At 58.9% G+C, this 46,427-nt stretch carries 47 protein-coding genes and 1 pseudogene (1 of these 48 running past the window's edge); 24 read left to right on the top strand and 24 right to left on the bottom strand.

Features of this window, described 5'->3' with window-relative positions; genetic code table 11:
* The first annotated feature begins 292 nt into the window (after nucleotides 1-292).
* On the top strand, nucleotides 293-1,201 hold the full coding sequence (locus ACIPL2_RS20775; protein ID WP_401359076.1) for an alpha/beta fold hydrolase: 909 nt from the start codon (nucleotides 293-295) through the stop codon (nucleotides 1,199-1,201).
* 106 nt (nucleotides 1,202-1,307) lie between these two features.
* Nucleotides 1,308-2,228, top strand: a complete 921-nt coding sequence (locus ACIPL2_RS20770) for a hypothetical protein (RefSeq protein WP_401359074.1) — start codon at nucleotides 1,308-1,310, stop codon at nucleotides 2,226-2,228.
* Here ACIPL2_RS20770 and ACIPL2_RS20765 read toward each other — a convergent pair.
* Nucleotides 2,189-2,851, bottom strand: a complete 663-nt coding sequence (locus ACIPL2_RS20765; RefSeq protein WP_401359071.1) for a glutathione S-transferase family protein — start codon at nucleotides 2,849-2,851, stop codon at nucleotides 2,189-2,191. The two genes, ACIPL2_RS20770 and ACIPL2_RS20765, sit on opposite strands and share 40 nt — an antisense overlap.
* An 87-nt stretch (nucleotides 2,852-2,938) precedes the next feature.
* Nucleotides 2,939-4,369, bottom strand: a complete 1,431-nt coding sequence (locus ACIPL2_RS20760; RefSeq protein ID WP_401359068.1) for an MFS transporter — start codon at nucleotides 4,367-4,369, stop codon at nucleotides 2,939-2,941.
* 133 nt (nucleotides 4,370-4,502) lie between these two features.
* Between ACIPL2_RS20760 and ACIPL2_RS20755 the strand changes: the two genes are divergently transcribed.
* Nucleotides 4,503-5,396, top strand: coding sequence for a LysR family transcriptional regulator (locus ACIPL2_RS20755; protein WP_401359066.1), 894 nt, complete (start codon nucleotides 4,503-4,505; stop codon nucleotides 5,394-5,396).
* An 8-nt stretch (nucleotides 5,397-5,404) separates the two neighbouring features.
* Here the strand turns inward: ACIPL2_RS20755 and ACIPL2_RS20750 are convergent, their stop codons facing one another.
* Nucleotides 5,405-5,674, bottom strand: a complete 270-nt coding sequence (locus tag ACIPL2_RS20750) for a hypothetical protein (RefSeq protein ID WP_401359063.1) — start codon at nucleotides 5,672-5,674, stop codon at nucleotides 5,405-5,407.
* Nucleotides 5,675-6,089: 415 nt separating this feature from the next.
* On the opposite strand from ACIPL2_RS20750, the gene ACIPL2_RS20745 reads away from it, so the two are divergent.
* Nucleotides 6,090-7,157 (top strand): hypothetical protein, encoded by a 1,068-nt coding sequence (locus tag ACIPL2_RS20745; protein WP_401359060.1) that lies wholly within the window; start codon nucleotides 6,090-6,092, stop codon nucleotides 7,155-7,157.
* 16 nt (nucleotides 7,158-7,173) lie between these two features.
* Nucleotides 7,174-7,527 (top strand): DUF1428 domain-containing protein, encoded by a 354-nt coding sequence (locus ACIPL2_RS20740; RefSeq protein ID WP_401359058.1) that lies wholly within the window; start codon nucleotides 7,174-7,176, stop codon nucleotides 7,525-7,527.
* A gap of 15 nt (nucleotides 7,528-7,542) precedes the next feature.
* On the opposite strand, the gene ACIPL2_RS20735 is transcribed toward ACIPL2_RS20740, so the two are convergent.
* A complete protein-coding gene (locus tag ACIPL2_RS20735) occupies nucleotides 7,543-7,737 on the bottom strand; it encodes a hypothetical protein (RefSeq protein ID WP_401359055.1) in 195 nt (64 codons plus the stop codon).
* Nucleotides 7,738-7,797: 60 nt separating this feature from the next.
* Here ACIPL2_RS20735 and thpR point away from each other — a divergent pair, with 60 nt between their 5' ends.
* Nucleotides 7,798-8,337 carry an RNA 2',3'-cyclic phosphodiesterase gene (gene thpR, locus ACIPL2_RS20730; protein ID WP_401359052.1) on the top strand — a complete coding sequence of 180 codons (540 nt, stop codon included), beginning with the start codon at nucleotides 7,798-7,800 and terminating at the stop codon, nucleotides 8,335-8,337.
* 320 nt (nucleotides 8,338-8,657) lie between these two features.
* On the opposite strand, the gene ACIPL2_RS20725 is transcribed toward thpR, so the two are convergent.
* From ACIPL2_RS20725 to ACIPL2_RS20705, 5 genes are all read right to left on the bottom strand, one after another.
* Entirely contained in the window at nucleotides 8,658-9,755 is a 1,098-nt protein-coding gene (locus ACIPL2_RS20725; protein WP_401359050.1) for a polyamine ABC transporter substrate-binding protein, read from the bottom strand.
* Between the two features lie 178 nt (nucleotides 9,756-9,933).
* Nucleotides 9,934-10,818, bottom strand: a complete 885-nt coding sequence (locus tag ACIPL2_RS20720; RefSeq protein WP_401359048.1) for an ABC transporter permease subunit — start codon at nucleotides 10,816-10,818, stop codon at nucleotides 9,934-9,936.
* Nucleotides 10,815-11,696 (bottom strand): ABC transporter permease subunit, encoded by an 882-nt coding sequence (locus ACIPL2_RS20715; protein WP_401359083.1) that lies wholly within the window; start codon nucleotides 11,694-11,696, stop codon nucleotides 10,815-10,817. Before ACIPL2_RS20715 ends, ACIPL2_RS20720 begins: the two co-directional genes overlap by 4 nt.
* A 29-nt stretch (nucleotides 11,697-11,725) precedes the next feature.
* Nucleotides 11,726-12,868, bottom strand: a complete 1,143-nt coding sequence (potA, locus tag ACIPL2_RS20710) for a polyamine ABC transporter ATP-binding protein (RefSeq protein WP_008151829.1) — start codon at nucleotides 12,866-12,868, stop codon at nucleotides 11,726-11,728.
* A gap of 359 nt (nucleotides 12,869-13,227) precedes the next feature.
* Nucleotides 13,228-13,989, bottom strand: coding sequence for a gamma-glutamyl-gamma-aminobutyrate hydrolase family protein (locus ACIPL2_RS20705; protein WP_401359044.1), 762 nt, complete (start codon nucleotides 13,987-13,989; stop codon nucleotides 13,228-13,230).
* A 280-nt stretch (nucleotides 13,990-14,269) separates the two neighbouring features.
* On the opposite strand from ACIPL2_RS20705, the gene ACIPL2_RS20700 reads away from it, so the two are divergent.
* The 7 genes from ACIPL2_RS20700 (at nucleotide 14,270) to ACIPL2_RS20670 (ending at nucleotide 22,114) form a co-directional block, all read left to right on the top strand.
* Complete coding sequence (locus ACIPL2_RS20700) at nucleotides 14,270-15,646, top strand: glutamine synthetase family protein (protein ID WP_128869638.1); 1,377 nt, start codon at nucleotides 14,270-14,272, stop codon at nucleotides 15,644-15,646.
* A gap of 329 nt (nucleotides 15,647-15,975) precedes the next feature.
* On the top strand, nucleotides 15,976-17,466 hold the full coding sequence (locus ACIPL2_RS20695) for an aldehyde dehydrogenase (protein ID WP_401359041.1): 1,491 nt from the start codon (nucleotides 15,976-15,978) through the stop codon (nucleotides 17,464-17,466).
* A gap of 52 nt (nucleotides 17,467-17,518) precedes the next feature.
* Nucleotides 17,519-18,805 (top strand): NAD(P)/FAD-dependent oxidoreductase, encoded by a 1,287-nt coding sequence (locus tag ACIPL2_RS20690; protein WP_401359038.1) that lies wholly within the window; start codon nucleotides 17,519-17,521, stop codon nucleotides 18,803-18,805.
* Between the two features lie 495 nt (nucleotides 18,806-19,300).
* Nucleotides 19,301-19,849, top strand: a complete 549-nt coding sequence (locus ACIPL2_RS20685) for a cupin domain-containing protein (RefSeq protein WP_028623608.1) — start codon at nucleotides 19,301-19,303, stop codon at nucleotides 19,847-19,849.
* A gap of 219 nt (nucleotides 19,850-20,068) precedes the next feature.
* Nucleotides 20,069-20,539 (top strand): GNAT family N-acetyltransferase, encoded by a 471-nt coding sequence (locus ACIPL2_RS20680; RefSeq protein ID WP_401359035.1) that lies wholly within the window; start codon nucleotides 20,069-20,071, stop codon nucleotides 20,537-20,539.
* A gap of 334 nt (nucleotides 20,540-20,873) precedes the next feature.
* Nucleotides 20,874-21,296 (top strand): hypothetical protein, encoded by a 423-nt coding sequence (locus tag ACIPL2_RS20675; protein ID WP_401359032.1) that lies wholly within the window; start codon nucleotides 20,874-20,876, stop codon nucleotides 21,294-21,296.
* Nucleotides 21,297-21,691: 395 nt separating this feature from the next.
* Nucleotides 21,692-22,114 (top strand): HD domain-containing protein, encoded by a 423-nt coding sequence (locus ACIPL2_RS20670; RefSeq protein ID WP_401359029.1) that lies wholly within the window; start codon nucleotides 21,692-21,694, stop codon nucleotides 22,112-22,114.
* 83 nt (nucleotides 22,115-22,197) lie between these two features.
* On the opposite strand, the gene dctA is transcribed toward ACIPL2_RS20670, so the two are convergent.
* The gene (gene dctA, locus ACIPL2_RS20665; RefSeq protein ID WP_401359027.1) at nucleotides 22,198-23,499 is read right to left on the bottom strand and encodes a C4-dicarboxylate transporter DctA; all 1,302 of its coding nucleotides are present in this window, start codon (nucleotides 23,497-23,499) and stop codon (nucleotides 22,198-22,200) included.
* 258 nt (nucleotides 23,500-23,757) lie between these two features.
* Here dctA and ACIPL2_RS20660 point away from each other — a divergent pair, with 258 nt between their 5' ends.
* Complete coding sequence (locus tag ACIPL2_RS20660; protein WP_401359025.1) at nucleotides 23,758-25,164, top strand: MmgE/PrpD family protein; 1,407 nt, start codon at nucleotides 23,758-23,760, stop codon at nucleotides 25,162-25,164.
* A gap of 233 nt (nucleotides 25,165-25,397) precedes the next feature.
* On the opposite strand, the gene ACIPL2_RS20655 is transcribed toward ACIPL2_RS20660, so the two are convergent.
* Complete coding sequence (locus ACIPL2_RS20655; RefSeq protein ID WP_401359022.1) at nucleotides 25,398-25,616, bottom strand: PLD nuclease N-terminal domain-containing protein; 219 nt, start codon at nucleotides 25,614-25,616, stop codon at nucleotides 25,398-25,400.
* A 55-nt stretch (nucleotides 25,617-25,671) separates the two neighbouring features.
* Between ACIPL2_RS20655 and ACIPL2_RS20650 the strand changes: the two are divergent.
* The 3 genes and pseudogenes from ACIPL2_RS20650 to ACIPL2_RS20640 all read left to right on the top strand — a co-directional run.
* A pseudogene (locus tag ACIPL2_RS20650) lies at nucleotides 25,672-25,866 on the top strand (Hcp1 family type VI secretion system effector); the annotation flags it as partial.
* A gap of 7 nt (nucleotides 25,867-25,873) precedes the next feature.
* Complete coding sequence (locus ACIPL2_RS20645) at nucleotides 25,874-26,851, top strand: hypothetical protein (RefSeq protein WP_401359020.1); 978 nt, start codon at nucleotides 25,874-25,876, stop codon at nucleotides 26,849-26,851.
* Nucleotides 26,848-27,210: a hypothetical protein gene (locus ACIPL2_RS20640; RefSeq protein WP_401359018.1), complete on the top strand. Its 363-nt coding sequence runs from the start codon at nucleotides 26,848-26,850 to the stop codon at nucleotides 27,208-27,210. Before ACIPL2_RS20645 ends, ACIPL2_RS20640 begins: the two co-directional genes overlap by 4 nt.
* Nucleotides 27,211-27,316: 106 nt before the next feature.
* Here the strand turns inward: ACIPL2_RS20640 and ACIPL2_RS20635 are convergent, their stop codons facing one another.
* The 8 genes from ACIPL2_RS20635 to ACIPL2_RS20600 all read right to left on the bottom strand — a co-directional run bounded on the left by ACIPL2_RS20635 (nucleotide 27,317) and on the right by ACIPL2_RS20600 (nucleotide 34,596).
* The gene (locus tag ACIPL2_RS20635) at nucleotides 27,317-28,732 is read right to left on the bottom strand and encodes a purine-cytosine permease family protein (RefSeq protein ID WP_401359016.1); all 1,416 of its coding nucleotides are present in this window, start codon (nucleotides 28,730-28,732) and stop codon (nucleotides 27,317-27,319) included.
* Nucleotides 28,733-29,050: 318 nt separating this feature from the next.
* The gene (argE, locus tag ACIPL2_RS20630; protein ID WP_401359014.1) at nucleotides 29,051-30,202 is read right to left on the bottom strand and encodes an acetylornithine deacetylase; all 1,152 of its coding nucleotides are present in this window, start codon (nucleotides 30,200-30,202) and stop codon (nucleotides 29,051-29,053) included.
* Complete coding sequence (locus ACIPL2_RS20625) at nucleotides 30,199-30,876, bottom strand: DUF1028 domain-containing protein (RefSeq protein ID WP_401359011.1); 678 nt, start codon at nucleotides 30,874-30,876, stop codon at nucleotides 30,199-30,201. Before ACIPL2_RS20625 ends, argE begins: the two co-directional genes overlap by 4 nt.
* A 145-nt stretch (nucleotides 30,877-31,021) precedes the next feature.
* Nucleotides 31,022-31,438: a RidA family protein gene (locus ACIPL2_RS20620; protein ID WP_059405554.1), complete on the bottom strand. Its 417-nt coding sequence runs from the start codon at nucleotides 31,436-31,438 to the stop codon at nucleotides 31,022-31,024.
* A gap of 28 nt (nucleotides 31,439-31,466) precedes the next feature.
* On the bottom strand, nucleotides 31,467-32,777 hold the full coding sequence (locus ACIPL2_RS20615) for a flavin-containing monooxygenase (RefSeq protein ID WP_401359008.1): 1,311 nt from the start codon (nucleotides 32,775-32,777) through the stop codon (nucleotides 31,467-31,469).
* A 353-nt stretch (nucleotides 32,778-33,130) separates the two neighbouring features.
* Nucleotides 33,131-33,619, bottom strand: coding sequence for a copper chaperone PCu(A)C (locus ACIPL2_RS20610; protein WP_401359006.1), 489 nt, complete (start codon nucleotides 33,617-33,619; stop codon nucleotides 33,131-33,133).
* A complete protein-coding gene (locus tag ACIPL2_RS20605) occupies nucleotides 33,619-34,224 on the bottom strand; it encodes an SCO family protein (RefSeq protein ID WP_401359004.1) in 606 nt (201 codons plus the stop codon). Before ACIPL2_RS20605 ends, ACIPL2_RS20610 begins: the two co-directional genes overlap by 1 nt.
* A 102-nt stretch (nucleotides 34,225-34,326) precedes the next feature.
* Nucleotides 34,327-34,596, bottom strand: a complete 270-nt coding sequence (locus ACIPL2_RS20600; protein ID WP_401359001.1) for a hypothetical protein — start codon at nucleotides 34,594-34,596, stop codon at nucleotides 34,327-34,329.
* A 33-nt stretch (nucleotides 34,597-34,629) separates the two neighbouring features.
* Between ACIPL2_RS20600 and ACIPL2_RS20595 the strand changes: the two genes are divergently transcribed.
* Nucleotides 34,630-34,830 (top strand): YbdD/YjiX family protein, encoded by a 201-nt coding sequence (locus tag ACIPL2_RS20595; RefSeq protein ID WP_401358999.1) that lies wholly within the window; start codon nucleotides 34,630-34,632, stop codon nucleotides 34,828-34,830.
* 193 nt (nucleotides 34,831-35,023) lie between these two features.
* Nucleotides 35,024-35,824 (top strand): hypothetical protein, encoded by an 801-nt coding sequence (locus ACIPL2_RS20590; RefSeq protein WP_401358996.1) that lies wholly within the window; start codon nucleotides 35,024-35,026, stop codon nucleotides 35,822-35,824.
* Between the two features lie 39 nt (nucleotides 35,825-35,863).
* Here the strand turns inward: ACIPL2_RS20590 and ACIPL2_RS20585 are convergent, their stop codons facing one another.
* Both ACIPL2_RS20585 and ACIPL2_RS20580 read right to left on the bottom strand, forming a co-directional pair.
* Nucleotides 35,864-36,607: a hypothetical protein gene (locus ACIPL2_RS20585; protein WP_401358994.1), complete on the bottom strand. Its 744-nt coding sequence runs from the start codon at nucleotides 36,605-36,607 to the stop codon at nucleotides 35,864-35,866.
* A gap of 310 nt (nucleotides 36,608-36,917) precedes the next feature.
* Nucleotides 36,918-37,166 carry a hypothetical protein gene (locus ACIPL2_RS20580; protein ID WP_401358991.1) on the bottom strand — a complete coding sequence of 83 codons (249 nt, stop codon included), beginning with the start codon at nucleotides 37,164-37,166 and terminating at the stop codon, nucleotides 36,918-36,920.
* 460 nt (nucleotides 37,167-37,626) lie between these two features.
* Between ACIPL2_RS20580 and ACIPL2_RS20575 the strand changes: the two genes are divergently transcribed.
* The gene (locus ACIPL2_RS20575) at nucleotides 37,627-38,295 is read left to right on the top strand and encodes an ATPase (protein ID WP_401358989.1); all 669 of its coding nucleotides are present in this window, start codon (nucleotides 37,627-37,629) and stop codon (nucleotides 38,293-38,295) included.
* A gap of 41 nt (nucleotides 38,296-38,336) precedes the next feature.
* On the opposite strand, the gene speF is transcribed toward ACIPL2_RS20575, so the two are convergent.
* Entirely contained in the window at nucleotides 38,337-40,520 is a 2,184-nt protein-coding gene (speF, locus tag ACIPL2_RS20570; protein WP_401358986.1) for an ornithine decarboxylase SpeF, read from the bottom strand.
* Between the two features lie 138 nt (nucleotides 40,521-40,658).
* Nucleotides 40,659-41,543, bottom strand: a complete 885-nt coding sequence (locus tag ACIPL2_RS20565) for a serine hydrolase domain-containing protein (protein ID WP_401358983.1) — start codon at nucleotides 41,541-41,543, stop codon at nucleotides 40,659-40,661.
* A gap of 191 nt (nucleotides 41,544-41,734) precedes the next feature.
* Between ACIPL2_RS20565 and ACIPL2_RS20560 the strand changes: the two genes are divergently transcribed.
* On the top strand, nucleotides 41,735-42,523 hold the full coding sequence (locus tag ACIPL2_RS20560; protein WP_401358981.1) for a DeoR/GlpR family DNA-binding transcription regulator: 789 nt from the start codon (nucleotides 41,735-41,737) through the stop codon (nucleotides 42,521-42,523).
* A 582-nt stretch (nucleotides 42,524-43,105) separates the two neighbouring features.
* On the opposite strand, the gene ACIPL2_RS20555 is transcribed toward ACIPL2_RS20560, so the two are convergent.
* The gene (locus ACIPL2_RS20555) at nucleotides 43,106-43,957 is read right to left on the bottom strand and encodes a CAP domain-containing protein (protein WP_401358978.1); all 852 of its coding nucleotides are present in this window, start codon (nucleotides 43,955-43,957) and stop codon (nucleotides 43,106-43,108) included.
* A 141-nt stretch (nucleotides 43,958-44,098) separates the two neighbouring features.
* Between ACIPL2_RS20555 and ACIPL2_RS20550 the strand changes: the two genes are divergently transcribed.
* The 3 genes from ACIPL2_RS20550 to ACIPL2_RS20540 all read left to right on the top strand — a co-directional run.
* Nucleotides 44,099-44,719, top strand: coding sequence for a cell wall hydrolase (locus tag ACIPL2_RS20550; protein WP_401358976.1), 621 nt, complete (start codon nucleotides 44,099-44,101; stop codon nucleotides 44,717-44,719).
* A gap of 204 nt (nucleotides 44,720-44,923) precedes the next feature.
* Nucleotides 44,924-45,901, top strand: coding sequence for an NAD-dependent epimerase (locus ACIPL2_RS20545; protein WP_401358973.1), 978 nt, complete (start codon nucleotides 44,924-44,926; stop codon nucleotides 45,899-45,901).
* A gap of 116 nt (nucleotides 45,902-46,017) precedes the next feature.
* On the top strand, nucleotides 46,018-46,427 hold the 5' portion of the coding sequence (locus ACIPL2_RS20540) for a glycosyltransferase family 2 protein (RefSeq protein ID WP_401358970.1). 331 nt of this gene lie beyond the right edge of the window; only the first 410 of its 741 coding nucleotides appear in the window; it begins with the start codon at nucleotides 46,018-46,020; the stop codon falls past the right edge of the window.

Below are 46,427 nucleotides of genomic sequence, written 5' to 3'. Positions count from 1 at the left end.
CCTGCTTTCGGCTGCGCAGCAGTCGTAAAACCTGAGCGCGAGGTAGTCCTGAAGGACCGCATTGCCTGATTTCACGACTGCTGCGCAGCCGAACGCAGGCTTCGCCAGCTGCTACAGGTCGTCGAGCCCGGTCAACCCTTGCGTTTCTACGCAATAACTCCTCTGCGTTCTTGCAGACGGGAAAATCCCTGCTTAACTCTGAATCGCCGGTCTGTCAGTGACTGATCGGTCACGGGAACCATCCGGGCACCCTTACGCTGCGTTTAGTCCAATTGGTTCAGGGAAGAAAGACATGATGCCGCAAACTGCGATTATCGAGATTTGCGAGAAGTACAAGGTTTATACCGAGCACTATCTCAACACCGCCGCGGACAAGACCATCATCCTGGTCAACGGCTCGCTCGCCACCACCGCGTCCTTTGCCCAAACGGTGCGCTACCTGCAACCACGGTTCAATGTGGTTCTCTACGATCAGCCCTACGCCGGGCAGTCCAGACTGCACAACCTCCACGACCAGCCGATTCGCAAGGAAGATGAAGCGCAGATCCTGCTGGCATTGATCGAGCACTTTTGCGTGGACCATGTGCTGTCCTTTTCCTGGGGCGGGGCGGCCACCTTGCTGGCGCTGGCTCAACGGCCGCGACGGATCGAGAAGGCAGTGATCAATTCTTTCTCGGCGCGGATCAATACGCCGATGCGTGATTATCTGCAGCGCGGCCTCAACCACCTCCAGGCTTGCGATCGCTTGAACATCGGGCACTTGATCAACAGCACGATCGGCAAGCACCTGCCCTCGCTGTTCAAACGCTTCAATCACCGCCATGTCAGCAACCTGGCCGAACACGAATACCGGCAGATGCATTTCCACGTCAATGAGGTGCTGACCCAGGACACCCACTGCTACGTTGCCTGCGCCGATGCCATCGAAATCCCGCTGCTGTTTGTCAACGGCGAATGGGACGAGTACACCTCGGCGGAAGACGCTCGGCTGTTCGCCAACCATGCCCCTCAGTCGAGGTTTCATACGATCAAGAACACCGGGCACTTCCTCGATATGGAACACTCGGCGGCCTGGCACGACGCCCAGCACGCGTTGCTCGGTTTTCTGCAGCCGGCTTCGAGGATCGCGCTGCCACTGGACGGCGGACAACACGGCGTCGTCATTGATCGTGATTACGGTTGCAATGCGGCACAGGGTTAGCGCCTTCAATGAAAAACTGATCCGTGCTTTTTCGCCGCCGCTGCGTCTTTCGCTGCAACTGGCGAACCTCTACAGTCAGTGACGCCGCTTCACGAGGCTTCAGGACATGTACAGCTCGCTAGTTCTGCCGAGCAACGCTCGTCAATTCCACGACCGGATCTATGCCGGCGAGATCCTACGCCTCGACGCCTTGCAACCCATGGCGACGCTGGTGGAATACGCTCGTGGGTTTCTCGAAGACGCACTCAATCCCTGGCAGCCGCAACAGATCCATCGCCACTTGAGCCACCGTGAGCAAACAGAACGCTTCGCAAAATGGCAGAACGATTTCGCCGGCTCGGCCGAGATTCAACAGCGCTGGCGGGACGTCGTGGAAAGCCTCGGCATTGCCGCGGATGCCCTGGCGTGCGATCGCCTGCATCTGCGTTTTCAGCCCCATCGCGAACCCGAGCAGGTCGCGCCCCGTGCCCGCACCACGGCGACCATCGCGTTTCACCGCGACACCTGGGGCTCGAATATCTATGCGCAAACCAACTGGTGGGCGCCGATCTACCCCATCACCACCGGGCGAACCTTTGCCTTGTACCCGGACCTGTGGCAACGACCGCTGCTCAATTCCAGCGCCGATTTCGACATGCGCGCCATCCTCCAGCGATCCCATCGAGACGGGCGCAACGCGGTAGATGCCGACGAAGCGATCCCGCATCTGCTGGAAGCGGTTGCCGCACAGGAGGGGATTGCCGTTGATATTGCCCCGGGCAGTCTGCTGGCCTTTTCCGGGGCGCATGCCCATGCCGGCGTCGGCAATCACACCGGGCTGACGCGCCTGTCTTTCGAAACCCGCTCGATCCTGATCGAAGACCTGATGGCCGGAGTGGGGGCACCCAATATTGACGGACACGCGCCGTGGCAGACACTCGGGCTGTTCCGTCGAATGAGCGATGCCAAGCGCCTCAACGAGATCCTCGGTTGCGGATTCATCGAGCCCTATCGGAACCGCGCCGGAATCGCCTCTTCAAACGGATAAAGTGAAAAATACGGCCTGGCTTCGTCGATCACCCGCTGGACGGATGGCCTGTGTATCAACCGCTCGAAATACGCGCTCAAGTGGCGATAATCGTCGGGAAACGGCAGCAGCGTGCTGGTATAGAACAGTGCCGGGGCAGCGGCGCAATCGGCCAGGCTGAACTCAGCACCGACTGCCCAGATGCGCGAGGCCATTCGATGATCGAGCATGCCGTACGCCGTCATCAGCATGGAACGCGCCGGGGTCAAATCACCGTGAGCGCCGCGCAGGCGATCACCGACAATGTGTTGCAGCGGCCCCTGGACGTACAGGTCGAAAAAGCGGTCCCACAGACGCGCCTCCAACGCAGTGTCCCAATCCTCTGGAATCAGGCGCGACGGGCCTGGGTAAACCCGATCCAGGTACTCGATGATGATCGAGGACTCCGGCAATTCGCGCTTGTGCGCGTCATCGCGGATAACCGGAAACTTGCACAGCGGCCATATCGCTTGAAGCTCCGCCCGGTCGGCCTCCTTCCCCAGATCAATAATCCGCCGGTCGAAATCGATCCCGAGTTCATAGAGCGCGATCAGCACTTTGTGGCAGAACGACGACAGCGGATGGTAGTAAAGCGTCAGCGACATGGTTCAGCTCCTCGGCGCCGGTGTGCAGCGCCCCGATCCCGATGTTCATCAAGCATAGCGAAGCGTGAGAGCGCGCGGTCTGCTGAATCATGCAACCTCGGCAGAAACCACACGAGCACGGCTGCCCATCGCAATGGCCAGCGCGGCGGCGATCAGCAGCAGCGCGACGGCAAACGTAATCCGCATACCGCCGGAGACCACTTCCGGCCGCGCGATGCTGATGTCGGCTGCTGCCGAGGCGAGCGCAAACACCGCGCCCATGGCCGAGGCTCCGGTGATCAGGCCGAGGTTTCGCGACAGGTTGAGCAGGCCGGAGATGACCCCGCGCTGGTCGGGTCCAACATCGGCCATGACCGCCGTGTTGTTGGCGGTCTGGAACACGGCATAACCGAGGGTGATCACGACCATCGGGGCGATGTAGCCCGCGATGCCAAAAGTCAGCGGCAGCAGCGCAAGCGTCAGGCAACCGATCGCCATCGCACTGAGCCCGGCGAGGGTCATGCGCGGGGCGCCAACACGGTCGGCGATGCGCCCGGCGGGCACACTCGTCAGCGCCGCGACAAACGGCCCGACTGACAACACCAGCCCGACCCCGACGGCCTCCAGCCCGAGCGCCTGGGACAGATAAAACGGCCCGACCACCAGCGTCGCCATCATTACGGTGGCGACAAGCGTGCTCATGGCCAGGCTGCCACTCAACACCGGGTCGCGGAACATGGCCAGGCGAATCAGCGGTGAGGCGACTCGCGCCTCAGTCATCAGAAACAGGCCCAGACCCAACAGCGCCGTCATCAGCAGAGCAATGTTGAGCCAGCCGAAACTGCCTCGCCCCAGGGTCATGGCCAGTGCATACGCCGCCAGTGTCAGCGCCAGCAGCAGCGTGCCCACGGGGTCGAAACCGCCTCGTGCGGCCTTGGGTTTCAGCCGATCGGCGGGCAGATAGCGATGCGCAAGCACCAACGTCAACAAGCCCAACGGCACCGTGACCAGGAAGATCGCGCGCCAGCCGTAGCCGGCGATCAGCAGGCCGCCGAGTGACGGCCCCGTCGCGGTGCCAATCGCCGACATCGTGCCGAGCAACCCCATGGCGCTACCGGTTTTTGCCTTTGCAACGGTCTCGCCGACAAACGCCAGGGTCAGCGCCATCATGATGGCGGCACCGAGGCCTTGCAGCGCCCGAGCGGCAATCAGTAACGGCAGGGAAGGGGAGAAGCCGCACAGGGCCGAGGCCAGGGTGAACACGCCGATACCGATCAAGAGCAACCGCCGACGGCCAGTGAGGTCGCCGAGTCGACCGACGCTGACGATCAACGTGGTGATGGCCAGAAGATAGGCGATGACAACCCACTGTACGTGTTGGAAAGAGGCGCCGAATACCTGTGCCAACGTCGGCAAACCGACATTGGCAATGCTGGTGCCGAGCGAGGACAGCAGCATCGACAGCGCGAGGCTGGTCAGGGCCCAGCGAACCGAGGATGTGGGTGGTGCGTTGTCCGCTACTGCAAGGGTCGGTTTCATCCTGTCTCTCTTTGTCTGGCAACTCGCGAAGTGGAGCTATCAGGAATCTACGCTCGGGCCTAACATGGCGGAAGACGCACCCTTTGCATTGTATTCGTGCGTTAAACGCCTCATCACACTTGCGGAGCGCTGCATGTCCACGCCCGATCTGAACTTGCTGGTCACCCTTGATGTGTTACTCGCCGAAGGCAGCGTGGCGCGCGCCGCCAAGCGTTTGCGGCTGAGTCCGTCGGCGATGAGTCGGGCATTGGCGCGGTTGCGCGAAACGACGGGCGATCCGTTGCTGGTCAGGGCGGGGCGAGGGTTGGTTGCAACACCGCGAGCGCTCGAATTGCGCGAGCGGGTCAGTCAATTGGTATTGGAGGCCGAAGCGGTGCTACGCCCGGCTGAACAACCTGACCTGACGCAGCTGGTCCGAACGTTCACGCTGCGCACCAGTGAAGGTTTCGTTGAGAACTTTGGCGCAGCGCTGATCGCGCGTATCGCCGAACACGCCCCACACGTGCGTCTGCGCTTCATGCACAAACCGGACAAGGACAGCACGTTGCTTCGCGACGGAACGGTCGATCTGGAGACTGGCGTGGTGGGCAAGGGCGCTAGCCCGGAGTTGCGCACCCAAGGCTTGTTTCGGGACCGTTTAATCGGGGTTGTACGCATCGGTCATCCACTGAGTGAGGGCGAAATCACGCCCGCCCGTTATGCGGCGGGCAGCCATATCAGTGTGTCCCGACGGGGGCTCGACAAGGGGCCGATCGATGAAGCACTTGAACCGCTGGAACGTCGGATAGTGACCATCGTCGCAGGCTTCTCCACAGCGTTGGCGCTCGCTCGGGCCACCGACCTGATCGCCAGCGTGCCAGAGCGGCATACCGCGAGCCTGCGAGCCGGCATGCACAGTTTTGCGCTGCCGTTTGCGATGCCCATGTTCACTGTCGCGATGTTATGGCACCCGCGAATGGAGGCCGATCCGGCGCACAGATGGCTGCGTGGTTGTGTGCGTGATGTCTGTGCGTTGCAGGATGATTAGCGTGATCGCTAAAAGGTGAACTGACGCGATGAACGTGGAGAGGCTTGTGCCACTTCCATTTCCAGCAGATGTTCGACCAGCACATCGTTCAAAAAGCGGAATTGATCGTTCAAACCCACCACTTCGTTGTTGAAATGATTGCCTGCGGCAGGGATCAGCAACGCTTCGAAGTTCTTGTCGAACACCAGTGACAGCACTTTGCGCGACACGGCTTCTTGCGCGTAGAAGTTGTTGCCGAATACCGGAAAACTCACGGCCAGGGTGACGGCGTGGATCATGACGTGCGCTCCTCAGTCAGGACGTACCAGGAAAAAACACTCAGTGTGAAGGCGGTCAGGGCCAGGCAGGTCAGGAGATGGATGATCATGATGCGCCCCTCCGATGTGGGGTTTTCTGTTGGGTTGAGATTGATCCTACGCTGACGGTTATTGAGCGTAAGGCATTCGCGGCGATGGTGAATATCGATGGAAGTGATGGTGGGATCTTTGCTGTCTGACCCGGCCTCATCGCGAGCAGGCTCGCTCCCACATTGAACTGTGGTGAACTCGAAACTGTGGGAGCGAGCCTGCTCGCGAAGGCGGCCTAAAGAACACCACAACCCCAAGCGAACAAACGCTGGCACCTATACTCAAATCATTAGGTCTCTTGAACACCGGACATTCCGTCCGAAAACGTCTGTAGGAAGCCGCGATCTTGAACGTGCGTTCGCTGATCGTCGCCGTGCTGGTGGTATTGGCGGGATGCGTCACGCCTGCGCCTGCCCCGGTGGAAGTGCCACCCGTGGTGGTTTCCCAGAGCACCTGGCAGCAAGTTGACCGGGAAATTGTCGCTGCGTCGCAATCGGCCACCGAGCAGACCCGCATCTACTCGCGTGGCGCCATGGATTACTGGCGTACGCGGGTCTATCAACTGACCGAAGAGAACTTCATTCCGTGGTTCAGCAGCTACTGGACCCAGGAATGGCTGTCGATGAAAGTCAGCTGGTACACCCTCAGTGCCAAAGGCGAGCAGGACGCGTCGGCCAAGCGCCTGGCGGCCTATCTGCTGGAGCAATACCAAGAGCGCGTGCTGGCGCCGGTCGCGGTGGAGATTGATCCCGAGGCGATTCTCGGCCTGGCCACGGCGTTCTACGTCGACATCCTCCAGGAAGAACTGCAGAAAATCTCCCAACGCCACGGCGTGCCGATGGCTCAACTCAACGGGCGGATCCAGAAAATCCCGGCCATTGCATTAGGGCCTCCGCCCGCGCGGGACGCGTCGTTGTATCAGGTCATGCATACCCAGCCGCTGAACACACTGCCGGCCTATGCAGCGCTGATTGAGAAAATTCACAAAGCGGGTGGTGACAAGGGTGTTGATTCGACCGAAACCGCCATGGCGCCGGTGGCCAAGCGCGCCAGTCAGCGGATGGAAGCCGAAATGGTCCCGCGCGGTGCGGCCAGTGCCGTGGCCGCTGCTGCGGGAAAATTGGCCGGGGGCCTGATTTCCGTGGGGGTGGCGGGGATTCGCGCGATCATCCAGGCCAACGATCGGCCAGACAGCGAAGCGCTGATTCGCAGCAGCCTGGGCAATACGTTCGATAAGGCCTGGCTGAAGCTGGTGCAGAATCCGACGACCGGCGTGATGGCGGGGACGTTGTACATGGCGGGGCAGATCGAAGGCAACCTGGCGGGGAGTGCCGAGATACCGTCGGTCAGTTCGAGCAGCGGAGCGGTCGATTGGAGCCCGACCGAATCGACTAACCAGCAGATCGCCCCATGACCCAAGGAGAACAAACATGTCCTATGTAGATGGTTTTGTTATTGCCGTGCCCACCGCTAATCGCGAACAGTTCAAGCAACACGCCGAGTCGGCCGCTGCCGTGTTCATGGAGTACGGTGCACTCAGCCTCGCCGAGTGCTGGGGTGACGACGTGCCCGATGGCAAGGTGACGTCGTTTCCCATGGCCGTGAAACTCAAGGAGGACGAAACCGTGGTGTTTTCCTGGATCATCTGGCCCGATAAGGCCACCCGTGACACCGGGATGGAAAAGGTCATGTCCGATCCGCGAGTTCAGCCGGATATGAATGCGATGCCGTTCGATGGCCAGCGGATGATCTTTGGCGGTTTCGACATGATTGTGAAGGCTTGAAAACCGAGCGCAGGATCACTCCGGCGACGGGGTGATCCTGCAACTCTTGCGATTGCGAATCTCGTGGTCCGTCGGTCGCTCTTTTACGAATTCGAAGCGCGGCTCACCTTCGCTGTAATGCACCAGCCAGCCCCATTCCAGCTCGAACTCGTCCTGACCGGGTTTCGGCGGCACGGCCCACCACGGCTCTTTGCTGATGATTTGTCGCATGGCCCCCTCCCGTTGTGTGGTCTGCATGAACTATAACTGGCTTGTCAGGAGGTGCCAGGAATGAGCGACGAATCCCATGAACCGTTGAAACGGCTGTTTTTTGCGTTGGGCTGTGCGCCCGCGCAACGCCGGGCCATCGCCCAATGGCGTAGCGAATTGCAGCTGCGCAACGGGCGCCCGGTGCCGGCGGAAAACTTTCATCTGACGTTGTTGTTTTTGGGCGCTGTCGAAGTGGCGAAGATCGCCGACATCTGCACAGCGGCGGCGAATGTTCGAACGCCCGGCGTGGCGTTGACCGTGGTGCTTGATCGAGTGGACGTCTGGCGCAAGTCGGGAGTTTTGCTGCTGGTGCCGGAGCAGGCGCCGCCGCAATTGCTGCGACTGGTGTATGCGCTGGAGCAGGCGATGCTGCCGTTCAGGTCGGAGGAATCGCCCAAGGAATTCCGGCCGCACCTGACCTTGATGCGCGACTATCGGGCGCCGGTGCCTGAATCCGCTGTACCCCCGGAGTTTTTCCTGCGCGCCGATCACTTCAGTCTGTTCGAATCCCACAAGGGCCGCTATCGGGCGCTGGCGCAATGGCCGCTGGTGTCGCCATAAACCAAAGCAAAAAAAGGCGCCCACGGACCAATGCTGACCGTTGTAGGAGCGAGCTCGCTCCTACAGGCATTAGCCCGGGGCACCAAAATTCACCTTAACCGAGGAAGCCAGGTGAAGCCGTTCATCTGCAGAGGAGTGCAGCGGTGGTAAGGCGCTGCGTGAACGGAAAACGTGAGTACAACACTGCCCAAATGTGGGAGCGGGCTTGCTCGCGAAAGCGGTGGGTCATTCAGCATTGATGTTGAAGTGATGGCCCCTTCGCGAGCAAGCCCGCTCCCACATGGGGCCATGTTGTTGATATATACGTGTCCGGCTCAGGGTTATTTCCCGAGCTTCACCCGCGTCCAGCCCCGGGTCATCACGCGCTGGATGCCAATCGGCAAGTCAGGGATCGCATACAACGTCGCCATCACCGCTTGCGGCGGGTACGAACCCGGATCATCACGAATCGCTTCATCCACCAACGGCGTGGCCGCCGAGTTGGCGTTGCTGTAGCCGATGTTGTTGGTAATCTCGGCAATGATGTCCGGGCGCATCAGGAAGTTCATGAACAGGTAGGCGTTCTCGACATTGGCGGCATCACGCGGGATGGCGACCATGTCATAAAAACTGCCGGCGCCTTCTTTCGGGATGCTGTAGTCGACTTTCACCTTGTCGCCGGCTTCCTTGGCGCGGGCCTTGGCTTGCAGCACATCACCGGAGTAACCGACTGCCACGCAGATGTTGCCATTGGCCAAATCGGAGATGTACTTCGACGAATGGAAATACGCCACCGAAGGGCGAATCTTCATGAACAGCGCTTCGGCCTCAGCGATTTGCTGCGGGTCTTTCGAGTTCACCGGGTAGCCCAGGTAGTGCAGGGCGGCCGGGAGCATTTCAGTCGGTGAATCGAGGAAACTGATGCCGCAGGCTTTGAGCTTCTCGGCGTTTTCCGCTTTGAACAGCAAGTCCCAGGAGTTGGTCGGCGCATTGGCACCCAGCACTTCCTTGACCTTGTCCGGGTTGAAACCAATGCCGATCGAGCCCCACATGTACGGGAAGGCATGCGCGTTGTCCGGGTCGCTGGCAGAGGCGTTTTTCAGCAGGACCGGGTTGAGGTTTTTCCAGTTCGACAGCTTCGACTTGTCCAGTTCCTGATAGACGCCGGCCTTGATCTGCTTGGCCAGGAAACTGTTGGACGGCACCACAATGTCGTAGCCGGATTTGCCCGCGAGCAGGCGTGCCTCAAGGGTTTCATTGCTGTCGAATACATCGTAGGTCACGCGGATGCCGGTCTCGTCTTCGAACTTCTTGACGGTGTCCGGGGCGATGTAATCCGACCAGTTGTAGACGCGCAGTACCTTGTCATTGGCCTGGGCGCCGGTGGCGATCGCGCCCAATAAGGACAGTGTCAGCAGAGTCCTGCCAAACATTTTCATCGGTACAACTCCATTTCTTTTTTATTCAAATACGCAAAGCAAAATTGCAATCAACATAAAACCGTTTGGCGAAGGAGCGGCCCCATCACTCTGTAGGAGCTGTCGAGTGAAACGAGGCTGCGATCTTTTGATTGTTAGAAGCAAAATCAAAAGATTGCAGCCTGCGGCAGCGCCTACATCAGGCGGTGGCTCCAGCCATTTGCTTTTCAGGTTGCTGCCAGGACTCGCTGGCGGTCTGGTCCATCGCTTCCTGGATCGCACGTTTGCGGGTCGCTTCGGCACGGCGGCTGAAGTACCAGACCATGAAGGTCACGATCGATACGGCAAGCAGAATCAGACTGGCCACGGCGTTGATCTCAGGCTTCACACCCAGACGCACCGCCGAGAACACTTCCATCGGCAGGGTCGTCGACCCCGGACCCGATACGAAGCTGGCCAACACCAGGTCATCCAGCGACAAGGCAAACGACATCATGCCGCCGGCCGCCAGTGACGGCGCGATCATCGGAATGGTAATCAGGAAAAACACCTTGAACGGCTTCGCACCCAGGTCCATGGCCGCTTCTTCGATGGACAGGTCCAACTCTCGAAGGCGCGCGGAGACCACCACCGCCACATAAGCGGCACAAAACGTGGTGTGGGCGATCCAGATCGTGACGATGCCACGCTCCATCGGCCAGCCGATCAACTGCGCCATCGCAACGAACAGCAGCAACAGCGACAGACCAGTGATCACTTCCGGCATCACCAACGGCGCGGTCACCAGGCCACCGAACAGCGTGCGGCCCTTGAAGCGCGTCACGCGAGTCAGCACAAACGCCGCCAAGGTCCCCAGTGCTACAGCGGCAATCGCGGTGTAGCAGGCGATTTCCAGCGAGCGCACCACCGAGCCCATCAGTTGCGTGTTGTCGAGCAAACCGGCGTACCACTTGAACGACCAGCCGCCCCACACCGTCACCAGTTTGGAAGCGTTGAACGAGTAGATCACCAGAATCAACATCGGCAAGTAGATAAACGACAGGCCGAAAATCAGCATGAACTTTGAAAATCCGAAGCGTTTCATCCCCGTGCCTCCATCTCTTTGGCCTGGCTGCGGTTAAACAGCAGAATCGGCACAATCAGGATCAACAGCATCACCACCGCCAGGGCAGACGCCACCGGCCAGTCGCGGTTGTTGAAGAACTCTTGCCACAGCACCCGACCGATCATCAGGGTCTCAGGCCCGCCCAACAGCTCCGGAATCACAAACTCGCCGACCACTGGAATGAACACCAGCATGCAGCCGGCGATGATGCCGTTCTTGGCCAGCGGCACGGTGATTTTCCAGAAGTTGTTGAAGTTGCTCGAACCCAGATCCGACGCGGCTTCCAGCAGGCTGTGATCATGCTTGACCAGGTTGGCGTACAACGGCAGCACCATGAACGGCAGGTACGCATACACCACGCCGATATACACCGCGGTGTTGGTATTGAGGATCTCGATCGGGTGATCGGTCAGCCCGGTCCACATCAGAAACGCATTGAGCAAACCGTTGTTGCTGAGGATGCCCATCCACGCATACACGCGGATCAGGATCGCGGTCCAGGTCGGCATCATGATCAGCAACAGCAGAACGTTTTGCGCTTCCTTGCTCGCCTTGGTGATCGCGTAGGCCATCGGGAAACCGATCACCAGGCACATCAGCGTGCTTAAAAACGCCACCTTCAACGAACCGAAGTACGCCGAGATGTACAGCTCATCCTGGGTCAGCAAACTGTAGTTGCCGAGGTTCAGCAGCAGCTGGAATTTCTGCTCGGCGAAGGTGTAGATCTCTGAGTAAGGCGGAATGGCCAGGGCCGCTTCCGAGAAGCTGATCTTCATCACCAGGAAGAACGGCAACATGAAGAACAGGAACAGCCACAGGAACGGAATCCCGATGACGAGCTTTCGACCACTCGGCATCAGCCGCATAAACCGCTGATTGAGTGTTTTCATGAGCGCAGTACCACGCCGCTGTCGTCTTCCCACCACACGTAGACTTTGTCGTCCCAGGTCGGACGTGCGCCACGGCGTTCGGCGTTGGCCATGAACGACTGCACGATTTTGCCGCCAGGCAATTCCACGTAGAACACCGAGTGGCCGCCGAGGTAGGCGATGTCATGCACCTTGCCGCTGGACCAGTTGTAGCGCGTGTCGGGTTGGGTGGTGCTGACCAGCAGTTTTTCCGGGCGGATCGCGTAGGTGATCGACTTGTCTTGCACCGACGTGCTGACGCCGTGACCGACGTAGATCTTCTGCTCCAGGTCCGGGCTATGGATGATCGCGTGACCTTCCAGGTCCTCGACCACCGTGCCGTCGAAGGCGTTCACGTTGCCGATGAATTCGCAGACCATGCGGCTGACCGGCGCTTCATAAATGTCGACCGGGCTGCCGATCTGGGCGATCCAGCCGAGGTGCATGATCGCAATGCGCTGGGCCATCGTCATGGCCTCTTCCTGGTCGTGGGTCACCATCACGCAGGTCACGCCAACGCGCTCGATGATTTCCACCAATTCCAGTTGCATCTGCGAGCGCAGCTTCTTATCCAGTGCGCCCATCGGTTCGTCGAGCAGCAACAGCTTCGGACGCTTGGCCAGGGAGCGGGCGAGGGCGACGCGCTGACGCTGGCCGCCGGACAACTGATGCGGTTTGCGCTTGGCGTATTGGGTCATGTGCACCAGGCGCAGCATCTCTTCGACGCGGGCGTCGATTTCGCTGGTGGACAAACGATCCTGCTTGAGGCCGAAGGCAATGTTCTGCGCCACCGTCATGTGCGGGAACAGCGCGTAGGACTGGAACATCATGTTGATCGGCCGCTCGTAGGGCGGCATGTCGGTGATGTCGACACCGTCGAGCAGAATCCGTCCTTCGGTCGGGCGTTCGAAGCCTGCGAGCATGCGCAGCAGGGTCGATTTTCCGGAACCGGAACCACCGAGCAGGGCGAAGATTTCGCCTTGATGGATCTCCAGGGACACATCGTCCACGGCGGTGGTTTCGTCGAATTTCTTGGTGACGCGGTCGACTTTCACCAGCACCTTTTTCGGTGACTGGTGACCTTCAAGAGCCTTCCTGTAGATGCTGGAGGCGTTTGCCATGTGAAACTCCCAACAGGTTTCAGTCGTCGGGCCAACGCGGCCTGACTTAAGAGTGGATTGCAAGCCCGGGGCGGTCATGCCAGCCAGAGCGTGGACCCTGTAGGAGCGAGGCTTGCCCGCGAAGGCGGTGTGTCAGCCGACCTCATTGTTGCCTGACACTCTGTCTTCGCGGGCAAGCCTCGCTCCTACCAGGGGTTGCGCTCGTCTGATGCATACCGACCGGGCTTATTCGGCACCGCCGTCCTGGCTGCCTGTTCGTACTTGTTGTTATTGCGGTTCATCTATTACGTGAGTGACCGACGCGCAAAGGCACGCCCGCCTGACTCACGGGGCAGCAAATTGATTAATCGAGTGTCAAGTCAGCGCGGGTTGCGCAGCGCCGCCCGTTGCCGGCACGCCTCGCCAAACGCCTGGAAAATACTCAAGTAGGGCGGGTTCGAAAGCACCTGCCATTCCGGGTGCCATTGCACGCCGAGGGCAAAGGCCTTGCTGTGCTCGACCGAAATCGCCTCGATCAAGCCGTCCGGCGCCACCGCTTCGGCGCGCAGGCCGGGCGCGAGTCGGTCAATGCCCTGGCTGTGAATCGAATTGACCTGGAACACCGGCGGCAGATCCAGCGCTTCGAACACGCCGCCTGGCTGCACAGTCACCGCATGGGCCGGTGCGTACTGCACGGCCAACTCCGGACTGTCCGCTTCGCGGTGATCGAGCATCTCCGGAATTTCGTGGACCTTCTGATGCAGGCTGCCACCAAACGCCACGTTCATTTCCTGAAAGCCGCGACAGATGCCGAGCACCGGAACGCCCGCCGCAATGGCTGTACGCAATAAAGGAAGGGTGGTGGCATCCCGCGCCGGATCGTGATCCGTGCCGGGAGCGCTGGCCGGGCCTTGATAGTGGAAGGGTTCCACATTCGAGGGTGAGCCGGTCAGCAACAGACCGTCGAGCTGCGCGAGCAGGTCCTCGATTTCGGTCAGGTCGCCTAAGGAAGGAATGACCACGGGCAACCCCAGCGCCGCGACGCTGACAGCACGCAAGTACTTGTCGCCGCTGATGTGGTAGGGGTGCAGGCCAATCTGTTTGACGCACGCTGTAACGCCGATCAATGGCTTGAATGCCATTTTTATCACCTCGAAGTTTCACACTTGAACGAGCTTTTCCGGAGCTTAGCCTTGTTGATTTTAATTAACAACTCTCATGTAAAAAATTCTAAACGCCGCACGTCCGATCTCGAGGATTTACGCGGTGCGCAAGACTGATCTGGCACTCTCGTGCCCAAAAAAGGCCCGAAAATAAAGGATGAGAGGCCAGGTGTTCGCTATTGACTTCACTTGGCCGTTCGGGTTGACTGAGCTCGCAACTCGGTAGTGAACATAATAATTAACAGCTAATAGGTGCAAAATGTCGGTCCCTCTGCGTACCGTTCAACTCAACGAAGCAAACGCATTCCTTAAGAAATATCCTGAGGTTTTGTACGTCGACCTTCTGATTGCGGATATGAACGGTGTGGTGCGCGGCAAGCGCATCGAGCGCACCAGTCTTCATAAGGTTTACGAAAAAGGCATCAACCTCCCGGCGTCTCTCTTTGCTCTGGACATCAACGGTTCTACGGTGGAAAGCACCGGCCTGGGTCTGGACATCGGCGACTCAGACCGGATCTGCTTCCCCATCCCCGATACACTCAGCATCGAGCCCTGGCAGAAGCGCCCGACCGCGCAACTGTTAATGACCATGCACGAACTCGAAGGCCAGCCGTTCTTCGCTGACCCTCGCGAAGTGCTGCGTCAGGTGGTGAGCAAGTTCGACGCAATGGGCCTGACCATTTGCGCGGCGTTTGAACTCGAGTTCTACCTGATCGACCAGGACAACGTGAACGGTCGTCCGCAATCGCCACGTTCGCCGGTCTCCGGCAAGCGTCCGATCTCGACCCAGGTGTATTTGATCGACGACCTCGACGAATACGTCGATTGCCTGCAAGACATCCTTGAAGGCGCGAAAGAGCAGGGCATTCCTGCCGACGCGATCGTCAAGGAAAGCGCCCCGGCGCAGTTCGAAGTGAACCTGCATCACGTCAACGACCCGATCAAGGCCTGCGACTACGCGGTGTTGCTCAAGCGTCTGGTGAAGAACATCGCCTACGACCACGAGATGGACACCACTTTCATGGCCAAGCCGTATCCGGGCCAGGCGGGTAACGGGTTGCACGTACACATTTCGATTCTCGACAAAGAAGGCAACAACATCTTTGCCAGCGAGGATCCCGAGCAGAACGCCGCACTGCGTCACGCGATCGGCGGTGTGCTCGAGACCCTGCCGGCGCAGATGGCTTTCCTCTGCCCGAACGTCAACTCGTACCGTCGTTTCGGCGCACAGTTTTATGTGCCGAACTCGCCGAGCTGGGGCATCGACAACCGTACCGTTGCGGTCCGTGTGCCCACCGGTTCGCCGGACTCGGTGCGCATCGAGCACCGCGTCGCGGGTGCCGACGCCAACCCGTACTTGTTGATGGCGTCAGTCCTGGCCGGTATTCACCACGGCCTGACCAACGAAATCGAACCGGGCGCACCGGTCGAAGGCAACAGCTACGAGCAAAACGAGCAGAGCCTGCCGAACAACCTGCGCGATGCCCTGCGCGAGCTGGACGACAGCGAAGTCATGTCTCGCTACATCGACCCGATGTACATCGACGTGTTCGTGGCGTGCAAGGAAAGTGAGCTGGCCGAGTTCGAAAACTCCATCTCCGACCTTGAGTACAACTGGTACCTGCACACCGTCTGATTGAGTCACACCGGATCCAGGTTGAAAACCCGATCAACTGTGGGAGCGAGCCTGCTCGCGATAGCGGCGTACAAGCCAGCATTGATGTCGCCTGATTCACCGCTATCGCGAGCAGGCTCGCTCCCACAGGAGATGGCGGTGAACATGGATTCTGCAAACACCACCCATCAAATGTGGGAGCGGGCTTGCTCGCGAAAGCGGTAGGTCAGTCACCCTCAATGTTGAATGTGATGGCCCCTTCGCGAGCAAGCCCGCTCCCACAAGGGATTGTGTTTTTTCAGCTCCATTGAGTCCAACAACTACTTATTCCTCTGCGTCGAGTCACAACAATGACAAACACTCGCAGCGACTGGGAACAACGCTTCCAGTCCTTAACACTAGAAGGCCGGGCATTCATCGACGGCCAATACTGCGCAGCCCTCAGCGGCGCAACGTTCGAATGCATCAGCCCGGTCGACGGCCGCTTCCTGGCCAACGTCGCCAGCACCGATGAAGCCGACGCCAACGCGGCCGTCGCCGTCGCGCGCCGCACTTTCGAATCCGGCATCTGGGCCAATCTGGCCCCGGCCGAGCGCAAGCGCATCCTGATCCGCTTCGCCGACCTGATCCTGGCCAACCAGGAAGAACTCGCGCTACTCGAAACCCTCGACATGGGCAAGCCGATCAACGACTCGATGAACATCGACATCCCGGCGACCGCCAACGCGATCCGCTGGAGCGCCGAAGCCATCGACAAGCTCTACGACGAAGTCGCGGCCACGCCGCACGACCAACTCGGCCTGATCACCCGCGAACCTGCCGGTGTGGTCGCCGCCATCGTGCCGTGGAACTTCCCGCTGATCATGGCCAGCTGGAAGTTCGCCCCAGCCCTCGCGGCCGGCAACTCGTTCATCCTCAAGCCGTCGGAAAAGTCGCCACTGACCGCCATCCGCATCGCGCAATTGGCGCTGGATGCCGGCATTCCTAAAGGCGTGTTCAACGTCCTGCCGGGCTTCGGCCACACCGTCGGCAAGGCGCTGGCGTTGCACATGGACGTCGACGTGCTGGCCTTCACCGGCTCGACTGCAATTGCCAAGCAACTGTTGATCTATTCCGGCCAAAGCAACATGAAACGCGTCTGGCTTGAAGCCGGTGGCAAGAGCCCGAACGTGGTGTTCGCCGACGCGCCGGATTTGCGCGCGGCAGCACAAGCGGCGGCCGGGGCGATTGCCTTCAACCAGGGCGAAGTCTGCACCGCGGGTTCGCGTTTGCTGGTCGAGCGTTCGATTCGCGAGCAGTTCATTCCGCTGCTGGTGGAAGCCCTGCAAGCCTGGAAACCGGGGCACGCCCTCGATCCAGAAACCACCGTCGGTGCCGTGGTCGATCAGCGCCAACTGGACAACGTGCTGCGCTACATCCAGGTCGGTAAAGATCAGGGCGCGCAACTGATCGCGGGCGGCAGCCGCACCCTCGAAGACACCGGTGGCCTGTACGTTGAACCGGCGATTTTCGACGGCGTGACCAACGCCATGACCATCGCCCAGGAAGAAATCTTCGGCCCGGTGCTGTCGCTGATCACCTTCGACACCGCTGAAGAAGCGCTGGCCATCGCCAACGACAGCATCTTCGGCCTGGCCGCCGGCGTCTGGACCAGCAACCTCAGCAAGGCTCACACCTTCGCTCGCGGCTTGCGCGCCGGCAGCGTCTGGGTCAACCAGTACGACGGCGGCGACATGACCGCGCCGTTTGGCGGGTACAAGCAGTCGGGTAACGGTCGGGACAAATCGCTGCACGCGTTCGACAAGTACACCGAACTCAAAGCGACCTGGATCAAGCTCTAACACCTCTACAACGGCGGCCGCCGAATCGTATCGGCGGCCATCGGAGAAACGTATGAAACACACAACACATGTCAACAGCTACTACGCCGCCACCCGCAACTTCACCGGTGAATTCCCGGTGCTTGAAGAACTGGTGGAATGCGACGTCTGCGTGATCGGCGCCGGCTACACCGGTTTGTCCTCGGCCCTGTTCCTCGCCGAAGCGGGCTACAGCGTCACCGTGCTCGAAGCCGCCAAGGTCGGTTTCGGCGCCAGCGGTCGCAACGGCGGGCAACTGGTCAACTCCTACAGTCGCGACGTCGATGTGATCGAAGAGCGCTACGGCGACAAGACCGCCGAAGTCCTCGGCAGCATGATTTTTGAAGGCGCCGACATCATCCGTCAGCGCATACAACACTACGACATCCAGTGCGACTACCGCCCGGGTGGCATCTTCGCCGCGCTGAACAAAAAGCAACTCAAAGGCCTGGCCGAGCAGAAAAACAGCTGGGAACGCTACGGCAACAAAAACCTGAAAATGCTCGACGCCGCCGACATCAAGCGCGAAGTCGGTTGCGACAACTACGTCGGCGGCTTGCTCGACATGCAGGGCGGCCACATCCACCCGCTGAACCTGGCCCTCGGCGAAGCCTCGGCCATCATCGGCCTGGGCGGCAAAATCTACGAGCAATCGGCGGCGGTGGAAATCACCTACGGCGAACCGATCACCGTGCGCACCGCCAAAGGCGTGGTCCGCGCCAAATACCTGCTGATCGCCGGCAACGCCTACCTGCCGCAAGACCTCGACAACCGCGTCACGCGCAAAAGCATGCCGTGCGGCTCGCAAATCGTCGTCACCGAACCGTTGTCGGAAAAGGTTGCACGCAGCCTGATCAAAAACAACTACTGCGTCGAAGACTGCAACTACCTGCTCGACTACTACCGCCTCACCGCTGACAACCGCCTGCTGTACGGTGGCGGCGTGGTCTACGGTGCCCGCGAACCGGACGACATCGAGCAACTGATCAAGCCGAAAATCCTCAAGACCTTCCCGCAACTGAAGGACGTGAAGATCGACTACCGCTGGACCGGCAACTTCCTGCTGACCATGTCACGCATGCCGCAATTCGGCCGCATCGAGAAAAACGCCTACTACATGCAAGGCTACAGCGGCCACGGCGTCACCTGCTCACACCTGGCCGGCAAACTGATCTCGGAAATGATCCGCGGCGACGCCGAACGCTTCGATGCCTTCGCCTCGTTGCCGCACATGCCGATGATCGGCGGCCGCACCTTCCAGGCCCCACTCACCGCCATGGGCGCCGCGTACTACGCGCTGCGCGACCGTTTCGGCATCTAACCCGCACAACCCTGTGGGAGCGGGCTACACCGCGATGAGGCCAGCACATCCAACATCAAATGTTGACTGACCCACCGCTTTCGCGAGCAAGCCCGCTCCCACAAGGGATTAGCGCCGTACACACGCCCAGCTACCACCCCAGATCAAATGTGGGAGCGGGCTTGCTCGCGAAGGCTGCCTAACATTCAACAATTATGTAACTGACACACTGCCTTTATCAGCAAACCCAATCCCATAGCTCTTCGGCGAACACAAAATCTATGGCCAACCAAGATCAAACTGTGGGAGCGAGCCTGCTCGCGATGGTCCATCAGCCAAACTGATGTCGCCTGACACACCACCATCGACAGCAAGCTCGCTCCTACAGCAACACCACCAAACGTGATTTAATACCCGCCTTTCACATTTCCGGGACAGGGAAGCGGTACTTTCGCGGCCACAAGTCGCCCGCCATCCACCCCCATAACCCTTAAGTATTCTTCGCATAAGGCTGTCATGGACACGGGCTCACGACTCAAATTAGTACGCGAAAGCTACAAACTGTCCCAGCGCGAGCTGGCCCGGCGTAGCGGCGTCACCAATGCCACCATCTCCCTGATCGAACAAAATCGCGTCAGTCCCTCCGTCAGCTCCCTGAAAAAACTGCTCGAAGGCATACCGATGTCTTTGGCGGACTTCTTTACCTTTGATCAGCCGCCGCGTGAACATCAATACGTATTCCGCGCCAACGAACAGCCGGATCTCGGCCGTCATGGTCTGCGGTTACTGCTGATTGGCGCATCAGTGCCGAGCCGGCAGATGCGGCTGTTGCGCGAACAATACGCACCGGGCGCGAGTTCGGGGGAAGAGCCGATCGTGCACTCGGAAGGCGAGGAGTGTGGGCTAGTCACCCGTGGCACTGTTGAGTTGACGGTGGATGGGCAGATTAGTGTGCTGAATGCCGGGGATGGGTATTACTTTCCGACGACGTTGCCGCATCGGTTTCGGAATATTGGCCAAGATGAGGCGGAAATCATTAGCGCCAACACTCCGGCGAACTTCTGATGTCGTCATTCCGCTTCAGGATTGACAACTAAGACCATCCAAAACACTATCGGCCCATGACCTACACACGCCGCATGAACATGATGTGCTCCTCCATGACCGCCTTTGGCGGGCCGTGAGGTCACGCGTTCATAGCATTTGACGTCGTCACCCAAAGCCCCGCCAGAAATGGACGGGGCTTTTTAGTTCTCCGTCCACCGACAGCTAACGGAGAAAGAAATGTTCGAGATCAGACGCGCCAAGCCAAGCGACGCCCAAGCAGCATTCGACATCCGCCTTCAAGCGATACGGCACCAATGCATCGGCGCGTACACCACCGAGCAAATGCTGGCCTGGACAGCAGGCGCCGCCAAGGACGGGTACTGCGAGCTGATGGAAAAACACTTTTATCTGGGTTGTATCCAGGGTGAACCGGTGGCGACAGGAATGCTTGATCCGGAGAACAGCGAAATCGGCGCGATCTTTGTGCTCCCGAGTTTTATGCAACAAGGCATTGGCTTGAGAATCCTGCGCCACCTCGAATGCCTTGCGCGGGAGTTGGGGTTGAAGGAGGTCAATCTGGACGCTACGTTGAATGCGGCTGATTTTTACCGACGATGTGGTTTTGTGGGTGACGAGCCTGCTATTTACCATTCGCCCTCTGGGCTGCAGTTGGCGTGTGTGCCTATGGTGAAGACGCTTATGCTTTGATTGGGAAGGTGGGTGGGGTAATAACAGGTCATTAAAAACCCGCAGTAATGCGGGTTTTTTGTGCCTGAAGGTCACTGTTGCGAATGTCCTTGCAGCTAGCGCCTTTTTTGGCATAACAGAGATTGCGCTGATCACTGTCGCTGTTGGCACAACCGGCGTAGGCATACCCGCTAAGCATCAAAAGCACTGCACTGTTCAGTCTCATTGGTTTGTTTTTCGGGAAAGGTCACAGATCCATTTTGGATGAATAGATCTGTTACCTTTACTTTTTTTTACGGACAACACAGGCATCTGAATTTTTCAGGGCTGCTACTAAAATTATGGAGAGGGAAAGATGGCTGGAGAGGTATTGAAGTCGAAGTTGGTCAATTTTCTGGTGACCGATGCCGAGTTGAATTACGGCAATGTGGACGACATCTATTCCATGGCTGAGGCTGGCAATGTGAATGCGTTGGGCGAAGTGCTGGAGGCCTTCAAGGCAGCATACGGAGGACTTTGGGTTGGCGGGAAGATGGTACTGACCCAAACCATGATTTGTTTGAGTGCCAATGCCACGAATCGCCTCGTCCAGGACGGGACGCTGGATATTGAACTTCCACTGGCATTTATCCGAAAGGTCACTATTGAAGGCGGGTTCATGACGAAGATCATCCGTCTGGATACGGGTGCTGGCAGCGTTAAATTCCGGTGTTTTGGTGCAAAGGACGTCGCTGCGTTGATAGAGAAAACAATCCTCTCGTCATCTCCCCGGGCCTGAGCAAAACAAAAAACCGCAATTTAGTGGGACGTTGTTTTATAAAGTTGTGGGTGTGTCTTTATTTTCGATTTGATGGGGAAGAAAAGGGGGCAGATCTATTTAACCAAATAGAAATGTCACTGTGTTATTGGGTTTAGAAAGAGTCAGGGGCGACTTCTCTGGATAAATTGCTGGCTGCCTACCCTGTCAGCGATTTGTTGCTTGCCTTCAGGTTTTGCTTGTAAAAGTGTGGTGGAGGGTTGGGATGGTTTCGGGGCATACGAGAGAATGCACCCTTGCCGCAATGGGTAAATTCCTACACGATTTTCGGATGTCGATTTTGAAGATCCAGCGTCGGTCCATGCTGAAAACCAACATGACCGACCCCTACGACCTCCCACCCAAGGAAAACCAAGATGACTCAATCACTGGAACGTGCCATCGCCATCGCTGCCGCCGCCCATGAAGGGCAGGTCGATAAGGGTGGTTCGCCGTACATTCTGCACCCGTTGAAAGTGATGCTGAGGGTCGACACGCTGGAAGAACGGATCGTGGCGGTCCTGCATGACGTGGTTGAGGACTGCGGCATCAGTCTCGATGATTTGCGAACAGAAGGCTTCAGCGAAACAGTACTGACGGCGATTGAATCTGTGACCAAGGTGCCGGGAGAGTCTTATGAGGCGTTCGTCGAGCGAGCGGCGCAGAACCCGATTGGCCGGGTGGTGAAACTGGCTGATCTTGAGGAGAACAGCGATTTGTCGCGGATTGCCCAGCCGTCCTGGGATGATCTGGAGCGCATTGAAAAGTATCGGCGGGCGATTGGCGTCTTGCGCTCCTGACTTGTGACAAGTAGGCGATGAGCGCGTCCCTGATTGGGGGCTTCGTCGCCTATGCGGGAAATCAGGGGGCGCGTCAAAGAGAATCAAAGCGCCGCATCAGGCATCCGCCCAAGCGTGCGTTGATATTCAACCTGCGCCGTCTGCTCCGAAAACTCCCCAGCCCATCTCGACACCACGACCGTCGCCACACTATTGCCAATGGTGTTGCAGAGCGCATTCGCCATGGACATAAACCGGTACACCCCGAAAATCAGCGCCAGGCCCTCGACCGGAATGATGCCGATGGCGCTCACGGTGGCGGCGAAGACGACGAAGCTGCCGCCATTCACGGTCGCCGCGCCTTTGGAGGTCAGCAGCATGACCGCGAGTATGCCCAGTTGCTGGTCCCAGCTGAGCGGCACGCCGTAGGCGTTGGCAATGAACAGCACGCACATCGACATGTAAATCGATGTGCCGTCCAGGTTAAACGCGTATCCGGTGGGCAGTACCAGACCGACGCTTTGTTTGGAGCAGCCAAACTTCTCGAGTTTTTGCAGCAGGCGCGGCAGGACGCTTTCCGAGGAGGCGGTGCCCAAGACGATGAGGATTTCGTCCTTGATGTACTTCAAGAATCGCCACAGGCTGAATCCGGACAGTCGGCAGATCGCTCCCAGAATCACCAGGATAAAGAACGCAATCACCACGTAGAACATCAGCACCAGATTGGCCAGTGATATCAGCACCGCGCTGCCGTTACTGCCGACGGCGTAGGCCACGGAACCGAACGCGCCGAGTGGTGCCAGTTTCATGATCAAGTTGATGAACTCGAAGAAGCATTCGGAGATCCGGTGCAGCCCGTCTTCAATGAAGTGTCGACGTTCCGGTTTAAGCGCCAGCAGGGCGAAGCCAAATACCACCGAGATGACCAGCACCTGAAGCATTTGCCCGCCGGAGAACGCGCCGACGAAGTTGTCCGGGAAGATGCTGTAAATGAATTCCATGGTCGATGCGGGAGCGTGGGATTTGGCGACGGCTGCATTCGCCGCCGCTGTTGCCGCGCTATTGGGGTGCGCGCCATGCATGTTGGCGCCGATGTCCAGCAAGTTGCCCCACAGCAGACCTATGGCCAATGCGAGGGTGGAAACCACCTCGAAGTAGATGATTGCTCTTACGCCGACTTTGCCGACGCGTTTGATATCACCGGCTGAGGCGATGCCCTGCACCACGGTAAAAAACACCAAGGGCGCCACGGCGGTTTTGATCAGTTTGAGAAAGAGGTCGCCGAAGATTTTGAACTGGGTTGCCAACTCCGGTGTGAGGAAACCTAGCGCGATCCCCAACCCCATGGCGACGACGACCTGAAACGTCAGGTTTTTATAAACCGGCTTCTTTTCTTTGATGGGCATGTCTGTGATCTCGTTGTTGTTTTTGTCGAGTAATGACAAGGCGGATTACAGAAGTAACCCAGGCCGCAGACAATCGAGTTTTTGGCCTTTTACCGTTGAGGAAAAATCAAGCCTGGGCGGCTGTAACGGTTGTTTCATCCGTTGATTTTTTATCAAGTGAATCGGGATTTTTTATCGTTTGAGACTGACCTGAATCTTGTTTGACGATCTCGGGCAACTTGGACAAAACAATAAAGTGACCTTCCGGTTGAGGACGTTATGGGCAATAAGAACGAGAACATCACCTTTGAATTGGCGTCATTAGCTGTTGGCATTCGGTTAGAGGATGTTCCCCCGCAAGTGCTGAGCATTGCGCGCCAGGCTGTGCTGGATTGGCTGGGCGTCACCGTAGCCGGCGCCGATGATTCCATTACGCATACGCTGGCTGACCTCATGGTGTCGGAAGGCGGCCATCCTCGCTGCACGCTCATCGGCCGCACGGATCGTCTTCCCGCTTCTGCGGCGGCGGTGGTCAATGGCACGGCATCCCATGCGCTTGACTACGATGACGTCAATTTCTCCGTGCCGGGTCATGCCACCGCGCCCGTGCTGGCGGCGGCGCTCGCGCTGGGTGAAGACCTCCAGGCCAGCGGCGCACAGTTGTTGGAGGCGTTTATTGCCGGTTATGAAATTTCCTGCCGAGTGGGTCAGTTGGTCGCGCCCAACCACTATTCGAGCGGCTTTCATGCGACGGCGACGATGGGGTGTTTCGGGGCTGCCGCTGCGGCTTCTCGCTTGCTGGGCCTTGACGCGCAGACGACTGCGCGGGCCTTGGGCATTGCGGCAACGCGGGCGGCCGGGTTGAAAGCCGCTTTCGGATCTTCATGCAAGGCGTTGCAGGTTGGCGAGGCGGCACGTGCGGGTTTGGTCGCCGCGTTACTGGCGCAGCGAGGCGTGGATGTAACCGACAACATGATCGGGCACCGCCTCGGGTTTGCCCGGACGCACTCGTCCAACATGGCGATACACGCCGCCCTGAGGCAACCGCGTTACGTCGCCGACTTTGCCGTGGAGACCACGGATGCGGCGCCCGCGTATGGCTACCATCTGGAAACCAATCTTTTCAAATATCACAACTCTTGCTACGAGACCCATTCAGCGATTGAAAGTGCGCTGTACCTGCTTCGCACTGAAAAGTTGAAGGTTTCCGAGATCATTGCGATCGACATTTTCGTCAATCCGCATTGCGACGACATCTGCAATATTGCCTGGCCAACCACGCCGCTGCAGGCCAGGTTCAGCCTCAAACATACGGTCGCAATGGCCTTGCTCGGCAAAGACACCGCCGACCCCAAAGCATTCAATGAGCAAAACGTGGCGGATCCGCAGGTTCGGACTTTGCAGGAACTGGCGCGGGTGATTCTGGACCCGGCGTTGCGAGTACCGGAAACCACCGTGAGGATCAAGTTGCGCGATGGCCGCGCGTTGGAGCGGCGGCATGATTCGAGCCGGCCGGAAGTGGATCTTGATGTGCAGCAAGAACGGCTGACGAACAAGTTTCGGGCGTTGTGTGAAGGGCGTCTTTCGCGGTCTGAGATTGATGAGTTGGCGGGGATGGTTGCGGGGTTGGAGTCGCTGGCGGATGTTGGTGAATTGGCACGAATGACGGCAAAGCGCGTGGAGTAGGAAGCTGCTGGTTACAGACGACTGAACCCGGCACCGCTCCGTTTTTTGTAGCAGCTGGCGCAGCCTGCGTTCGGCTGCGTAGCAGTCGTAAACCCCGCATGCGGGGTTGTCCTGACACACCGCGACTGCCGATTTTGCGACTGCTGCGCAGCCGAACGCAGGCTGCGCCAGCTGCTACAAGGAGCGGTTTAGCTGTCCGGCAGTTGCTGGGTCCACTCGCACACCCTGCGCCATCATTGTCTGGCCTGCGGTGAATGAGGATTGTGTTCGGTGTGTTTCGGCCCCGCCAATGCCCACGCTGCCACCCCGAACAGCGGCACAAACACGATCACCACGATCCACAAGAGCTTATTGCTCGATTTGCCTTCGGCTTTACGCACCCGGTTGATCGCCCACAACTCAACCAGCAAAAGCACTGCTGCGAGCACGATCCAGATTGTTTCGATTTGCATTAGTCACCTCCTGATAGTCATTCAGTTAGGTGGGCGCTCACGGCCAGGGTTCATTTTCGAGGTGGTTCTCGAGGAAGTCATCATTGCCGACTACATGCAAAATGCCTCCGCCGGTGTTCCTGTAGAAATCGTGCAACTGAATTATGGCCGCATCAAGACCATCTACACCCAGCAAAAGCGCAGCGATGGCGGCGGGGGCGGCAATATTGCGGGTGGCTGGGATCGCATCAGCAACAAGAAATATTCATGAGGCTGAAATGGCAGAGCCTCTAGCGTTTATCAATTCGCAAACCCAGTCTTACGAATCCATCAAGGCGCAGTTGGGTCTGACAGGCGTTTCCAAAAACAAATTCGATGCGCTCAACAGCCATATTGCCAACACCGTGGTGCTGGCAGGGGAGCTGGTGATCATCGGTGATGCCTCTACCTTATCCAGTACCAGTCAAGAGGCGTACTTGATGGCCAAGGCACGCGAGATCCATATCGGCTTGTTGACGAACCATGTTGATGCGGACGATTTCTTTCTCGACAACTTCGATCTGCTGAAAGAGGTGCTCTCTCACGGTTCTATTGGTGCTGGCGTCGTCAGTGACGGGTGGAGTAAGCACATGGCAGCAATCGGGAAAACCCTGGAAGAGATCGAGCAGTTGCATAAGGAGTTCCTGCGCACAGGATCAGTAACCGCCAGGAAAAAGTTTTTAGCCGAGCGCGTCATCTTGTTCAGCAAACTGGAAGGGCAGCTTGCAAGGGCTGCCTCTTATGGCTCCGGGCTTCGTCATCAAGGTTCGATAAAAAGAATGCTTGGGATTTCTACCAAGCGCTATTTGCATACGGGGGAGATTGTAGGGTACGCGGAAAAAGTCGATGGCGTGGCCAAGGCTGCGAAATTGATCAAGCGCGGAACGTATATTGGTACTTCGCTAGCGGTTGCTTCTTCCGGGCTTGAGATCAGGAACGCGTGTGCGTTAGGGCGGGAGGATGAGTGCCAAAAGGCTAAGTATGTAAGTGGAGGGTCTTTAGTCGGAAGTTTGATGGGCGGTGCTGTAGGAGGTTACATCGGGGCGCCAATTGCGGCTACCGGTTGCTTTGTGGCACTGGGGATTGTTACGGGTGGTCCGGGAGCTTTAGCGTGTGTGGTAATAGGTGGAGCATTAGGAGGATTGGCTGGTGGCAAACATGGTGGAACCGGTGGGGAAATGTTAGGCGAATACCTCTACAACATGGTGGGTCAATGAATCAGGTCGAACCAGGATTGATTGTTCTATTGATATTTATACCAATGACATTTTCGTTGCTTATGGTTTCCTATTTGGCGCACGCATATATCGCACGTTTAGAGTTGCTGCTTTCGAATAGCCGGTTTGTAAAATATCACAAGGAGACATTCTCCGGATTAGGGTTTATGGGGAAGGTCGTCCGATCTGGATTTATTGTATTCGTGCTGCTGATGCCTCAATTGATGGCAAGGAGAGGAGGGGTGGACGTTGATCAGGTAAAAAACTTTCCAATCAAATTGAAAAGAATATTAGTAGGTTCATGGAGCGTTCTTTTTTTGTCTGCTATGGCGTTAATGCTATTTGTGCCGAAGGGGTGATGCGCAAATAGCGCGGCCTCGCGAGAGGTGTGACATTCAGTGTTGATGGTGAATGTCACTGCCTCTTCGCGAGCAGGCTCGCTCCCACAAAGGGCTGGGGGCTTAGTTAGACGGAGTTAGCCAGTTTCCCGCTCGACAGGCGACGCTTGTACGCCGTATCGCGGTTGGCCAGCCAGAAGTACAACGGCGAGGTAATCAGCAGACCCACCAACCAAGACAAATCCGCCCCGTTGATGTGCTCCGAGATCGGCCCGACGTACAGCGGCGTGTTCATGAATGGAATCTGCACCACGATCCCGATCGCATACGCCAGCAACGCCTGCGGGTTGTACCGGCCATAGATCCCGCCATCGACCTTGAAGATCGAGTTGATGTCGTACTTGCCTTTGTGAATCGCGTAGAAGTCGATCAGGTTGATCGCGGTCCACGGCACCAGCACCACGAGCAGCACCAGCACCATGTCGACGAAGTGGCCGATGAAGTTGGCGGAGGCGCCGACGGCGGCGAAGCAGCAGGCGGCGAGGATGATAACCGAGAGCACGGCGCGGCTTTTGGCGGTGGGGATCCAGCGGTAGGCGAAGGTTTGTACCAGGGTGATCAGTGACAGCACGGCGCCGTAGAGGTTGAGGGCGTTGTGGCTGATGACGCTGAGCAGGAACAGCACGAGCATCAACGGGCCGATGGAGCCGGTGGCGAGTTTGACGGCGTCCATGGTGTCCATGCCGACGGGCGTGGCGAGGACGGCGACGGCGCCGAAGATGAACGAGAGGCTGGAGCCGAGCACGGTGCCCAGATACGTCGTCCAGAACGTCGAGGCCACGGGTACGTCGGCCGGCAGGTAGCGCGAGTAGTCGGAGACGTAAGGCGCGAAGGCGATTTGCCAGAGTGCGGCGAGCGAGACGGTGGCGAGCCAGCCGGAGATGTTGAAGCTGCCACGGGTGAGGAAGTCGGCGGTCTGCACGTGGGTGAAGATGTAGCCGAAACCGAGCACGATGCCGGCGCCGAGCACCCACGTGCCGATGCGGTTGAGCACGTGGATGAAGCGGTAGCCGATGATGCCGATGATGCCCGAACCGAGGGCACCGATGACGATGCCCACGGGCACCGGCACGCTGTCGACCACGCCGTGCAGGGACTTGCCGGCGAGGACGATGTTGGAGGCGAAGAAGCCGATGTACATGATGCCGGCGATCAGCACCACCAGCAGGGCGCCGAGGGAGCCGAACTGGGCGCGGCTCTGGATCATCTGTGGAATGCCCATCTGCGGGCCTTGCGCCGAATGCAGCGCCATCAGCACGCCGCCGACCAGGTGGCCAACGAGAATGGCGACGATGCCCCACACCAGGTTCAGGTGGAACATCTGCACGCCGAGGGCGCCGGTGACGATGGGTAACGGTGCGATGTTGCCGCCGAACCAGAGGGTGAACAGGTCTCTTGTCTTTCCATGGCGATCTTGCGGGGGCACGTATCCTATCGTGTGTTTTTCGATGAGCGGGGCGGAGGTTGTTGCAGAGGTGACCATGACGAACTCCAAGGCAAAAGTGAGTACGTGGACGTACTTCGGTGAGCGCCGCGTGAACGACGCTTTTCTTGTTGGAGTTGATGATGTGCGGTGGGGAGTGAGAGATAAATTAGTAAGTTTGTTGGTATAGACGTTAAAAAATGTATGTCTATTGAAGGGGTGGGGTATGGGGTTTTACAGCGCCGGCGCAAGCGCCCAGAACGGCGGGTAGATAACCTGTAGGAGCGAGGCTTGCCCGCGCAGGCGGTGTGTCAGCCAACTAAAATGTTGAATGACAGGCCGTCTTCGCGGGCAAGCCTCGCTCCTACAATGACCGTGTCAGGCGGAGATAGAGGTCAGCATCCGTTGCAGCATGGTGTCGCAGCCGGTGAGTTGTTCGAGGCTGACGAACTCGTCGGGTTTATGGCCTTGGTCCATGCTGCCGGGGCCGCAGACGACGGTGGGAATGCCGGCGGCGTCGAAGAGGCCGCCCTCCGTTCCGAACGCCACGGTGCCGAACTCCCGTGAACCGGAAAATGCAGCGATCAACTCAGCGGCTTCGCTGTGCGCATCGGTTGCCAAACCGGGATACGCTGACAACTCACTGAAGCGAATCTCGCTCTGTTCACTTACCGCACGCATGCGCGGCAAAACCTGTTGCTCGGCATAAGCCTTCAACTCCTGCGCAACCTCACTCGGATCATGCGAGGGCAGGGCGCGGATTTCAAAGTCGAAGCGGCAATCGGCGGGGACGATGTTCAAGGCCTTGCCGCCGGAAATCACACCGGTTTGCACCGTACTGAACGGCGGATCAAACCGCGCGTCATGATGTTCCGGCGCTTTGAGCCGGTTGCCAATCCGCCCCAGTTCGCCGATCAGTTCGGCGGCGTATTCAATCGCATTGACCCCCAGTGGCGCGTACGCCGAGTGGCACGCTTCACCGTGAATGTCGCAGCGCATCGCCAGTTTGCCCTTGTGACCGAGCACCGGTTTGAGTTCGGTCGGCTCGCCAATGATGCACAGCATCGGTTTGACCGGGCGCTTTTCCAGTTCCGACAACAGCGAGCGTACGCCCAGGCAACCGACTTCTTCATCGTAGGACAGCGCGATGTGTATCGGCAGCCGCAACTTGGCCTTTACCAGTGACGGAACCAGCGCGAGCACGCAAGCGATGTAGCCTTTCATGTCCGCCGTGCCGCGACCATACAGCTTGCCATCGCGCTCAGTGAGCTCGAACGGCGCAACCGTCCACGGCTGACCGTCGACAGGCACTACGTCGGTGTGCCCCGACATCACGATGCCCGGTCGATCCGCCGGGCCAATAGTCGCGAACAGATTGGCCTTGCTGCGTGGCTCGTTGTAGACCATTTCGCAAGGCACGTCGAAGCGTTGGAGGTAGTCGCGGACAAACTCGATCAGGTGCAGGTTGGATTCGCGGCTCGTGGTGTCGAAGGCCACCAATTGCTTTAGCAAATCGCGGCTGGTGCTCATCGGTCGTCTCCGGCGACGCCGTAGCCAGGGGACTTGTCGGGGGCCAGGGCACGGTCGATGTAGTCCTGAACCTGTGGGCGATAGGCGTCCCACAGTTTCTCCAACTGGCCGATGGGATCTTCGTCAGCCCAATCGACCCGCAAGTTGATGATCGGCCAAGTCAGTTCGCCGACCACCACCACCGCCGCCGAATGCACCGGCCCGGCTTCACCACCCGCGGCGATAGCGGCCTTCATCGCCGCGAGCAGGCGGTCGGTCAGTTGACCTTCGCCTTGCTCGAATGCGCTGACCATGGCCTCGATCACCGCACGGTCCGCCAGCATGTTGCCGGCCGCCACGCATTGCTCGCCGGACACGGCATTGTGATTGCCCAGGGTTTGCGATCCGCTGAAATGCGCGGTGCGGCCGAGGTGGTCAATCGCCGTGATCTGTCGGTATTGGCTGTAGCCGTTGCGGGTCAGGACCTTGTCCAGCGCCTCAGCGGGTGCGAGGCCTTGCTCCATGAGCGCGAGGGTTTCCGGGCCGAGGGACGGCAGGGTGATGTTTTGTGTGGAGACGGCGCCGACACCCGGCAGCAGCCACGGGCAGCGGGCGCCGACGGCGATGCTGGAGGAACTGATCGCGATGCCGAACTGACCGGTTTCGGGGCAACGGGCGGCGATGGAGAAGGTCATGGTTTTGCTCCTTGTTTAGCCTTGGCGAAGTGGTTGTCTGGGCGGGCCTCTTCGCGAGCAAGCTTCGCTCCTACAGTGATCGAGGTCGTTGATGAAATCGGATCTCTGTAGGAGCAAAGCTTGCTCGCGAAGGCGGCGACTCGGTCTACTCAGGAATCACCGCAATCACATCAATCTCCATCAACCACTGCGGCTGCCCCAACGCCGACACCACCAACCCGGTCGAAATCGGAAACACGCCCTTAAGCCACTTCCCGACTTCCTGATAAACCGGCTCGCGATACCGCGGATCGATCAGGTAAGTCGTGGTTTTCACGATATGGCTCAGGTCGCTGCCAGCCTCTTCCAGCAACTGCTTGACGTTGCGCATCGCCTGTTCCGCTTGCGCACGCGGGTCACCAAGACCCACCAGTTTGCCCTCGAAATCGGTGCCCACCTGGCCACGAACATAAACGGTGTTGCCGGCCCGGACGGCCTGGCACAGGTCATTGTCCAGGCTCTGGTTCGGGTAGGTTTCCTTGGTGTTGAACATGCGAATACGGGTATGGGTTGGCGTGGACATGTGACGCTCCTGAAAAAAGAAAAATGGCTTAAGCGCTGACCGTGGTTTTATGGGCGACCGGGGCGGTTTCGGCCTCGCGTTGCGCCGCATCGTGGTAGTCGAGATAAGAACGCTGGATGGCGATGTGGTCGGCCACGTACTTGGCGTCGTGCCAAACACCCCAGATGAACGAGGAACCGCGACGCGATTGCCACGGCAGGCCGAGGAAATACACCCCAGGCTCGCTCGACACACCGCGCTGATGTTGCGGCTTGCCGTTGCCGTCGAAGGCGTCGACCTTGAGCCAGCTGTAATCCGTGGCAAAACCGGTGGCCCAGATGATCGAGGTCACGCCAGCCCTGGCCAGATCGAGCTCAAGAATCGGCTGGGTCACGCACTCAGGATCCGGGAAGGTGATGCGCGCTTCCGGTTCTTCCGGCAGGTCCAGGCCATTGCGCGCGATGTAGGCATCGGCGGCATTGAGCAGCGCCAGATAGTTCTCATCGCCACGCGCCAGGTTGTCGGCCAGGTTCGGCTGGAACGTCGCCACGCTGCCGTGGAATGCCTGGGTCAGGCCGACCAGCGTCATGCCGCGATGGGCCAGCCCGCGGAAGTCGACCGTGCGACCGCCATGCGCACCGCTCACGGCGATGGTCACGTGTTCGCGCCCCGGCTTCATCGCCGCCTGATCCCACTCGCCCAGCACACCCAGCCACCAGCAGAAATCACGGTTGCGATAGGCGCGAGGCGGGCGATCGTGCGCACCTACCGAGAGGTAAACCTTCTTGCCGGCACGCTGCAATTCATCAGCGATTTGCACGCCGGACGAACCCGCACCCACGACCATCACCGCGCCCTCGGGCAGTTGCGCCGGGTTGCGGTAATCAGCCGAGTGGATCTGCATGAACGGCTGATCTTTCGGCGCAATCGGCGGGATGACCGGACGCTGGAACGGCCCGGTGGCCGCCACCACGCGGTTGGCCTCGATCACGCCTTCGGAGGTTTCAATGGTGAAACCCGGGCGACCGACATTGCGCTCAACCTTCAGCACGTCGACGCCGGTGCGGATCGGTGCGTTGAATTTCTTCGCGTAGGCTTCGAAGTAGTCGGCTACACGTTCTTTCGGCGCAAACTCGTCTGGGCTGAGGTCATCAAAATCAAGGCCTGGAAACCGGTCGTGCCACGCCGGACCATTCGCCACCAGCGAATCCCAACGCCCGGTGCGCCAGCGCTCGGCGATACGGTTGCGCTCCAGCACCAGGTGCGGCACGCCGAGTTTGCTCAAGTGTTCACTCATGGCCACGCCAGCCTGACCGGCGCCAACAATCAGCGTATCTGTTTTTATTTTTTCAGTGGTCATCTCTATACCCTTCGAGTTGGATTTAGGTCGCGAACGGCCTGCCATTTCTTGGGCTCAAGACTAGGGATCACCCTGATATCGGTAAAATATTATTAAGCTGGCATTTGAGTATAAATAACTGAGGCAGAGCAGTTTGAGGCGTCTGGAACGCGGGTTTTCAAGCGAGGGTGGGGCGGGGAGCGTTTACTCAAGCGGTATACAAGGGGGAGTAATCCGGGCGATCTCGTCACACAGAAGGCCGCTGGCTAACGCTGGATGAAATCAGTCATTGGGGTGATAACAAACGAGACGTCCAGCACGCGGGTTGAGCCGTCCTTGAACGGCTCAACCATTAGCCCTGAGATCAATGTCTGTCAGTGCATCTTGCTGTGATCAACCATGCCCAGTGCCCGCGCTTCGGCTTGCACCTGGATCGTCTCTTTTTCGCCCTTGGCGTTTTCCACGATCAGGGTCAGCGGGACTTCATCGCCTTCCTTAACCTGAGCCGTCAGGTCAATCAGCATCACGTGGTAGCCATGCGGGTCAAAGCTCACTGGCTTGCCGGCCGGCAGCGCAACGGAGTCGACCTGGCGCATGCTCATCACGTCGTCTTTCATGCTGGATTGGTGGATTTGCACGGTGTTGGCGACAGGCGACTGTACGCTGAGCAGTTTGCTGTCGCTGTCGGCTTGCAGGGTCATGAAGGCGCCGGTCGACTGCTGGCCGGCCACCGACGCGCGGACCCAGGCGTCGTTGACCTGGGTTTGCGCGGATACCTGCCAAGCCATGCCGATCAGGGAAACCCCCAGTACCAGCTGTTTAACACGGCGCGAGAAAGCGGTGGTTACGCGTAGCGAATTCATTAGCAGACTTCCATGACGGTGAGCAGGTCTTCTGCGCACTCTTGGGCGGTAAGCGACGCGGACAGCCCCAGGCGCAAGTTGCCCCGGGAGTCGAAGACGTAGCTGGTGGCGGTGTGGGAAAGGGTGTAGCTGGAACCGCTCGGGACCTTTTCATAGAACACGCCGAACTCCTTGGCGGTGGCAGCGGTTTGTTCCAGCGAACCGTGCAGCGCCTCGAAGCTTGGGTCGAATGACTTGACGTAGGCGTCGAGCATTTGCGGTGTGTCGCGCTCAGGGTCGAGGGTGATGAAGATCACTTGCAGTTTCTCGCCGTCGCGGCCCATCAGTTTCTTGGCTTGCGCGGCACGGGCCAGCGTCGTCGGGCAGACCGCCGGGCATTGGGTGAAACCGAAGAAAATCATCGGCATCAGGCCGCGATAGCTGGTCAGCATCTTCGTTTCGCCCTGGGCATCCTTGAGCTTGAAGGTACGCCCCATGATCTTGTCGCTGAGGTCCTTGCCGTATTTGTACGACAGTTTGCTGCTGTCATCGCAACCGGCGAGCAAACCCAGGCTCAACAGGCTCATGCCGCGCAGGACTGTGCGACGGGTATACAACGTACTCATGGGAAAAAATCCTGTGTAGCGACGTGAGATCTACAGCGGCTGATTAATCAGACGAAAAAAGCGCGTGGATATTAACAAACTGTTGCCGTGCTCCGCACATTGTCAGACGAAGGTCTGGTTCGGTACAGCATCAGAAAACGCAGAAAAGTACAGATCAGACCAACGGGCGGGCCGGTGGTTGATACCGGCCGTCATGGTGAAACACGCATCAAATGTGGGAGCGGGCTTGCTCGCGAAGACGGCGGCACAGCCAATATTGATGTCGCCTGACACACCGCCTTCGCGAGCAAGCCCGCTCCCACAGGGTGTGTATTTCAGATAATCATCTGCGTAGGGCGCTGACACATTGCAGATACAAAAGTGCGCTTTCATGGGCCTGTCCCCACTCACAAAGAGAGCGTTGCCATGTACCGCAAACTGCAACAGGCCGCCAGATTCCTCAGCCAGAGCGCGCGTTTGATGGTCGGTGTTCCCGATTACGATAACTATGTCGCCCAAATGGCGATCAAGCACCCGGATCAGCCGGTCATGAGCCCTTCGGCGTTTATCCGTGAACGTCAGGAAGCCCGCTACGGCGGCAAACAATGCACCACGCGTTGCTGCTGAATACCTCGCCCCGCGCGCCAGTCGGCACAATATCCTCCCCATTTCCTGGCGGCTGCTAAGCTTCGATTTGGCTGCGTCCGGGCCCGTTAAAGGCCGGCCGTTGATAGCGTGACGACGGAGTACCCCTGCAGTTCCAGCGCCCACTTCACGTGAGGTGGCGAGGGACTGTCGGCAACCTGCACGGAGGCAGGCAATGGTGATCAAGCACGTGGGCAATTCGAGTGCCGAGGCGGTTCCCGAGCCACTCGATCGTGAAGAAATGGAGCAGGTTCTGTCGCTGCTGCTGGCCAGTCCGTTATTCGCCAAATCCAGGCGGATGGGCAGCCTGCTGCGGTTTTTGGTCGAACATGACCTGCAATTGTCGAACATTCCTCTGACCGAGCACGCCATCGGCATCGCGGTGTTTCGCCGTGACCCGGCGGTCTACTGCACCGGTGATGATCCGGTGGTGCGGGTGCAGATGGGCCGGTTGCGGCGCAAACTCGCCAGCCATTACGCCACCGTGGGCCAGCACGATCCCGTGCGCCTGAGCATCCCGGCCGGTTGTTATCGCCTGGCGTACCAGCGGCTGCGGCCCAAAGGGCTGGGCATGCGCCATCCCGTTCTGCAACTCCAGCCGTTTACCTGCATCACTGCCGATGGCGATGACTTTACCCGGGGCTTGTGCGAAGAGTTGAGTTGCCGGCTGTTTGAGTCGTTCGAGCAGACGCAAACCCAGGCGAACCACGTGTTGATGAAGGTGCCGCGCAGCAGTGCGAAAACACCGGAGTCGGTGCGTGCGGGGCGCAGCAGCTATTTCCTGGAGGGCAGCGTGCGGGTGGAGCCGAGCCGTGTCCGCGCCTCGGTGCGCCTGATCGATGTCGCTCAGGGGCGGATTCGCTGGTCAGAGCAGTTCGATCGCAATCGACCGTACGGCATCGCTACTCAGGAAGATCTGGCGGAGTCCATCTGTCGCTCATTGACCGGCTATTTTTCCCGTGCGGACGCCTCATGAAAGGAAGGGGCAACCGCCAGGTTGCCCCCGATGCGACGGTTACACGGTTTTCCATTTACCGTCTTCGTAGAGGCGGGTTGCATCGTTAACGGTCGTCAGGTCGATTTCGATGGCCTTGGACCGCGACGTGCTGAACATGGTGCTGGTCTGCACGTTCTGTTCGAACCACACGAGAATGGTCTCGACGGGGGTCAACACGGTATTGCCGGTGACCACCTGATTGGTGGCAACGTAGATGGGCGTGCTGACCTGCTTGCCATCGACGCCGGTGGACAACTGGTTAATGCCAGGGTGAATCGGACCATAGTCGTTCAGCAGGGTGATGGATACATCGGGGCCGCCGGTGACCGCCGAGCCCAGCAGGCCTTCCGGGCTGAGTTCCGATTGTTGCCCCAGGCCGATAGTGACGATGTTGGTCGAAACCTTCACCGTCACGTCAGCCTGAAAAGTATTGGACCCGAACAGCTGATACTGCGGCGTCCAGCTGAAGCCGTTGTTGCTCAGGTACTTGTCATAGGATTGCCAAACCACGTTATACGCTTCGTTACCGACTTTCTTGGCAAAGCACAGCTTGTAGCCCGACTGTTTGAGCAGGGTCAGATCATCGGGAGCGATTTCGATCGTGACGGACTTTTGCGTAGCCGCCAGGGTCGACGTCAACACCTTGCTGTAGTCCGACGTTTTCAGGGCCGTGGGGGCGACGCCCTGGAACGACTTCAAGGCTTCTTGCACGTCATGGTGAAGTTGCAGGCTTTGATTGCTGACAGCGCTTGATTTGCTCATGGTTTCCCTATTCCTTGGTGGTGTGTTGGGCAATCAATGGGCAGCGGGCATCGAATTGCACAAGCGGCACCCGTGACAGGTCTCCCATGCCTCCGGTGAGGGCGGCGGGCGGTGCCGATGATGTGTCACAACCCTGTAAGCACATTGACGGCTTCACTGTAGGCGAGCCGTGTGGGGCGGCGAAGTGTCTTGGCGTTACAGTCGCGAGGGCCGCTGGGCCGGTGCGGATCAGGCAGGTAACACGCTGTGTAACGCCGGTGTATCAAGGGCAGAAACAGCGGGGCGGCCGTTCGACCGCCCCACCGTGGCCTCAGTGAGCCGGGGTGCTTGCCTTCACGTCAGCCCAGACGAAGTTCCAGCTGTTGCGTTTGCCTTTGGCAATCTCGATCAGCTTGTTCTCATAGTTGGTGTGATTGACCGTGCCGGTGTAGGTCAGTTTTCGGCTCTCGTTGTTGCCCGTCACCGTGCCCGGTGTACCGCCAACGTCGGTCATGGCTTTTTTCATATCGGTTTCCGACGGGGCACTCTTATCGTTTTTTTCAACGGTTACGAAACTCATGGTGTCACCTCTTCCGTGATGGGGGGATCGGTGGACGACCGGGCCGATACGCTTTCACGTCCGTGTCATCACACCGAAGCCATACTCTATTGGTCGGTCGAGCGGTGCAGAAGTGACAACATGGCTTGTAAAGTAACAGCGCGAAGACAGCAGAAACGGGCCGCGTAACCCGGACGTATCAGCCCATCCGATGACGAAAGCACGCATGACCCTGTGGGAGCGGGCTTGCTCGCGAAGGCGGTCTGTCATTCAACATCAGTGCTGGCGGACACACCGCTTTCGCGAGCAAGCCCGCTCCCACACGGATGGGGGGACACATAAATCTCAGGCACCCTGCCGATAGCGTATCAGCCAATCATTCGTTTGATCGATGACGACCATTGATAAACGCAAGTTCTGTTTTTCCGCCAAGGGAGGAGGATAGCGTCATGTCGAACTCGCCATTGAAGGAACCTGTGCGATGAGAATGTCTACCTTGCTTGCCTTTGTTGCCGTGTTGACCGGCAGTATTGTTGCCACAATGCCTGCCTACGCGGCCGATCAGTCTTGCCATTTCCCCCCGGTAGCCGACAGCACCGCCCGCTTGCAACACGCCCAATCGGTGGGGGTGCTCTACAGCGAAAACACCGTCGAAACCCTTCAATACCTTGAGCAATATCACTCGGTGGCGCTGAACGGCGCGAAGAACCCTGCGCTGGATTCGCGGATCAGCAACGCGTTCGTCAGCAGTTCCGATCCGAAACGGGCGATCAATTGGCTGATGGGTTCGCTGCAGAAAGAATTCGCCTCGGTAACCGTCTACGACAACCTCGACGCGGTGGTGCAAGCGCATCCTGACGTGGTGGTGATGCTGGACACGTACAGCCGTCTGGTGTCGAAGCGCAACAACCAGGTCGAAGCGCGCTTCCTGGCCAAGTTCTACGACGCGAACCTGCAATACATCGGCAAGGCGCAAGGCTCACAGGAACAGCAGATGCCCTCGGTTTGGGTGCATGACAAGGCCGCCCCGCAGATCGCCGCGCAGATCGAGCAGCAAACCGCGCTGCAAATCAACGCGCTGAAGCAGTTCGATGCGTCGCTGAAAGCCCTGGTGACGTCGGGGACTGTGGCGCAAGTCGCGAACAATTGACGGCCACCCGATCGTGCATCGGGTGGCGTCATGGGCAGGGGTCAGTTCTTGATCACATAACCATAGGCGCGAATGCGACCCCCATCTTCTTTCAAGTACACGCCCTGAAGTTCCGGGGTGAAACCGGGCAGTGAGTTGATGCCATCCTCCAGCGCGAGGAAGTACTTGAGCACCGCACCTCCCCAGATTTCCCCCGGTACGACGCAGAGCACGCCGGGTGGATACGGAAGGGCACCTTCGGCGGCGATACGACCGTCCGCCTCTGCCAATGCCACCAACTCAACGTTGCCGCGAATAAACTCGAATTGGGCCGCCTGAGGGTTCATCGCCTTTTTCGGGAAGTGTTCCTTGCGGAACATTGCCTTCTGCAATTGCTGGACGTTGTGGTTGCGGTAGAGGTCGTGCATTTCCTGGCAGAGCTGGCGAATCGTGTAGTTGCGATAGCGCTCTTCGTACCGCGCGTAGATCGCCGGCAACACCCGGCTCATCGGTGCGTCATCATTGATGAAGCGTTCGAAGCGCGCGAGCTGCGCGGCCAGATGGGTCATCTTCGCCCAGTCTTCGGCCGGGGTGAGCAGGAACAGAATCGAGTTCAAGTCACACTTTTCCGGAACGATGCCGTTCTCCCGCAGGAAGTTGGCCAGGATGCCGGCATGAATCCCGAAGTCGGTGTAACTGCCATCTACAGGGTCGATGCCCGGGGTGGTAAACAGCAACTTGCACGGGTCGATGAAGTACTGCTTGTCTCCATAACCGGAGAAAGCATGCCAACGGTCTTTCGGATGAAACTCGAAAAACCGGATGTCATTGGCGATTTCTTCAGTGGGATAGTCTTCCCACGCGCGCCCTTCGATGGTGTCCGGCACGAACGGGCGGACCATGGTGCACGCTTCCAGGATCAACTTGCGCGCATCGATGCCGAACTTCACGCAGTCTTCCCACAGGCGCAAGCCACTGCGGCCGGAGTGGATGCGCGCGTTCACGTCCAGTGAGGCGAACAGCGGGTAAAACGGGCTGGTCGACGCCTGGGCCATGAACGCATTGTTGAGCCGCGCATGGTTGCAATAGCGGGCCTGGCCTTTGATGTGGCGGTCTTTCTTGTGAATCTGCGACGCCTGGGAAAACCCTGCCTGCTGTTTGTGCACCGATTGGGTGACAAAGATGCCGGGATCGTTTTCATGCAGATCAAGCAGCAGCGGCGAACAATCCTTCATCATCGGGATGAACTGTTCGTAACCCACCCACGCCGAGTCGAACAGGATGTAGTCGCACAGTTTGCCGATGCGATCGACGACTTGGCGGGCGTTGTAGACGGTGCCGTCGTAGGTCCCCAGTTGAATGATCGCCAGGCGAAACGGCCGTGGCAGGTTGGCCCTGTCCGGCGCGACTTCGCTGATGAGTTCGCGCAGGTAGGATTCTTCGAAGCAATGGGCGTCGATACCGCCGATGAAGCCATAAGGGTTGCGCGCGGTTTCCAGGTACACCGGCGTGGCGCCGGCCTGGATCAGCGCCCCTTGGTGATTGGATTTGTGGTTGTTGCGGTCGAACAGCACCAGGTCGCCAGGGGTGAGCAGGGCGTTGGTCACGACTTTGTTCGAGGCCGATGTGCCGTTGAGGACGAAGTAAGTCTTGTCGGCGTTGAACACCTTCGCCGCCTGTTTTTGCGCCAGCAGTGCCGGGCCTTCGTGGATCAGCAAGTCGCCGAGCTTGACGTCGGCGTTGCACATGTCGGCGCGAAACAGTGTCTCGCCGAAGAAATCGAAGAACTGCCGGCCAGCCGGGTGCTTGCGAAAAAACTGGCCGCCCTGGTGGCCGGGGCAGGCGAACGTCGCGTTGGCCGATTCGGTGTAATGTTTGAGCGAGTCGAAGAAGGGCGGCAGCAGGCTCTCTTCGTAAGCCTTGGCGGCCGTTTCCAGTTGGTGACCATGGTATTCGGCGTTGTTGCGCGAGGGATCAAAAATGCCGTTGACCTGCAGCAGCACCTCTTCCAGGTGTTGGTAGACGTCCCGGGCGCGTGTGCCGGTGCCGGGGGCGGTGACCAGGAAAATCGGAATATCAAAACCGGTCCGCTGGATGTCGTCCAGGGCGCCAGCGATCACATCTTCCACCGAGAATACCGCGACCGCGACGTCGGTGTAGTCGGTCTGATTGAGCGGGACCACTTCCCGTGAGGTCTGGAAACAATCAAACACGGAATCACTGGCGGCTATTTTCAAAGCTTTCATGCGGCGAATCTCCTAGCGACATTCACTTGTCTGCTGTTTTTGAAGAGATCAATGTCAAAGGGCGCCTTCAAGCTGCCCTGATCCAGAGTAATGCCAACAGTGGTTATAGATCATGACGTGGGGCAGGTTTTGATTCCTTTAGTCCTTCCCGAGGATTGCCGACAGGCGCTGCACTGCCTCTGCTTCGGCGGCACCTTCACCGGCGCCTTCATGAAACACCGCGCAACTGGCCGTATCGTTGCCATTAACGCAGCGGTAGACCGCGACGACGCTGCCCGGTCCGCCGCCGGTGTGTCCGCTCAAGGTCAGGCCACCTTCCACCGCGCCCTGCATCAGGCCCAGACCGTAACCGGGTGAAAGCCACGGGCGTCCGGGAATCGGTCCACCCAAGGCGTGCACCGTTTGCATCTCTCGCAGCAACGATTCAGGAACGAAGTGTCCGGCCAGCAGGCGGTCCAGGCACAGCGCGGCTTCATCCAGTGGGCCGACCAGCAGACCGTGATAGACCCAGCCGGGATCGTAGGTGGACGCGGCACCCATGTTTACACCCGCCAGATCGGTGCGCGTCGTGGCCAGGCGTGTGCGCATTAAGCCGAGGGGCGAGAGCACCTGCTGGGTCAGCGCCGCTTCAAGCAGCAGGCCGGTCATGCGTTCAATGAGTCTGGCGACAAACAGGTAGCCGACGTTCGAATAGCGCCAGCCATTCCCTGGTGCATAGCGCAACCGGGTGGCGTCAAGACGCTGCAGCATGTCATCGACCGGCCACGGGGTGTCAGCGCGGGCCACGGCGGCGTGGTAATCGGCGAGCTCGCCATAATCCGCCAGCCCGGCCTCGTGCCGCAGGAGTTGGCGCAGTGTGAAGGGGCCTTCAGGCACGGCGTCGTCAAGGCCGACCAAGCCATCACGCACCAGTGTCAGGGCCGCCGCCGAGAGCAGCGTTTTGGTAAAGCTCCACCAGGGAACTGGTGTCTCGGGTTGCGCAGGCGTGAGCGGGAAACCGTTGACGACAAGGGAAAAATCCATGGGTAACTGCTCTGGCTGGGGGGCGCCGGGGGAGTGTGCCAGAAAACAGTCAGGCCCCACGCAATCTCAGCAACAACGCATCCCCGACGCAATCTCACCAACAACGCCGCCCCTGTAGGAGCTGTCGAGCGGATTGTGTTTGCGCGGCGGTTTGGCTAATCTCGCACAAACACGCAAAAACAGGCATAAGCATGCAAGATCAGCATTCAGCAGCGGAGCTTCCCCAGCTCCGTCGGCAGAAAATCCTGCTCATCCTCGAACGCGACGGCAAGGTCATGGCCTCCGAGCTGAGCCAGCATTTCGCAGTGTCGGAAGACACGATTCGTCGGGATCTCTCGGAGCTGGCCGCCGCCGGCCTGGTGCAGCGGGTGCACGGCGGGGCGCTGCCGCGTCCCAAGGACACAGGGAAGGATTATTTCACGCGGGTTAGCGAAACCGATGAGGTGAAGACTCATCTGGCGCAGCTTGCGGCCGCGCGGGTGGAGAATGGGCAAATCGTGATGTTCGATTCCGGCTCCACCACGCTGCAAATCGCGCGTTCGTTGCCCTTGGATATTTGCATCACCGCGATCACGACCTCGCCGATGACCGCGATTACCTTGGCGGAATACAAAGGCATCAAGGTGATTCTGGCGGGTGGGCAACTCAACCTGGCGACGATGTCGGTCAGCGGTCACGAGACCGTGCGCTTGTTGCAGAGCATCAAGGCTGACGTGCTGTTCACTGGGGTCTGCGCGATTCATCCGGAGGTGGGCATCAGCTCACTGCATTTCGATGAGGTGCCGGTGAAACAGGCATTGTTTGACAGCGCCTCACAGGTGATTGCCGTCACCACGGCAGACAAACTTGGGGCAGTGGAACCGTTCGTGGTCGCGCCGTGTTCGCGCCTGCAGATGTTGATCACCGAGCGTCATGTGGCGACGGGGAACATCGAGGATTACCGCAAGCTGGGGATCGAAGTGGTGCAGGCTGAGGTTTGAGCTTGCGATGGCGGGCTGGCATTTGTACTGAACGTGCCGGCCTCATCGCGAGCAGGCTCCCACACAGGAGTCCCGGTTGTTCACTGATTTTGTGTCCACTGGAGATCAAGTGTGGGAGCGGGCTTGCTCGCGAAAGCGGACTGTCAGGCGACATTCATGTTGGATGTGACGGCCTCTTCACGAGCAAGCCCGCTCCCACATTGGTTCCAGGTTGGTCATCGAATTTGCGTTCACTGGAGATCAAGTGTGGGAGCGGGCTTGCTCGCGAAAGCGGACTGTCAGGCGACATTGATGTTGGATGTGTCGGCCTCTTCGCGAGCAAGCCCGCTCCCACATTAGTTCCAGGTTGTTCACAGGTTTTGTGTTCACTGGAGATCGCCTGTGGGAGATTCCAATCAGCCATGAACCAACGCAATCGCAAACGAAACAACGATCATGCAGGCAAATGCAAAGTTAAGATTCATGAGGCCAACGTCCAAGCTGTTTAAAGTGGTGCCATATTGAACAGGTCGCAGGCAAATAAAAAATTCGGCTTCATGATTTAAAAGATCAAAGAAAATGATGATTGCCGGCTACGGTTGTTCACTGCGCACCAAACATCACCGTCCAGTAAATCCCCGCATCACTCTTCGGATCGACCGCATAGGCCGCCCCTGCATCGCGGAACTGCGGGTTCATCAGGTTTGCGCAGTGACCGGGACTGGCCAGCCAGCCATCGACCACCTTGCGCACGGTGTCTTGCCCGGCGGCGATGTTCTCGCCGATCTGCTGTGCGTCGTATCCCGCCAGTTCCGCCCGGTCACCCGGTGTGCGTCCATCGCGGTCCTTGTGGTCGAAGAAGTTGTTATTGGCCATGTCCCGCGAATGCGTTTCGGCGGCTGTTCCCAGCATGGCGTTCCAGGTCAGCGGCGTGGTGGCGGTGAAGGATTGTCCACCGCACTGTTGGGGCCGGGTGCGGGCGACATTGAGCTCGGCCAGCAGTTTCTGGCCTTCCACCTGCCAATCACCGAGGCGCGCGCTCAACAGCGGACGAGCCACGACGATGCGCCATTCGCGGTCTTGACGGCTGACGCCGACATCGACGAATTGCGGGTCCAGCACGATCTGGCAAAAAGTTTCCTGGATCGCCTTCATCGCCGAGGCCGCATCACGGGGCCCGGACAAGCTGATCGCCTGCACATTCTTCATCGGATAACCCGCGGTCACCATGGCCTGCTGCAAATTGCGGACGCTGGTTTCGGACAGCGCCAGGCGTGGATCGGCCGACAGCGGCGGCAGCTCCGATGAGACCTGGCCGGCGCAGCGTTGCAACTGGCTGCGGTAGACATTGATCGACTCGATCAGCTGTGACTCGTCGCTCGCCACGGCGTTGGCAGCGAACAGCAGTCCCACTGACAACCCGGCAAGACGCATAGCGGATGATGTGAAGCGCATGGAAATCCCCCTTGAGCAGACTGCGCCCATGATGCGCGAAGTTGCCCCATCAAAGGCAACGGATTTTCCAGAATGTCAGGAGAGGGTGCAATCATTTCACTACTACACTGAAACGATATTGCCCACTGAGTCATTCCCACCATGCGCTTCGACTGGATAGCCTCCTGCCTCGCACTCACTCTGCTTGCCGGCCCCGCATTCGCGGCGGATCAAGAGCAAAAACAAAAAGTAGCCGAAGACAAGGCCGAGGTGCTTGAGCACAAAGCGGCGGAGAACAGCAGCCCCGCACCGGCAACCAAAGCCCAGGCCATTACCCAATCCGAAGTCCAGGCCGTGGACCCGGCCGGCGCCGCGCCGCTGGACGATGCAATCACCTGCCTGGCCCGTTCGATTTACTGGGAAGCCAAAGGCAAGGACTCCGCCGACATGGAAGCGGTCGCCAACGTCGTCATGAACCGCCTGGGCCACGAGGGTTTTCCGGATACGGTGTGCGGTGTGGTCAAGCAAGGTTCGGAAACCAGGAGCTGCCAGTTCTCGTGGTGGTGTGACGGCAAATCCGATTCGGTTCAGGAAGAAGTCCCTTACGCGCTGGCCAAAGAAATCGCCCGCAAGGCGCTGAACAAGCAATTGCCGGATCGCACCCAGGGCGCGCTGTATTTCCATGACCGCACCGTGAAGCCGGATTGGGCCAGGGAGTACATCAAAACCGTGGACATCGGCCTGTTCCGGTTTTATAAACCGCATGGAGGGGATGCGAAGTAGCGCGTCGATTTCTGACTGTTTTTTGCAGACATACCTCAACGTTACCGAAACTGAAATATTTCTGTTTTATAAGTTTCACGACGCAACAGTGCGTCAGTGATGCCATAAGCAGGAACATCAGATGAAGCTGAAGAGGGTGTTAATCAGCCACAATGCACCGATGAATGCGCATCGGCGGGCAGCGGTTGCCCGAGCGAGCGCGCGATGACTGTCCTGGTTACCGGCGCCGCCGGTTTCATCGGCTTTCACACCGCCCGGCGCTTGTGCCTGGACGGACATGACGTGGTCGGGATCGACAACCTCAACGACTACTACGATGTCACGCTCAAGCAGGCGCGTCTCAAAGCGCTGGAGTCCTTGCCGGGTTTTCGATTCCAGAAAATGGACATCGTCGATAAACCGGCCTTGCTGGCGTTGTTCGATAAACACGGATTTACCGAGGTGGTGCATCTGGCGGCGCAGGCCGGCGTGCGTTACTCGCTGGACAACCCGGACGTTTACGCCCAATCCAACCTGGTGGGTTTCCTCAATATGCTGGAAGCCTGCCGACACCATCGCCCTGACCATCTGATCTATGCCTCGAGCAGTTCGGTGTACGGCACTAACAGCAAAATGCCGTTCAGTGTCGACGACGCCGTCGATCACCCCATCTCGCTGTATGCCGCCACCAAGCGCGCCAATGAATTGCTGGCTGACAGCTATTGCCATCTGTATGGCCTGAAGGCCAGCGGCCTGCGCTTCTTTACCGTCTACGGCCCTTGGGGCCGGCCCGACATGGCGCTGTTCAAATTCACTGACGCGATCCTCAAAGGCCTGCCGATTGATATCTACAACCAGGGCCAGATGTCGCGCGACTTCACCTACATCGATGACATCGTCGAAAGCATCGCCCGTCTGCGCTCGCGCCCGCCAGTGCCGGAGGGTGAGGCCGCTGGCGTGAACCAATTGTTCAACATCGGTCGCGGCATGCCGGTGGCGCTGCTGGATTTCGTCGAGTGCCTGGAGCTGGCGCTGAATAAACCGGCCCAGCGCAACTTCATGCCGTTGCAGGCCGGTGATGTGGTCAAGACCTGGGCTGACGTGTCGGCACTGTCGGCGTGGGTCGGCTTCAGTCCGCAGGTATCAGTTGAAACCGGCGTGGCGGAATTCGTGAAGTGGTATCGGCAGTTTTATCAGATTTGAATTCGGTGACGGCCATCTGTAGGCGCGAGGCTTGCCCGCGAAAGCGTCCTCAAGTGCGCTTTCGCTGGCAAGCCAGCGCCTACACGGCTTGCGTGATGAGGATAAATGGGGACTCCATGAGCCAGGATATTTTTGTATCGGTACTGATTCCAGCAAAAAACGAAGCGAACAACCTCAAGCCCTTGCTTGAAGAAATACGCGTGGCGCTGGCCGACGAGGCTTATGAAATTATCGTGGTCGACGACGGCAGCACCGATGCCACGCTGCACGAATTGCGGCAGATCAAAAACAGCGGCCTGGACACCTTGCGCATCCTGCGTCACGAACGTTCGCTGGGGCAAAGCACCTCGCTCTACCATGCGGCGCGTGAAGCGCGGGGGCAATGGCTGGCCACGCTCGATGGCGACGGGCAAAACGACCCGGCGGACATTCCGGGCATGTTGGCACTGGTGCGTGGCGAGCGGGGCAGGGGTGACGTGCAATTGGTCGCCGGCCACCGCACCAACCGCCGCGACACCGCGAGCAA

Source organism: Pseudomonas sp. NPDC086251 (genome assembly GCF_044746405.1).
GTDB lineage: Bacteria > Pseudomonadota > Gammaproteobacteria > Pseudomonadales > Pseudomonadaceae > Aquipseudomonas.
Note: the sequence above shows the minus strand (reverse complement) of the source record. Positions and strands in the feature narration are given on the sequence as shown.

What these genes read in the sequence shown, in the direction of transcription:
- speF (WP_401358986.1), bottom strand. Translation starts at nt 40,520, where the DNA reads ATGAAAGCTTTGAAAATAGCCGCCAGTGATTCCGTGTTTGATTGTTTC.
- ACIPL2_RS20700 (WP_128869638.1), top strand. Translation starts at nt 14,270, where the DNA reads ATGTCGGTCCCTCTGCGTACCGTTCAACTCAACGAAGCAAACGCATTC.
- ACIPL2_RS20690 (WP_401359038.1), top strand. Translation starts at nt 17,519, where the DNA reads ATGAAACACACAACACATGTCAACAGCTACTACGCCGCCACCCGCAAC.
- ACIPL2_RS20640 (WP_401359018.1), top strand. Translation starts at nt 26,848, where the DNA reads ATGAATCAGGTCGAACCAGGATTGATTGTTCTATTGATATTTATACCA.
- ACIPL2_RS20555 (WP_401358978.1), bottom strand. Translation starts at nt 43,957, where the DNA reads ATGCGCTTCACATCATCCGCTATGCGTCTTGCCGGGTTGTCAGTGGGA.
- ACIPL2_RS20685 (WP_028623608.1), top strand. Translation starts at nt 19,301, where the DNA reads ATGGACACGGGCTCACGACTCAAATTAGTACGCGAAAGCTACAAACTG.
- ACIPL2_RS20625 (WP_401359011.1), bottom strand. Translation starts at nt 30,876, where the DNA reads ATGACCTTCTCCATCGCCGCCCGTTGCCCCGAAACCGGTCAGTTCGGC.
- ACIPL2_RS20720 (WP_401359048.1), bottom strand. Translation starts at nt 10,818, where the DNA reads ATGAAACGCTTCGGATTTTCAAAGTTCATGCTGATTTTCGGCCTGTCG.
- ACIPL2_RS20775 (WP_401359076.1), top strand. Translation starts at nt 293, where the DNA reads ATGATGCCGCAAACTGCGATTATCGAGATTTGCGAGAAGTACAAGGTT.
- ACIPL2_RS20580 (WP_401358991.1), bottom strand. Translation starts at nt 37,166, where the DNA reads ATGAGTTTCGTAACCGTTGAAAAAAACGATAAGAGTGCCCCGTCGGAA.
- ACIPL2_RS20610 (WP_401359006.1), bottom strand. Translation starts at nt 33,619, where the DNA reads ATGAATTCGCTACGCGTAACCACCGCTTTCTCGCGCCGTGTTAAACAG.
- ACIPL2_RS20740 (WP_401359058.1), top strand. Translation starts at nt 7,174, where the DNA reads ATGTCCTATGTAGATGGTTTTGTTATTGCCGTGCCCACCGCTAATCGC.
- ACIPL2_RS20755 (WP_401359066.1), top strand. Translation starts at nt 4,503, where the DNA reads ATGTCCACGCCCGATCTGAACTTGCTGGTCACCCTTGATGTGTTACTC.
- ACIPL2_RS20590 (WP_401358996.1), top strand. Translation starts at nt 35,024, where the DNA reads ATGGTGATCAAGCACGTGGGCAATTCGAGTGCCGAGGCGGTTCCCGAG.
- ACIPL2_RS20635 (WP_401359016.1), bottom strand. Translation starts at nt 28,732, where the DNA reads ATGGTCACCTCTGCAACAACCTCCGCCCCGCTCATCGAAAAACACACG.
- ACIPL2_RS20645 (WP_401359020.1), top strand. Translation starts at nt 25,874, where the DNA reads ATGGCAGAGCCTCTAGCGTTTATCAATTCGCAAACCCAGTCTTACGAA.
- ACIPL2_RS20695 (WP_401359041.1), top strand. Translation starts at nt 15,976, where the DNA reads ATGACAAACACTCGCAGCGACTGGGAACAACGCTTCCAGTCCTTAACA.
- ACIPL2_RS20670 (WP_401359029.1), top strand. Translation starts at nt 21,692, where the DNA reads ATGACTCAATCACTGGAACGTGCCATCGCCATCGCTGCCGCCGCCCAT.
- ACIPL2_RS20620 (WP_059405554.1), bottom strand. Translation starts at nt 31,438, where the DNA reads ATGTCCACGCCAACCCATACCCGTATTCGCATGTTCAACACCAAGGAA.
- ACIPL2_RS20565 (WP_401358983.1), bottom strand. Translation starts at nt 41,543, where the DNA reads ATGGATTTTTCCCTTGTCGTCAACGGTTTCCCGCTCACGCCTGCGCAA.
- ACIPL2_RS20735 (WP_401359055.1), bottom strand. Translation starts at nt 7,737, where the DNA reads ATGCGACAAATCATCAGCAAAGAGCCGTGGTGGGCCGTGCCGCCGAAA.
- ACIPL2_RS20615 (WP_401359008.1), bottom strand. Translation starts at nt 32,777, where the DNA reads ATGACCACTGAAAAAATAAAAACAGATACGCTGATTGTTGGCGCCGGT.
- ACIPL2_RS20675 (WP_401359032.1), top strand. Translation starts at nt 20,874, where the DNA reads ATGGCTGGAGAGGTATTGAAGTCGAAGTTGGTCAATTTTCTGGTGACC.
- ACIPL2_RS20545 (WP_401358973.1), top strand. Translation starts at nt 44,924, where the DNA reads ATGACTGTCCTGGTTACCGGCGCCGCCGGTTTCATCGGCTTTCACACC.
- ACIPL2_RS20750 (WP_401359063.1), bottom strand. Translation starts at nt 5,674, where the DNA reads ATGATCCACGCCGTCACCCTGGCCGTGAGTTTTCCGGTATTCGGCAAC.
- ACIPL2_RS20595 (WP_401358999.1), top strand. Translation starts at nt 34,630, where the DNA reads ATGTACCGCAAACTGCAACAGGCCGCCAGATTCCTCAGCCAGAGCGCG.
- argE (WP_401359014.1), bottom strand. Translation starts at nt 30,202, where the DNA reads ATGAGCACCAGCCGCGATTTGCTAAAGCAATTGGTGGCCTTCGACACC.
- ACIPL2_RS20660 (WP_401359025.1), top strand. Translation starts at nt 23,758, where the DNA reads ATGGGCAATAAGAACGAGAACATCACCTTTGAATTGGCGTCATTAGCT.
- ACIPL2_RS20715 (WP_401359083.1), bottom strand. Translation starts at nt 11,696, where the DNA reads ATGCCGAGTGGTCGAAAGCTCGTCATCGGGATTCCGTTCCTGTGGCTG.
- ACIPL2_RS20760 (WP_401359068.1), bottom strand. Translation starts at nt 4,369, where the DNA reads ATGAAACCGACCCTTGCAGTAGCGGACAACGCACCACCCACATCCTCG.
- potA (WP_008151829.1), bottom strand. Translation starts at nt 12,868, where the DNA reads ATGGCAAACGCCTCCAGCATCTACAGGAAGGCTCTTGAAGGTCACCAG.
- ACIPL2_RS20705 (WP_401359044.1), bottom strand. Translation starts at nt 13,989, where the DNA reads ATGGCATTCAAGCCATTGATCGGCGTTACAGCGTGCGTCAAACAGATT.
- ACIPL2_RS20680 (WP_401359035.1), top strand. Translation starts at nt 20,069, where the DNA reads ATGTTCGAGATCAGACGCGCCAAGCCAAGCGACGCCCAAGCAGCATTC.
- ACIPL2_RS20605 (WP_401359004.1), bottom strand. Translation starts at nt 34,224, where the DNA reads ATGAGTACGTTGTATACCCGTCGCACAGTCCTGCGCGGCATGAGCCTG.
- ACIPL2_RS20600 (WP_401359001.1), bottom strand. Translation starts at nt 34,596, where the DNA reads ATGAAAGCGCACTTTTGTATCTGCAATGTGTCAGCGCCCTACGCAGAT.
- ACIPL2_RS20585 (WP_401358994.1), bottom strand. Translation starts at nt 36,607, where the DNA reads ATGAGCAAATCAAGCGCTGTCAGCAATCAAAGCCTGCAACTTCACCAT.
- ACIPL2_RS20770 (WP_401359074.1), top strand. Translation starts at nt 1,308, where the DNA reads ATGTACAGCTCGCTAGTTCTGCCGAGCAACGCTCGTCAATTCCACGAC.
- dctA (WP_401359027.1), bottom strand. Translation starts at nt 23,499, where the DNA reads ATGCCCATCAAAGAAAAGAAGCCGGTTTATAAAAACCTGACGTTTCAG.
- thpR (WP_401359052.1), top strand. Translation starts at nt 7,798, where the DNA reads ATGAGCGACGAATCCCATGAACCGTTGAAACGGCTGTTTTTTGCGTTG.
- ACIPL2_RS20725 (WP_401359050.1), bottom strand. Translation starts at nt 9,755, where the DNA reads ATGAAAATGTTTGGCAGGACTCTGCTGACACTGTCCTTATTGGGCGCG.
- ACIPL2_RS20575 (WP_401358989.1), top strand. Translation starts at nt 37,627, where the DNA reads ATGAGAATGTCTACCTTGCTTGCCTTTGTTGCCGTGTTGACCGGCAGT.
- ACIPL2_RS20765 (WP_401359071.1), bottom strand. Translation starts at nt 2,851, where the DNA reads ATGTCGCTGACGCTTTACTACCATCCGCTGTCGTCGTTCTGCCACAAA.
- ACIPL2_RS20550 (WP_401358976.1), top strand. Translation starts at nt 44,099, where the DNA reads ATGCGCTTCGACTGGATAGCCTCCTGCCTCGCACTCACTCTGCTTGCC.
- ACIPL2_RS20655 (WP_401359022.1), bottom strand. Translation starts at nt 25,616, where the DNA reads ATGCAAATCGAAACAATCTGGATCGTGCTCGCAGCAGTGCTTTTGCTG.
- ACIPL2_RS20560 (WP_401358981.1), top strand. Translation starts at nt 41,735, where the DNA reads ATGCAAGATCAGCATTCAGCAGCGGAGCTTCCCCAGCTCCGTCGGCAG.